The sequence below is a fragment of the Stenotrophomonas sp. STEN029 genome (assembly GCF_056760015.1).
This window is the reverse complement of the sequence record NZ_JBRREC010000036.1, coordinates 1-42267: the sequence shown is the minus strand read 5'-3', so window position 1 is coordinate 42267 and position 42267 is coordinate 1. Positions and strand designations below refer to the sequence as shown.

At 64.0% G+C, this 42267-nt stretch carries 37 protein-coding genes; 14 read left to right on the top strand and 23 right to left on the bottom strand.

Annotated features, from left to right (window positions below; all coding sequences use genetic code 11):
- Nucleotides 1-225: 225 nt before the first annotated feature.
- The 6 genes from pstS to ACVOLI_RS09960 all read right to left on the bottom strand — a co-directional run bounded on the left by pstS (nucleotide 226) and on the right by ACVOLI_RS09960 (nucleotide 5710).
- Entirely contained in the window at nucleotides 226-1245 is a 1020-nt protein-coding gene (gene pstS / locus ACVOLI_RS09985; protein WP_282270941.1) for a phosphate ABC transporter substrate-binding protein PstS, read from the bottom strand.
- Nucleotides 1246-1360: 115 nt separating this feature from the next.
- Nucleotides 1361-2140: a PA3715 family protein gene (locus tag ACVOLI_RS09980; RefSeq protein ID WP_481534485.1), complete on the bottom strand. Its 780-nt coding sequence runs from the start codon at nucleotides 2138-2140 to the stop codon at nucleotides 1361-1363.
- Nucleotides 2141-2403: 263 nt separating this feature from the next.
- Nucleotides 2404-3612 (bottom strand): OprO/OprP family phosphate-selective porin, encoded by a 1209-nt coding sequence (locus tag ACVOLI_RS09975; protein ID WP_481534484.1) that lies wholly within the window; start codon nucleotides 3610-3612, stop codon nucleotides 2404-2406.
- A gap of 169 nt (nucleotides 3613-3781) precedes the next feature.
- Complete coding sequence (nth, locus tag ACVOLI_RS09970; protein ID WP_481534483.1) at nucleotides 3782-4423, bottom strand: endonuclease III; 642 nt, start codon at nucleotides 4421-4423, stop codon at nucleotides 3782-3784.
- A gap of 137 nt (nucleotides 4424-4560) precedes the next feature.
- Nucleotides 4561-4920, bottom strand: coding sequence for a hypothetical protein (locus ACVOLI_RS09965; RefSeq protein ID WP_481534482.1), 360 nt, complete (start codon nucleotides 4918-4920; stop codon nucleotides 4561-4563).
- A gap of 7 nt (nucleotides 4921-4927) precedes the next feature.
- Nucleotides 4928-5710, bottom strand: a complete 783-nt coding sequence (locus ACVOLI_RS09960; protein ID WP_481534481.1) for an enoyl-CoA hydratase/isomerase family protein — start codon at nucleotides 5708-5710, stop codon at nucleotides 4928-4930.
- A gap of 169 nt (nucleotides 5711-5879) precedes the next feature.
- Between ACVOLI_RS09960 and ACVOLI_RS09955 the strand changes: the two genes are divergently transcribed.
- A complete protein-coding gene (locus ACVOLI_RS09955; protein WP_282270953.1) occupies nucleotides 5880-6581 on the top strand; it encodes an FKBP-type peptidyl-prolyl cis-trans isomerase N-terminal domain-containing protein in 702 nt (233 codons plus the stop codon).
- A 358-nt stretch (nucleotides 6582-6939) separates the two neighbouring features.
- Here the strand turns inward: ACVOLI_RS09955 and ACVOLI_RS09950 are convergent, their stop codons facing one another.
- Nucleotides 6940-8628 carry a PA domain-containing protein gene (locus tag ACVOLI_RS09950; RefSeq protein ID WP_481534480.1) on the bottom strand — a complete coding sequence of 563 codons (1689 nt, stop codon included), beginning with the start codon at nucleotides 8626-8628 and terminating at the stop codon, nucleotides 6940-6942.
- A complete protein-coding gene (locus ACVOLI_RS09945; RefSeq protein WP_296252392.1) occupies nucleotides 8625-9056 on the bottom strand; it encodes a post-PEP-CTERM-1 domain-containing protein in 432 nt (143 codons plus the stop codon). The genes ACVOLI_RS09950 and ACVOLI_RS09945 overlap by 4 nt, the downstream gene beginning before the upstream one ends.
- Before the next feature lie 346 nt (nucleotides 9057-9402).
- Between ACVOLI_RS09945 and ACVOLI_RS09940 the strand changes: the two genes are divergently transcribed.
- The 3 genes from ACVOLI_RS09940 to ACVOLI_RS09930 are packed head-to-tail and all read left to right on the top strand — an operon-like array spanning nucleotide 9403 to nucleotide 12094.
- Nucleotides 9403-10206, top strand: coding sequence for a CoA pyrophosphatase (locus tag ACVOLI_RS09940; RefSeq protein ID WP_481534486.1), 804 nt, complete (start codon nucleotides 9403-9405; stop codon nucleotides 10204-10206).
- On the top strand, nucleotides 10203-11105 hold the full coding sequence (locus ACVOLI_RS09935; protein ID WP_481534479.1) for a sulfurtransferase: 903 nt from the start codon (nucleotides 10203-10205) through the stop codon (nucleotides 11103-11105). The genes ACVOLI_RS09940 and ACVOLI_RS09935 overlap by 4 nt, the downstream gene beginning before the upstream one ends.
- Before the next feature lie 59 nt (nucleotides 11106-11164).
- Nucleotides 11165-12094 (top strand): DUF1684 domain-containing protein, encoded by a 930-nt coding sequence (locus ACVOLI_RS09930; RefSeq protein WP_481534478.1) that lies wholly within the window; start codon nucleotides 11165-11167, stop codon nucleotides 12092-12094.
- Between the two features lie 18 nt (nucleotides 12095-12112).
- On the opposite strand, the gene ACVOLI_RS09925 is transcribed toward ACVOLI_RS09930, so the two are convergent.
- Complete coding sequence (locus ACVOLI_RS09925; protein ID WP_481534477.1) at nucleotides 12113-12676, bottom strand: N-acetylmuramoyl-L-alanine amidase; 564 nt, start codon at nucleotides 12674-12676, stop codon at nucleotides 12113-12115.
- A gap of 51 nt (nucleotides 12677-12727) precedes the next feature.
- Between ACVOLI_RS09925 and ACVOLI_RS09920 the strand changes: the two genes are divergently transcribed.
- Nucleotides 12728-13255 (top strand): hypothetical protein, encoded by a 528-nt coding sequence (locus tag ACVOLI_RS09920; protein ID WP_481534476.1) that lies wholly within the window; start codon nucleotides 12728-12730, stop codon nucleotides 13253-13255.
- A 132-nt stretch (nucleotides 13256-13387) separates the two neighbouring features.
- Complete coding sequence (rlmKL, locus tag ACVOLI_RS09915) at nucleotides 13388-15526, top strand: bifunctional 23S rRNA (guanine(2069)-N(7))-methyltransferase RlmK/23S rRNA (guanine(2445)-N(2))-methyltransferase RlmL (RefSeq protein ID WP_481534475.1); 2139 nt, start codon at nucleotides 13388-13390, stop codon at nucleotides 15524-15526.
- Between the two features lie 286 nt (nucleotides 15527-15812).
- Here the strand turns inward: rlmKL and ACVOLI_RS09910 are convergent, their stop codons facing one another.
- The 8 genes from ACVOLI_RS09910 to ACVOLI_RS09875 form a co-directional block, all read right to left on the bottom strand.
- Nucleotides 15813-16145, bottom strand: a complete 333-nt coding sequence (locus ACVOLI_RS09910) for a DUF3325 domain-containing protein (protein ID WP_481534474.1) — start codon at nucleotides 16143-16145, stop codon at nucleotides 15813-15815.
- Nucleotides 16142-17764 carry a PepSY-associated TM helix domain-containing protein gene (locus tag ACVOLI_RS09905; protein ID WP_481534473.1) on the bottom strand — a complete coding sequence of 541 codons (1623 nt, stop codon included), beginning with the start codon at nucleotides 17762-17764 and terminating at the stop codon, nucleotides 16142-16144. The genes ACVOLI_RS09910 and ACVOLI_RS09905 overlap by 4 nt, the downstream gene beginning before the upstream one ends.
- Nucleotides 17761-18087: a DUF3649 domain-containing protein gene (locus tag ACVOLI_RS09900; protein WP_481534472.1), complete on the bottom strand. Its 327-nt coding sequence runs from the start codon at nucleotides 18085-18087 to the stop codon at nucleotides 17761-17763. Before ACVOLI_RS09900 ends, ACVOLI_RS09905 begins: the two co-directional genes overlap by 4 nt.
- Nucleotides 18088-18195: 108 nt before the next feature.
- Nucleotides 18196-20430: a TonB-dependent siderophore receptor gene (locus tag ACVOLI_RS09895; RefSeq protein ID WP_481534471.1), complete on the bottom strand. Its 2235-nt coding sequence runs from the start codon at nucleotides 20428-20430 to the stop codon at nucleotides 18196-18198.
- A gap of 724 nt (nucleotides 20431-21154) precedes the next feature.
- Nucleotides 21155-22441 (bottom strand): DUF445 domain-containing protein, encoded by a 1287-nt coding sequence (locus ACVOLI_RS09890; RefSeq protein WP_481534470.1) that lies wholly within the window; start codon nucleotides 22439-22441, stop codon nucleotides 21155-21157.
- A 3-nt stretch (nucleotides 22442-22444) separates the two neighbouring features.
- Nucleotides 22445-22867 carry a hypothetical protein gene (locus ACVOLI_RS09885; RefSeq protein ID WP_481534469.1) on the bottom strand — a complete coding sequence of 141 codons (423 nt, stop codon included), beginning with the start codon at nucleotides 22865-22867 and terminating at the stop codon, nucleotides 22445-22447.
- Entirely contained in the window at nucleotides 22864-23508 is a 645-nt protein-coding gene (locus tag ACVOLI_RS09880; RefSeq protein WP_481534468.1) for a DUF5671 domain-containing protein, read from the bottom strand. The genes ACVOLI_RS09885 and ACVOLI_RS09880 overlap by 4 nt, the downstream gene beginning before the upstream one ends.
- A 51-nt stretch (nucleotides 23509-23559) precedes the next feature.
- The gene (locus ACVOLI_RS09875; protein WP_481534467.1) at nucleotides 23560-24438 is read right to left on the bottom strand and encodes a ParB N-terminal domain-containing protein; all 879 of its coding nucleotides are present in this window, start codon (nucleotides 24436-24438) and stop codon (nucleotides 23560-23562) included.
- Between the two features lie 156 nt (nucleotides 24439-24594).
- On the opposite strand from ACVOLI_RS09875, the gene ACVOLI_RS09870 reads away from it, so the two are divergent.
- Nucleotides 24595-26097 (top strand): aldehyde dehydrogenase, encoded by a 1503-nt coding sequence (locus ACVOLI_RS09870; RefSeq protein ID WP_481534466.1) that lies wholly within the window; start codon nucleotides 24595-24597, stop codon nucleotides 26095-26097.
- A 406-nt stretch (nucleotides 26098-26503) separates the two neighbouring features.
- Here ACVOLI_RS09870 and ACVOLI_RS09865 read toward each other — a convergent pair whose 3' ends face one another.
- The 3 genes from ACVOLI_RS09865 to ACVOLI_RS09855 all read right to left on the bottom strand — a co-directional run bounded on the left by ACVOLI_RS09865 (nucleotide 26504) and on the right by ACVOLI_RS09855 (nucleotide 30082).
- Nucleotides 26504-26938 (bottom strand): PepSY domain-containing protein, encoded by a 435-nt coding sequence (locus ACVOLI_RS09865; RefSeq protein ID WP_481534465.1) that lies wholly within the window; start codon nucleotides 26936-26938, stop codon nucleotides 26504-26506.
- 414 nt (nucleotides 26939-27352) lie between these two features.
- A complete protein-coding gene (locus tag ACVOLI_RS09860; protein ID WP_481534464.1) occupies nucleotides 27353-29320 on the bottom strand; it encodes an oleate hydratase in 1968 nt (655 codons plus the stop codon).
- A gap of 132 nt (nucleotides 29321-29452) precedes the next feature.
- On the bottom strand, nucleotides 29453-30082 hold the full coding sequence (locus tag ACVOLI_RS09855; protein WP_481534463.1) for a hypothetical protein: 630 nt from the start codon (nucleotides 30080-30082) through the stop codon (nucleotides 29453-29455).
- A 165-nt stretch (nucleotides 30083-30247) separates the two neighbouring features.
- Between ACVOLI_RS09855 and ACVOLI_RS09850 the strand changes: the two genes are divergently transcribed.
- Entirely contained in the window at nucleotides 30248-31552 is a 1305-nt protein-coding gene (locus ACVOLI_RS09850) for an MFS transporter (RefSeq protein ID WP_481534462.1), read from the top strand.
- 138 nt (nucleotides 31553-31690) lie between these two features.
- On the opposite strand, the gene ACVOLI_RS09845 is transcribed toward ACVOLI_RS09850, so the two are convergent.
- From ACVOLI_RS09845 to ACVOLI_RS09835, 3 genes are all read right to left on the bottom strand, one after another.
- Nucleotides 31691-32152 (bottom strand): bacteriohemerythrin, encoded by a 462-nt coding sequence (locus tag ACVOLI_RS09845; protein ID WP_313493651.1) that lies wholly within the window; start codon nucleotides 32150-32152, stop codon nucleotides 31691-31693.
- Between the two features lie 120 nt (nucleotides 32153-32272).
- Nucleotides 32273-33601 carry a GGDEF domain-containing response regulator gene (locus ACVOLI_RS09840; protein WP_481534461.1) on the bottom strand — a complete coding sequence of 443 codons (1329 nt, stop codon included), beginning with the start codon at nucleotides 33599-33601 and terminating at the stop codon, nucleotides 32273-32275.
- Nucleotides 33602-33743: 142 nt separating this feature from the next.
- Nucleotides 33744-35036, bottom strand: a complete 1293-nt coding sequence (locus tag ACVOLI_RS09835; RefSeq protein WP_481534460.1) for an NAD(P)/FAD-dependent oxidoreductase — start codon at nucleotides 35034-35036, stop codon at nucleotides 33744-33746.
- Nucleotides 35037-35204: 168 nt separating this feature from the next.
- Here ACVOLI_RS09835 and ACVOLI_RS09830 point away from each other — a divergent pair, with 168 nt between their 5' ends.
- The 6 genes from ACVOLI_RS09830 (at nucleotide 35205) to ACVOLI_RS09805 (ending at nucleotide 42077) form a co-directional block, all read left to right on the top strand.
- A complete protein-coding gene (locus tag ACVOLI_RS09830; protein ID WP_481534459.1) occupies nucleotides 35205-35969 on the top strand; it encodes a gamma-glutamyl-gamma-aminobutyrate hydrolase family protein in 765 nt (254 codons plus the stop codon).
- The gene (locus ACVOLI_RS09825) at nucleotides 35966-37360 is read left to right on the top strand and encodes a glutamine synthetase family protein (protein WP_481534458.1); all 1395 of its coding nucleotides are present in this window, start codon (nucleotides 35966-35968) and stop codon (nucleotides 37358-37360) included. The genes ACVOLI_RS09830 and ACVOLI_RS09825 overlap by 4 nt, the downstream gene beginning before the upstream one ends.
- A 218-nt stretch (nucleotides 37361-37578) precedes the next feature.
- Nucleotides 37579-38703: a polyamine ABC transporter substrate-binding protein gene (locus ACVOLI_RS09820; protein ID WP_296253197.1), complete on the top strand. Its 1125-nt coding sequence runs from the start codon at nucleotides 37579-37581 to the stop codon at nucleotides 38701-38703.
- Nucleotides 38704-39181: 478 nt separating this feature from the next.
- The gene (locus ACVOLI_RS09815) at nucleotides 39182-40312 is read left to right on the top strand and encodes an ABC transporter ATP-binding protein (RefSeq protein WP_481534457.1); all 1131 of its coding nucleotides are present in this window, start codon (nucleotides 39182-39184) and stop codon (nucleotides 40310-40312) included.
- On the top strand, nucleotides 40309-41235 hold the full coding sequence (locus tag ACVOLI_RS09810; protein WP_481534456.1) for an ABC transporter permease subunit: 927 nt from the start codon (nucleotides 40309-40311) through the stop codon (nucleotides 41233-41235). The genes ACVOLI_RS09815 and ACVOLI_RS09810 overlap by 4 nt, the downstream gene beginning before the upstream one ends.
- Entirely contained in the window at nucleotides 41232-42077 is an 846-nt protein-coding gene (locus ACVOLI_RS09805) for an ABC transporter permease subunit (protein ID WP_282272471.1), read from the top strand. The genes ACVOLI_RS09810 and ACVOLI_RS09805 overlap by 4 nt, the downstream gene beginning before the upstream one ends.
- Nucleotides 42078-42267 lie beyond the last annotated feature (190 nt).

The following is a 42267-nucleotide window of genomic DNA, read 5'->3' as shown; positions in this document are numbered from 1 at the left end:
CCGGCCGGGGGTGGGGGTTTCCCCTTTCCCCCGCCCGGGGCGGCCCGCCCCTGGCGGGGCTGGGCGCCTCCGGGGGGGGCTGCCCGCGTCCCTGGGCGGGGCTCTACAGGGTCTTCGGAATACCCGGCTTCGCGGCTGACGCCGCTCCTACAAAAAACAAAAAAAGCGCGGATCACTTGATCCGCGCTTGAGACGGCGAGGGAGAGGGACCCGCCGGCTCTTTACTCAGTAACGCAGGTTCTGCTGCCAGTAGGTTTCGATCTGGCGGACCAGCGGGTCCGGCAGCGGCACGTAGTCGAGCTGACGGGCCTGGGCGTCGCCGTTGGCGTAGATCCAGCGGAAATACTCAACCGCCGCCTTGGCGCCTTCGGCACTCTTCGGTTGCTTGCGCATCAGGATGAAGTTGGTGGCGGTGATCGGCCATGCCTGTTCGCCCGGAGCGTTGGTCATCACCAGGTAGAAGTCACGTGCGTTGGCCCAGTCGGCGCTGGCAGCAGCGGCCGAGAAGGTCTCGTCACGCGGCTGCACGAAGTTGCCGGCGGCATTCTTCATGCGCGAGAAGGTCAGGCGGTTCTGCAGGGCGTAGGAGAACTCGACGTAACCGATCGAGCCGCGGATCTGCTTGACGTAAGCGGCCACGCCTTCGTTGCCCTTGCCGCCGATACCGACCGGCCACTGGACGCTGGTGCCTTCACCGACGGTGGTCTTCCAGTCAGCGTTGACCTTGGACAGGAAGTTGACGAAGTTGAAGGTGGTGCCCGAACCGTCGGAACGATGGACGACGGTGATCTTGGTGTCCGGCAGGGTCAGGCCGGCATTGAGTGCGGCGATGGCCGGGTCATTCCACTTGGTGATCTTGCCCAGGAAGATGTTGGCCAGGGTCGGACCATCCAGCTTCATCGCACCGGCGTCCACGCCCGGCACGTTGAGCACCGGCACCACGCCGCCGATCACCGACGGGAACTGCACCAGGCCAGCCGACGCCAGTTCTTCCGGCTTCAGCGGCGCATCGGACGAACCGAAGTCAACGGTATTGGCCTTGATCTGGGCGATACCGCCGCCCGAACCGATCGACTGGTAGTTGACGCGGTTGCGGGTGGCAGCGCTGTAGTCGGCCGACCACTTGGACATGACCGGGTAGATGAAGGACGCGCCGGCGCCGGTGACATCGGCTGCATTGGCGGCGAACACGGACGACGCTGCGAGGATGGCTACAGCGGCGCGCGATTTGATGGCGTGGATCACGAATGGCTCCTGGGAGTTGATGTGCGGTGGTTTCCGCCCCGGCGCCTATTCCATAACCATTTGATGACAGCGCAGCGTCTGTCATATGACGCACATATGACAGTGATGCATGTAATCAGAATGCCGCTTCAACCTCGCTTGGCAGCGGGTAGCTGCGGCCCTCTGGTAGCAGCTTGAAGCTGCGCACGGGCTGCTCTTCGCGGGCTTCCACGCAGTCACCCTTGGCATCTTCGTGGTTCACGGTTGAACTGCCGCGTTCACGGATTGTCAGCGTTGCCCAGCCTTGCGCGGGGGTGGGGCCAACCTCCAGCGTGCGCTTTGTTTCATGGAATTCACCGGCACAGCGGGTATCCCATTCACCGCCGCTGCTGGACATCACGATCTGCCCGGTAATTGCTTCCAGGTTGCTGCCGTTGAGTACCAGCAGCTGCAGCCGGGTTTCGCTGAAAGGGTTGGGTTGCGAGGAGTTGCTGCGTGAGCTGCGTACGCCGAACGCACGTACGCTCGGCGAGAGGTTGTAACGCGCGGTATCCAGGCCGACGCTGTCGACATGGATCGCATCGCTGTTCATCACCTCGGGCAGGCGGAGCCCCGCGCGTGGGCGCAGACTGGCGCTGTCGACCACCAATACATCCAGGTCGCCCGACTGGGAGTCACCATTGGATCCCTCCGGGCCCAGAAACGGTACCGCGATCAAGGTCAACGAAGTATCCGCTGGCCATACCCGGCAAGCGCCGCGCTCGGCGTCGAAGGACCAGCCGGAGCGGTCGGGCAGGGCGGCGGTGTCGCGCTGTTGGTACGCCTGGGTTATACGCGCGGCAGCGTCATCACCACAGTCCTGGGCGAAGCTGGTGACGGGCAGGGATAGCAGTAGTGCCAGCAGGCAGGTGCGCATGGAATCCATCCGGTTGGAGCGCTCCCCGGATGCGTTGTGGGAGCTGCGTAAGCTGCGAAGCTTACACAGCTTCAGCAAGCGCAGCGGCGCCTGCCGTTGTAGGAGCGGCGTGAGTCGCGAAGCTGACAGACCTTCAGATTGCGGCGATTGCTTGAGCATCGACGTTGCTTGCCTCGCGGCTTACGCCGCTCCTACAAAAGCGCAATCGCTGCAACGACGAACGCCCCTTGCGGGGCGTTCGTGGTATTGCATGCAGCCAATGCTTACCAGAAGAACTGCAGGCGCGCTTCCAGGATGTCCGGCTTGTCGCTGACGAACTTCTTGCTGGACGAGGAGTACTTGTTGCTGTCGACCATTACATAGTTCAGCGAGGCCTTGAAGTTCGAACGCCAGTACCAGTTGGCGCCGACGGTCCAGATGTCCATCTTGCCACCGAGCACGCCGTCCACCAGCGGGGTGCCGCCGACCACGGCCGGGGCCTTCAGGCCGCCGTCGTTCAGGTCGATGTGGTCGAAGCGTGCGCCCAGCTGCCACATGCCGCGGCCCGGCTCATCCGGCAGGCCGAGGCTCGGGGTGCCGCCCTTGTAGCCCCAGGTCTCACCGGTCACGTTCCACACGCCGCTGATGTAGTAACCGTCGGTGCTGTAGTTGTCGTGGTCGTAACGCTTGGCCTTGGAGCTGTAGTACTCGCCCTGGGCCTTGAACGGGCCATGCACGTACATGGCTTCGGCGCCGATGGTGCTCAGACGGTCGGTGTCCTTCAGGTCGCCGCTGTCGACCAGACGCACGGTAGCCAGGTCGGCGTTCGGGCGGGCGCGCAGGCGCAGCAGGTCGGCGTCGGTGTCGTAATCGACGTAGCTCAGGCCCAGGTGCAGGATGTTGCCCTTCTCGTTGATCGGGGCGAAGGTGCCGCGCACGCCGTAGCCGCTGCCATGGGCCAGGTCACGGGTCAGCTCGCGGCCGAAGGCCGAAGCGGTGACCGACCAGTTGGCATCGCCAACGCCGTAGCCAACGCCGAGGCGGCGGGCAACTGCGTAGGTGTTGGTGACGGTGGCCTTGGAGATGAAGTCGTTGTTCTTGGTGCTGGACAGTTCTTCCAGGCTGTTCGGCTGTTTGTACTGACCAGCCTGCAGGAAGTGGTTGCTGTTGCCGCCCAGCTTGTACTTGACGTTGGTGTCGAGGAACTTGTCGGCCTTGGCGTCGTAGCCGACCACCCATTCGATGTTGCCCGGGCCCTTGCCCTTCAGCACCAGCTCGGCGCGGCGCAGTTCGAACTCGCTGTCCTTGCCGTTCTTGGCAACGCCATTGAGGTCGGCCTTGTCATTGCTGAACCAGTTGCCGTCGGCCTGGACCAGGCCTTCGAAGGTGATTTCGGAACCGCCAATAACGTCGATGGCGACTTCAGCGTGTGCAGCCGGCGCGAACAGTGCAGCAGCCACGGCCGCGGTAAGGAGTTGGCGATGCAGTTTCATTGGGTGGGTAGCCTTGCAGGCGGTTGGAGGTTGCTGCGAAGGCTAGGGCGTAAAGATTGCGTAAATGTGACAGTTCAACGACGAGCTTTGGCCTTGTGGCACAAGGGCCTGCGTATTGGGCCTTGGGGCTGTTACGGGAAAGTGTCGTACAGATGGCAGCCAGCAGCGCTCACGCGGCGTCGCCGGTCTTGTCATTGAAATGGCAGAGATCACGGATCACGCACTGCGGGCAATCGGGTTTGCGCGCCTTGCAGACATAGCGCCCGTGCAGGATCAGCCAGTGGTGCGCATCCTGCAGGAATTCATCCGGAATCACCTTCACCAGCCCATCCTCGACCACCCGTACATCCTTGCCAGGTGCCAGTCCGGTGCGGTTGGAAACGCGGAAGATATGCGTGTCCACCGCCATCGTCGGCTGGCCGAAGGCGGTATTGAGCACCACGTTGGCGGTTTTGCGGCCGACCCCGGGCAGGGCTTCCAGCGCGGCGCGTTCGGCCGGCACTTCGCCACCGTACTTCTCGACCAGGATGGCGCAGGCGGCAATCACGTTCTTGGCCTTGGCGTTGAACAGGCCGATGGTGGCGATGTAAGGCTTCAGTCCTTCCTCGCCCAAGGCAAGAATGGCCTGGGCGGTATTGGCCACCGGGAACAATTTGCGGGTTGCCTTGTTGACGCCAACATCGGTGGCCTGCGCTGACAAGGTCACCGCCACCAGCAGTTCGAACGGCGAGCTGTATTCCAACTCGGTGGTCGGGTGCGGGTTGAGCTCACGCAGGCGGGTGAACATCTCCAATACTTCAGCCGCACTCATGCGTTTGCTGCCGCGAGCCAACGTGCTTTTCCGCGGTGCGGTTTTTTTTGCCGGAGCGCTCTTTACCGCGATCTTCTTCGCGGCGATTTTTCTGTCGGCCGTCTTCTTCACTGTAGCTTTCTTCACTGCCACTGGCTTCATTTGCCCGGCTTTTCTGCGGCGCGCGCCTTGGCACGTGCCAGGATTGCCGCCGCCGCAGAGGGCAGGGCAGGCTTGCTGTCAGCTGCCGGCGGCGGCGCACGGCGTGCCTGGCGCTCGGCATCACGGCGTTCAAGTCGCGCGGCGCGGGCGCGATGGCGCTCACGCGCGGCCCAGGCCGTGCGCAGCTGCTGCTGGGCCTGCGTGAGCAGTCGTGGCAGTTGCGGCTGCGCAGGATCCAGCAGTTCATCGCCGGGCTGCGGCATGTAGTCCATCAGCCCGGCGCGCAGCGCCGCATCCAGATCATCGTCCAGCACGAATTGCAGCAGTTGGCGGGGTGTAGCGCTTGCGTTGGACATGGACAACTCAGCGATTCTTGAATTCCGGCTTGCGGCGTTCCAGGAAGGCGCTGGTGCCTTCACGCATGTCGTCGGTGGAGAACACCAGGCCGAACTGTGCGCTTTCGTATTCGAGTCCTTCTTCGATAGCGCACTCACCTCCGACGTTGATCGCGTCGAGGATGCCGCGCAGCGCCAGCGGTGCGGCATTGGCAAGTTGCTCGGCCAGCTTGGTGGTTTCCGCTTCCAGCTCGGCGGCCGGTACCACGCGGTTGATCAGGCCCAACTGCTGGGCGCGCTCGGCGCTGATCGGTGCACCCAGCAGGCAAAGTTCCAGCGCGGCCGCGCGGCCGGCCAGGCGCAGCAGGCGCTGGGTGCCGCCAAAACCCGGTACCAGGCCCAGGTTGATCTCCGGCTGGCCGACCTTGGCGCTATCGGCGGCGATGCGCAGGTGGCAGGCCATGGCCAGTTCCATGCCGCCGCCCAGTGCGAAACCGTTCACCATTGCGATGACCGGCTTGTTCAGGCGCTCGATCCGGCGCATCAGGCGCTGTCCGACCAGCGAAAAATCGCGGCCCTGAACCGGGGTCAAGGTATTCATTTCGGCGATGTCCGCGCCGGCAACGAAGGCTTTGCTACCCGCGCCCGTCAGGACCACAACCCTTACATCCTCGGCCAGTGCTACGTCGGCGAAGGCGGCATCCAGGGTTTCCAGGGTCAGCCGGTTGAGGGCGTTGAGCTTTTCCGGGCGCTGCACGGTGATGGTGCGGACGCCTGCGTGGGTGCTGATCGAAACCGGTGACTCGGACATGGGGTGAAAGCCTCGAAACGTTAAAAAAAAGTAATGGATTGAACTCTTTCAGTCGAAGACGGTCGTAGGTGAGCGTCGTCAGTGGCGGACAGCCTTTGTGACGGCTATCCTAACCCGTCGCCTCTAGCGGCATGCTTGCCCTGAGACACCATTCCTGGAGAACTGTTTGATGAAGTTGCGTTCTATTGCGGTCGCCGTGGCCGCCCTGGCCGTCACCGGCACCGCTTTCGCCCAGGACATCGCGTCCGAAAAGGGCAAGCTGAGCTATTACTTCGGCTATGACTACGGTAACAACCTGGCTGAGCTCACCGGTCGTGGCGAGCAGCTGGACATCGCTTCGGTGGTGAAGGGCCTGCAGGATGCCTACGCCAAGAAGCAGCCGGCAATCACCGCCGACCAGCTGAAGCCGGCCGTTGAAGCCTTCCAGCGCCGCGAGCAGGGCCGTGCCCAGGCCGCCAAGGCCGAGTACGACAAGGCTGCTGCTGAAAACAAGACCCGCAGTGACCAGTTCATTGCCGCCAACAAGGCCAAGGCCGGCGTGCAGACCCTGGCCAGCGGCGTGCAGTACCGCGTGATCGAAGCCGGTGCCGGCGCCAAGCCGACCCAGGCCAGCACCGTTGCACTGGAAGTTGCCGGTCCGTTCCCGTACGGCCAGCGTCCGACCGAAGCTCGCCCGGCACAGTCGATTCCGTCGATCAAGCTGAGCGAAGTGGAAATGGCTGCCATGCGCGAAACCCTGCTGCAGATGCCGGCCGGCGCCAAGTGGGAAGTGACCCTGCCGCCGGAGAAGGCCTACGGTGCCGACCCGCGCACCCCGTTCCCGCCGAACGTGGCTGTGCAGTTCGAGATCAAGCTGGTCAGCGTCAAGTAAGCGCAAACCAGTGATGCAACAAGAGGCGCCGGTGGCAACACCGGCGCTTTCTTTTTGTCTGCAAGCACATGTAGTGCCGAGCCATGCTCGGCAAGGGCTTTCCCGGCGACACCAGCAGTTGCGCGTCATCAACGATCAGCGCAGTGCAGGCGCGCAACCGGCCAAGGCCGCAGTAGCCGACCATCGCAAGCTGGGTTGTTGCAGGCCAGGTAGCTTTCAGTGTTGTGTGAAAAAGAAGAGCCGACGCCACCTAGGCGCCGGCTCTTTGTTCAACATCCAGTGCTGTTTTGCTGGTTTCGCTTGTAGAGCCTCTGCCGAGCATGGCTCGGCACTACCGGCAATCCCTGCTCGACTGGATTTACGGCGACGTCACCTTGGCCGCACATGTGCGGATGCCAGCCTGCTCCACGGTACTGATCAGGTTCACGGCCTTCAGCGAGGCAGCGGTGTCGTTCATGCAACGCAGGTAGAGCGCACGGTTGCCGTTGGCGGTGGTGCGGCACAGGCGATCCTGGGCCTGCACATTGGCACCGGCGATCAAGCCCGGGTTCTTGAACAGTTTCACGCCCGTATCGCAGCTGCCGATGCGCGCCGTGCCAGCGTTCAAGTCCCAACCCTGGTCGACGAATACCGCCAAGGTCAGGTCGACCATGCGGCCCGCGTCGGTGTTGGGGCTGTTGGCCGGTTCCATCAACGCGTCGGGTACCAGCACACTCTCGAAGTGCGAGAAGGTAGAGCCGCTGGCAACGATGGCCGGTGCATACAGCAGCGGACGCCCGCTGGCATCGGCACCGGCATAGCGGCCGGCTACCTGGCCCAGGCTTGCGGTCAACGCCGTGCCCGCCTGTGCCGCTGCCTTGATCTGATTGGCATCGGTGAGGTTGACGCTAAGCGTTGGGATGGTGGCGTTGACGCTGGCGTCTTCGGCCATGCCTGGCGCGGTGCCCGGATCGCCGGAACTGGCGACGTTGCCGATGATCGCTGCGACCGCGCCTGCCGCCTGCGCATTGGCTGCCTTGATCTCGAATGCGCAGCCGCCGCGATTGACGTAGGCAACCTTGCCGCTGAGGCTGCCGGCGGGAATTGCTTCGCAGCCGTCGGCGGTGTCGGCACCGGTGCCATCGTTGGCGACGACAACCGCGCCAGCGAAGTTGGCCGGAGTGGCCGGCGGGCCAAAGGATGCGGTGCCGTAGAACTGCGTGACCAGGCCGCTGCCGTTGACCGACAGCACCACCGCAGGATCAAGCCACAGGGGCGTCTGCGCCTTGGTGGTTGCACCGTTCCATGCCGGAGCGCCGCGGGTCTTGACCGACGTTGCGCGCAGCGCGTTGGTCATCGTGGGCTCGGTGAAGCGCTTGCCGGACAGGTTGTCGAACGCGTTCTCGGTATAGACGTCCGAATACCCGTAGTACTGCGGAATGCCGGCACGCTCGCCCAGCCGGCCGGTGGTGTAGCCGACGAAGCCGGAGAAGCCCAGACCGTGGCCGATCTCATGCATCACCACGTCGAGGAAGCTGATCAGGTTGGCGGGCGCTTTGCCGTCCAGTCCGTAGTACCAGCCCGAGCCGGTCATGCATGGCGTACCGTCCGGGTTGCTGCCGCCAAGATTGGCGTTGAAGCGGCTGGTGATATCGGTGCCGGAACTGCTGATGGTGATGCGGCTGCCGTTGAGGGCATTGGCGAGCGGGGCGTGGTACATCATGCCCAGTTCGGTGGCGGTGGGCGGCGTGGTTGCGATCCAGGAGGCGCCGGCCGAGCCGAGGGTGCCGCCGGTCGCGGTACAGGTCAGGTCCTGGAAGCTGGCGCCGACGAAGGTCTCCACGTCACTCTGCAGCACCGCGCCCCATAGATCGGCGGCGAATTGGTAGACGATGCGGCGTTGCTCACCGACTGTCTTGCCGGGGTTGCCGCCTTCAGGCGCGCGTACGGTGGTGTCGTTCAGGCCCTTGCCTGCGGGATCCTGGTTGATCGGAGTGATGATGGCGGCGTTGGCCGATGCGCTGAGCACGGCGCTGCCGATGACGGCGGAAAGCAGCAGCGTCTTCATTCCGACACCTCCTGTCGACCATGCGAAAGCGGTGCGCCGTTCTCCAGAATCTGTACTTCACCGTTGGCATCGCGTTCGACGCTCAATGAGCTCAACGCGGACAGCGGCAGGTCGGCAGTGCTCATGCCGTTGCTCTGCAGGCGGATGGTCTTGGCGGCATCGGTGCCGGTCTGCGGAATGCGTGCCCAGGCGGCGTTGGTGCCGGCGGCGCTGCGGCTTGCCGAAGGCATTGCGTTTGCCTTTTCGGAAAGCGCGCGGATCTCGGTATCGGTGAGTTTGCGCAGCTTGCCGGTCTTGGCATCGATGCCGGCTACCATGCCGCTTTCGGTAGGGGTGCTTGGGTTGCCGTCCGTTGGCGGCTCATGGGCCTGTACTGAAAGGCTGGCGGACAGTGCCAGCGCCGATAACAACAAGGAAGGTTTTGCCATTCTCATTTCCGAGCTCCGCTTACAGAGTGAAAAGCGATAAGGCTCCATCCATATGCGTGCGAGGCAGGCGTCCCACAGCCACGCTGATCGAACGCGCGTCACGCGCATTGGATGGTTCGTGTTCCCCCTGTCGGCAATTGGAGTGTGCCCGGAGATGAACCGCAGCTCAACCATAGTTTGATGAAGATCACACAATGAATGGGCCTAAGCGTCATCGGGGCCTGCTGGATTGGCGTGGCCGTTTGTGCCTGATTTGTCATCAGGACTGGGCAAATCTCCTGCTGACAAAGGGGGATAACTGGTCCGGAAGTGCGCCTCGCGTTACGCTAGCGTGATGTCGGAATTGATGGATGCACCTGCTCGTGTCATCTCCAGCCCTTGTATTGGCATCTGCGCGCTTGATGAGCAGGGCTATTGCCGTGGTTGCTGGCGCAATGGCGCCGAGATCGGTGCCTGGATGCGCATGAGCGAGGACGAGCGCCGACGGGTAATGACGCAGGAACTGCCAAGGCGCGCACGCCAGGCGCAGGCGTTTGCCGAGCAACTGCAGGGGCGTGACCGGTTGCAGCAGGCCTTGATGCCACTGACCCAGACGCCAACCGGGCCGGGCTGGAACCGCTCGGAGCTGGAGGACCTGTTGCCGCCCGGTCCGCCGGTGGAAGCGGCGGTGCTGGCCGGACTGGTGCCGCGCGCGCAGGGCACCCAGGTGATCTTGACCCGTCGTACCGAAGCGCTGCGCAACCATGGCGGTCAAGTCGGGTTTCCCGGGGGCCGCATCGAGACCCTGGACCGCAATCCGCTGGCAGCTGCGCTACGCGAGAGCGACGAGGAAATCGCCTTGCCGCGCAGCCAGGTATTGGCTTTGGGCTATCTGGACCCCTTCATCACCATCACCGGCTTCCGGGTGACGCCGGTGGTCGCGGTCGTGGACCCGGCGTTCATCGCACGTCCCGAACCTGGCGAAGTGGCCGAGGTGTTCGAGGTGCCACTGGATTACCTGATGGACCCGGCCAATCTGCGCCAGGTGGATATCGAGCATGGTGGGCGTGTCCGTCATGTCATGGAGTACAGCTGGCCCGGGCAGCGCATCTGGGGCGCGACCGCAGCCATCCTCTACAACCTTCGTCGTCGTTTGGAGCAGGTGGCATGAGCCAGGTTGGCGTTTCGTGGACCACGCTGGTGGATGTAGCGGAGCTGGCCAATGCCTTGGCACAGCCCGAGTTGCGCGTGGTCGATGCCCGCGCCACCGCCAGCACCGCGGTGCGGGTGATGGATGCGCGCTATTCGTTGGCGGACAAGCAGGCAGGTGCCGCTGGCTACGCCGCCGCACATATTCCCGGTGCGCTCCATGCGGATCTGGAGAACGATCTGTCGGACATGGGCAAGCAGGGGCATGGCCGACACCCGTTGCCGGAAAGCGAGGTCTTTGCAGCGCGTCTGGGACACTGGGGCATTGCGCCCGATACCCAGGTGGTGGTCTACGATGCGGCCGATGGCAGCATGGCGGCGGCGCGCCTGTGGTGGCTGCTGCGCCTGATCGGCCATCGCAAGGTCGCCGTGCTCGATGGCGGTCTGGCCGCTTGGCAGGCGGCAGGGTACGCGGTTGATGCGGCCCCGGTTGTGGTGCCTGCATTGCCGGCCTATCCCGGTCAGTTCGACATGACCCAGGTAGTCAGTGCCGATGAGGTGCAGTCGCGCTTGTCGCAGACGCCGGCATGGTTGCTGGACGCGCGTGCAGGTGAACGTTACCGCGGCGAAGTCGAGCCCCTGGATCGGGTAGCCGGGCATGTGCCTGGTGCGCTGAACCGACCGTTCGGCATGAATCTGCGTGATGGTCGTTTCCGTCCGGCGCAGGAACTGCATGCCGAGTTGGAGCCGCTGTTGTCCGGACAGGCACCGACGCAGATGGCGGTGATGTGTGGTTCGGGTGTCACCGCCTGTCATCTGGCCTTGGCGTTTGCGCATGCGGGTTTGCCTGGGCTGCGTGTATTCAGTGATTCCTGGAGTGGTTGGTCCAGCGATGCAGGCCGACCAATCGCCACACGTTGAGTGATCAGTACGCCGCGAGTGGGCGCGGTGCCGATGGGTATGAATGCTTCGGGGGAAGCGTGCGTTCATTGAAATGGCTGGGCGTAGTGCTGGTGATGGTGGTTCTTGGTGCTTGCAATGCGCCAGGCAACGGCTTGTCCGGCGATGCGGTGCGTCAGTATCTGCGCGAGGTTGAACAGTGGCGGACGCAGCGTCTGGTGCAACTGCGCGCGCCCGAGGGCTGGCTCAGCTATACCGGCTCGGGGCGGCTCAAGGCCGGCGCTTACCGGGTGGGCAGTGCCGCGGCCAATGATGTGGTGTTGCCCAGTGGCCCCGCAGATCTGGGTTTCCTGCAGGTGGACCGCGACGGTGAGGCCATCTTCACCGCAGGTAGTCGCGCGGGTGCCCGGATCAATGGTCAGCCGCTGGAGCGGGCGGTTCTGGTCCCCGGTGTGGCCCATGTGAGCGAGGCCAGTCGCGTTCAAGTGGGTGATTCGGAGTTCTATCTGGTGCGCACCGGCAGCATCCTGGGGTGGCGCTATCGCGACCCGCAGTCGCCGCGGCGCCTGGAATTCACCGCCATCGAGCACTTCCCGGTCGACCCGAAATGGAACATCAAGGCGCAATGGCGGCCGTTCCCAGCGCCCAAGCAGGCAGTCTTGTTGACCTCGATCGGCACCCCGTTGCCAGCCGTCGTGCCGGGCGAAGCGGTGTTCGAGGTCAATGGGCGCAGCTACACGCTGCAGCCGGTGTTGGATGAGGCCGCGCCGCCATCACGGCGTTTGTTCTTCCTGCTGTCGGACCGCACCAGCGGCCGCGAAACCTATGGTGGTGCGCGTTACCTGTACGCGGCCATGCCCTCCGATGGCGTGGTGCAGCTGGACTTCAATCGCGCCGAGAACCCGCCCTGCGCGTTCACCCCGCACGTGGTGTGCCCGATCGCGCCGGCCATCAATCGCCTGGATCTTGCGGTGACCGCCGGCGAGAAGTTCCAGTACCTGCCGCAGTAGGCAGGTACTGGGAGTTGCTTACTCCGGCAGCTGCTGCAGATCAATCGCGCGCAGCACCAGCTCCCACGGGAACATCGGGCCCGGATCGAGTTTGCGCTGCACGTTGAGGCTGGGGTTGTCGCTGGCCGGTTCCAGGGCCGTGTCCAACTGCTCATGGCCGGCGATGTAACGCAGTGACGGTACTGCCTGCGGCAGCCATTCCAGCAACCTCACCAGCGCGGCGATCTGTGCTTCGGGATAGGGCTCGCTCATGGCCTGGTTGTTGGAGTCGAACCAGTTTGGCCAGCGCCCGCGGTTGACCAGCTCGATGCCGATCGAGCGCGGATTGATGCCGCGCACGTGGTGGGCGACGCGGTCCAGCGCGATGTATTGCTGGATGCTGCCATCGCGGTCGATGTAGTAATGGCCGCTGTTGCCGCTGCCATTGTCGTAGAGCGCACGCTCACCGTACTCGCGCGCCGTCGCCAGGTCCGGCAGCTCGGTGCAATGGATCACCACCAGGTCGATATCGGCGAGCTTGCGCTGCGCCAACTGGTGCTCGTAGGGCAGCGGCTTGGCAATGATGGGGGGCGGCAGGTGCATGCGTGGATGCTAGCATTCACGCATGAATTCCCCCACGACTTGCCGCCAGTCATGAGCCGCGGCCACTGCATTCTGTCGCACGGCTTCGAGAGCGGCCCGGACGCCACCAAGGTCACCGCGTTGGCTGAGGTTGCCGAGCGCCTGGGCTGGAGCCATGAGCGCCCGGACTACACCGATCTGGATGCCAGAAGCGATATCAGCAGGGTCGGCGACGTGCCGGCGCGGCTGCAGCGGCTGATCGAGCGGGCAGCCGAAAAGGCCGCACATGGTCCGCTGGTGCTGGCCGGGTCCAGCCTGGGCGCCTATATCTCGGCCATCACCTCGCTGCAGGTGCCGGTTGCCGGGCTGTTCCTGATGGTGCCGCCGACCACGATGGGGCCGATGCCGGCGCTGGATGCCGCGGCGGTGCCGATCAGCGTGGTCCACGCCTGGAACGACGAGCTGATCCCGGCCGCCGATGTCATCGCCTGGGCCGCCGAGCGCAAAGCGCGGCTGCTGCTGGTCAACGACGGCCACCGCCTGATGCGCCATGTGGATGCGTCCTGCCAGGCCTTTGAGGCCTTGCTGCGCGGTTTGTGAACGCGGCCGTCGGCTGAATCCGACGGCGCGACGGGCAACTGCCTACAATAGACCCCCTGGATGCCCCGGGGCCGGCCGCCGTGCCCGCCCGTCTGGCTGGCCTGATTCCCTTTCTGAAAGTTGATATCTCCCGTGAATTTCTTTGTTTCCTGCGCCAAGGGCCTCGAATACCTGCTCGCCGACGAACTGCTGGCGATGGGCCTGCCGCGGGCGACCGCCACCATTTCCGGCGTCAATGCCGAGGGCGAATTGCGCGATGCGCAGCGCGTGGTGCTGTGGTCGCGTCTGGCCAGCCGCGTGCTGTGGCCGCTGCAGGAATTCGATTGCCCGGACGAGAACTCGCTGTATCAGGGCGTGGCGGCGATGCCGTGGGACCAGCACATCACCCCCGAGCTGACCTTGTCGGTGGACGCGCATGTATCCGGTACCGCCATCACCCATGCGCGCTTTGCCGCGCAGCGGGTCAAGGACGGCGTGGTCGACAGCCTGCGTGACCAGGGCATGGAGCGGCCGTCGGTGAACGTCGAGTTCCCGGACGTGCGCATCAACCTGTCGCTGCGCAAGGGCCGGGCCACGATCTCGATCGACCTCGGCGGTGGCCCGATGCACCGCCGTGGCTGGCGCATGGCGCAGAACGACGCACCGCTGAAGGAAAACCTGGCTGCCGCCGTGCTGCTGCGCGCCAACTGGCCGAAGATCCACGCCGAAGGCGGTGGCCTGCTCGACCCGATGTGCGGCAGCGGTACCTTGCTGATCGAAGGCGCCTTGATGGCCGCCGACGTCGCACCTGGCCTGCAGCGCCACGGCAGCATCCCACCGAGCCGCTGGCGCGGTTTCGACCAGGCGCAGTGGAAGGAACTGATGGCCGAAGCGCGCGAGCGCGAGCAGGCCGGTCGTGCCGCGCTCAAGCAGGTCATCCATGGCAGCGACATCGACCCGCAGGCTATCCGTGCGGCCAAGGAAAATGCCGAGGTCGCCGGCGTCAGCGAGGCCGTCTGGTTCGGTGTGCGCGACGTGGCCGATGTGCAGGTGCCGCCGCAGGAAACCGGCTGCGTGGTCTGCAACCCGCCGTATGACGAGCGTCTGGCCGCCGACACCGTGCTGTACCGCCGTATTGGCGATGCGCTCAAGCGGGCTGTGCCGACCTGGCGTGCGAGCCTGCTGTGCGGCAGCGCCGACCTGGCCTTTGCCACTGGCCTGCGCGCGGCCAAGAAGTACCAGATGTTCAATGGCGCCATCGAGTGCGCGCTGATCGTCTGCGATCCGATCGCTGTGCCGGAGCGTGAGAACGCCGGCCAGCCGCGCGAGCTCAGCGAAGGCGCGCAGATGGTGGCCAACCGCCTGCGCAAGAACCTGAAGAAATTCAAGAACTGGCTGAACCGCGAAGGCATCACCTGCTTCCGCGCCTATGACGCCGATCTGCCGGAATACGCGGCGGCCATCGACGTCTACCGCGAGGACGGTGGCAAGAACCGCACCTTCCTGCATGTGCAGGAATACGCCGCGCCGGCGACCATTCCGGACGTGGACGTGCGCCGCCGCCGCAACGAACTGCTCGCTGCGGCCCGTGAGGTGTTCCAGGTGCCGGCCGAGCAGGTCGCGCTGAAGTCGCGCGAGCGTGGCAAGGGCGGCAGCAAGTACGGCCGTTTCGAACAGCGCGGTGAGTTCATTTTGGTGCGCGAGAACAACGCGCTGCTGCGTGTGAATCTGTTCGATTACCTGGACACCGGCCTGTTCCTCGACCACCGCCCGCTGCGCACGCACATGGCGCAGGAAGCCCGTGGCAAGCGCTTCCTCAACCTGTTCTGCTACACCGGTGTGGCCAGCGTGGAAGCCGCGGTGGCCGGTGCCTCATCGACCACCAGCGTGGACTTGTCCGGTACCTACCTGCAGTGGTGTGCCGACAACCTCGCGCTCAACGGCAAGGGCGGCAGCCAGCACACGCTGGTGCAGGCCGATGCGGTGACCTGGCTGGAAGCGGAGAAGAACCGCTACGACGTGATCTTCTGCGACCCGCCGACCTTCTCCAACTCGGCGCGCGCTGAAGACTTCGACATCCAGCGCGAGCACGTGCGCCTGCTGCGTGCGGCGATGGATCGTTTGACCTCCGACGGCGTGCTGTACTTCTCCAACAACTTCCGTCGTTTCAAGCTGGACGAGAACGCGGTTGCCGAGTTCGCGATCTGCCGCGAGATTTCCGCACAGACCATCGGCCCGGATTTCGAGCGCAACGCCCGCATCCACCGCGCCTGGGAACTGCGCCGGGTCTAACAACGGCGGCCTCAGCGTAGTGCCGAGCCATGCTCGGCAGAGGCCTCACCCGTAGTGCCGAGCCATGCTCGGCAGAGGCCTTACCGGTGAAGCCCATGCCGAGCATGGCTCGGCACTACGGGTGAGGCCTCTGCCGAGCATGGCTCGGCACTACAGGTAACACCCCAGCCGAGCATGGCTCGGCTCTACCGCTTCTGCTCCCTCCCTTTCGCATAGCGAAGGGGAGGGTTGGGGAGGGGGGGCTTTTGCCGTGGCCGGTAATGCCCCAGCCGAGCATGGCCCGGCTCTACAGCAGGGTTGCTGCCGCCAGCCCCGCTACCGGCAACGCCCACGCCAACGGCGCAATCCAGCGCGGCCGGTAAGGGTACAGCCCGAACGCCAGCAGCAAGCCGGCGAGTGTCATCGCCCCCAGCCACCACACCGGCCCCAGCGCCCAGCCACCGCGCCACACACACAGCGCGAACGCAGCTGTCAGCAGACTCCAGCCCAACCAGCGCCACAGCCGCATGCGCGAAACGCTGGCGCCATCTTTGCCATGCAGCTCCAGCTGGTGCTTCTCCATCGCCAACGACAAGGCGGCGAACGCAGCAAACGACAAACCCAGGGCAAGCAGCATCATGCGCTTGCCTCCGCTGCGACTGCGGCCTGTTGCCGGCGCTTCTTCTCGGCAGCGCTCAACGGTGGTTGCCAGTGCTGCATGCGCCAGCCGCAGTAGGCCAGCATCGCGCCGAAGGCGATCATGCACAGGTCGAAGCTGGCCAATACCCAGTCACTGGCGGCAATGCTCGCGCCAAGATGCGCATTCGTGGTCAAGGCGTTGAGCAGGGGGATCAGCGCGAACAAGGCTGCGCCGACATACAGCTGCCAGGCCCACATCATCCGCTTGGGCCAGATGAAAGCCGCCAGCAGGGCAGCGCCCCAGGCCCAGAAGAACACATTGGCCTCTGCCGCCGAACGCTCTGCCAGTTGCACAGGCAGCAGGCGGTTGCCCCAGAAGTAAGCGGCGAAGGCGATCGGCAGTCCGGCGACGGCACCAATGTTCAAGGCATCGACCAGGCGCAGGCCGAAACCGGTCTTGCCGGACTTGGCATGCTTGGGCCGCTCCTTCACTGCCCACAGCACCACGCCGCTGGCTACCATCAGGCAGCCGATCAAGCCGGACAGGAAGAACAGCGCACGCAGTCCCCAGTCCGCGAAGCGCGCCAGGTGCAGGCCGTACATCACGCCACGTGTCTGCGTTGCACCACCGGCGCCGGGGCTGGCTTCCAGCAACTGGCCGCTGACTGCGTCATAGCGCAGCGACGGCGTGTCTATGGACAGGCGCTTGCCATCGCGCTGCTGGATGTCGACAACGGCATTGGCAGCGCCGGGGCGGTACACGGTGAAGCCAGCGATATCTGCGCCGTTCCACTGTTTGCGTGCGCTGTCCATCAATTGCTGGATCGGCACGGGCACCGCCGTGCCTTGCGCCGGTGATTCGACTTCGGCCATGCGCGCGAAGGCTTCACTGAAGAACGCGTCCTCGTCGTTCGGATAGGCCGATTTCACCCCCCACGGCAGGTACAGGAACATCAAGGTGACGATGCCGGTGTAGGTGATCATCGCGTGATACGGCAGCGCCATCACCGCGCTGACGTTGTGGAAATCCAACCACGAACGCAGGCCTTTCTGCGGGCGGAAGGTGAAGAAGTCCTTGAATATCTTCTTGTGGGTGATGACGCCGGTAATGATCGCCACCAGCATGAACATCGCGCAGAAACCCACGATGTAGCGAGCCCAGATCACCGGTATGTAATGCAGGTCGAAGTGCAGGCGGTAGAAGAAGTCGCCGCCGCGGGTTTCACGCGCGGTGACTTCATTGCCGGTATTGGGGTCGACGGTGGCATCACCGAAGCGGCCGCCGCCGCGTCGCCGACGCTTCTCGCCCTCGACTGGCGGTTTTACCATCGACTCCGGGTTGCGCCAGAACATGCGCATTGCCGGGTTGCGGGTATCGGGGAGGGTGACGCTCCAGCTCTCGGCCTGCGGCGCCTTGTGCTGCAGGAAGCTGAGTGCGCGGCCAGCGGCATCGTCGGCACTGACCGTGCTGCGCGGCAGCTCAGGCCGCATCCAGCGGCTGATTTCCTCGCGATAGTAGCTGGCCGTGCCGGCCATGAAGATCAGCAGCAGCAACCAACCGACCAGCAAGCCGGTCCATGTATGCAGCCACGCCATCGATTGGCGGAATCCGTTCTTCATGCGGTAGCTCCCAACCACTGGGTACCCAGCCACAACAGCGCGGTCGGGACCAGGATGCCGACCCACGCGCGTAGCGCGCTACGGGTAGCGAATGCCCACAATGCGGCGCACGCACACAGCACGATGGCGACCAGCATCCCGGTCAGCACGGCCTGGCTGCGGGGGATGGGCAAGGCCACGGCGAAGAACATCGAAGAAGTGGCGGCCAGCGCGTAGCCGCCGACGATGGCGGCAAGCGAGCGCGACAACACGCCCAACCAGGGGCGCGCGAGGAAACTGCCAAAACGGGTGTACCAGGGGCTGGCGAGAGGCGTGCTGTCCACGGGAACCTGCATAGTCGGATCAATACGGACGCCACCGGCAAAGCCGGTGGCGAGGGATAAGTCGGCCGTCCCTGGCCGCCACTGCCTGGCAGTGGTTCCCTGGAGAAATCAGAGCTTCCAGCGCAAGGTCAGCAGCACATTGCGCGGCTCACCCCAGTACACGCCGTTGTAGAAGCCCACGTTGCTGAAGTACTCCTTGTCCAGCAGGTTGTTGACGTTGAGCTGGGCGCTGAAGTTCTCGTTGAAGCGGTAGCCCGCAGACAGGTTCAGCAGGTAGAACGACTCCTGGGTGATGCGCGCGCTTACGGTTGCGCCACTGGTCAGGTAGTCGGCCGCAGGCTTGCTGCTGTTGCGCCAGATCTCGCTCTGCCAGGTGGCACCGCCGCCAAGCCAGAAGCGGCCTTCGGCACCGCCCGGGCGCCAGCTGGTGTTGAGGCGGAAGGTGTCCACCGGAGTGGTGGTGTTCTGGCGTACGCCTTCCTGGCTGTAGCTGGTGGTATGGGCGAAACCGGCCGACAGGTTCCAGTGCTCGCCCAGGCTGCCCTGTGCTTCCACTTCCCAACCCTTGACCTTGTTGCCCTTGCCGGTGGAGCGGTAAGCGGTGGCGCCACCCGGCAGCGAATTCGGCGGGACGCTGTCGTCTTCCTCGGCGACGTTGTCCTTGACGCCCTTGAACATGGCAGCCGAGGTGTTGAGCAGGCCGTCGAAGAACTCCGCCTTGAAGCCGGCTTCCCACATGTCGCCGACCACAGGCTCCAGGTAGTTGTTGTTCTTGTCGCGGTATTCCTGTGGCTGGAAGATGTCGGTATAGCTGGCGTAGGCGCTGAAGTACCTGTTGATGTCGTAGATCAGGCCGAAGTACGGGGTAAACGTGTTCTCCGGCTTGTAGCCGCCGCGAGCGGTGCCAGTGCGGTTGCCGGCGGTGTCGTAGGTGTAGCGCCAGCTCTTGGTTTCCCAGGTGCTGTAACGGGCACCGGCGACGGCCAGCAGCGGATCGGCCAGCTGCAGGCGGGCGGCGACATAGGCGGCACGCTGCTTCAATTCGCTTTCCGAACCCAGGTAGCCGTTCCGCACGATCGGCAGTTCGGGAATGTTCCCGGTCCAGTTACGCCAGTCCGGCACCTGCGCGTAGTCACTGGAATAGGCGGGGATGGTGATGGATGGGTTCTCGCCCTTGCGCAGGGACTCGCCCAGCCCGAACACCAGTTCGTGCTCGCGGCCGAACAGTTTGAAGTTGCCGCCGACGTTCACGTCGAACACATCCATCGTGCTCTGTTCAGCGAAATGCGACAGGTAGGCGGTGACGCCGGTGCCATCCGGTCGTGGGAAACCGTTGGCGCCGTACCAGACGCTGCCATCGGTCTCACGATCGGCGTGGGTGAAGCTGCCCTTCAATGCCCAGCCGGCGCCGAGCTGCTGCTCGATGCGGGCAAAGCTGGTCTTCTCGACGATGGGCCACTGGCTCCACGAGGCTGACATGTTGGTCGAGCGCGGCAGGTTGGCTGGCTTGCCATCCACACCCCAGTAAGGCACCACGCCCCAGGTCACGCCGGAGGTCTCTGGTGACTGGTACTCATAGCCGAGCTCTAGCAGGGTGCTGTCGGTGACGTCCGCCTGGATGATGCCGTAGAAGACGTTCTTGTCGAGTTTGTAGACATCGCGGAACGAGTCGCTCTGCTGCTTGGCGGCGACCGCGCGGGCGCGGATGCGGCCGTCCCAGGCCACCGGGCCGCCGATGTCGAACTCCATACGCTGGTTGCCCCAGCGACCGAGCGTGAGGTTGGCGCCCATCTGCACGGTGTCGGTGGGGCGCTTGCGCACGAAGCTGATGGTGCCGGACGGATCGCCTGCGCCGGTGGTCAGGCCGGTGGCACCACGGACCACTTCGATGCGCTCATAGATTACGTTGTCGGTATTGGTCTTGATCGACCCACCAAACGTGTTGAGCATGCCATCGACCTGGAAATTGGTGATGTTGTAGCCGCGCGAGACATAGTTGATGCGTTCGCTGTCGGTGACCGAGACATGCACGCCGGTGACCTGGCCCATCACGTCGGACAGCGAGAACAGGCCCATGTCGTCCAGGCGCTGGCGGGTGATGACGGTGACCGACTGCGGGGTCTGGCGCAGCGACAGGTCCAGCTTGGTCGCGGTCTTTGCGTGCTTGACGGTATAGGAGTTGGATAGCTCGCCTTCGGCGACAACCTTCACTGCATCCAGTGTGGTTGCGCTTTCGGCCGGCGCTTCGGCACGCGCAGAGGCGGGATTGCCAGCGAGAGCCACGGCCAGGGCGGTCGATAGCAGTGAAAGCGAAAGCGGAGTGGTTGCACGGGGGCGATGCATCGGCGTTTCCTGAGTGGCGAAAATGGTGCGGCCAACAGGGGAGTGCCCACGGCTACGCCACACGACTGGCGTGTGAGGTGCCGGAAAGGTTTCCCGCGTGCTGCCCGCATGTGCTGCGCGTCGGCCCATTGGGGTCGCGCGGCTTGGTATCTATCGGGGGTACACGGGGCTTGGCGGTGGATGCGGTGCATCGCTGCCGCGAGGGGCTGGGCGTACGGCCTAGTTCGTAACGATAACCATTCTTATTTATGAGGGCAAGCTAAATTGTCTTTTGAAACTGTTGAACTTTCTGCAGCGCGATGTTGACGCGCAGGAAAGTGATCTCTCGACGCTTCGATGGATCGCGTTGTGCGTCGTGGCAAGTGCCCAAAAAAAACGGCCTTGGATTGCTTGTGGGAGCGGCGTAAGCCGCGATGCCCACGAACCGTCCAATCACCGGTTCGATTGCAATCCGTAGAAGTGGTTGGAATGCACGGATTGCAGGACATGTATCGTCCGGATGGGATCTCAGCTTCGCGGCTTACGCCGCTCCCACAAGCATTCTGCGGTTCTTGTAGGAGCGGCGTCAGCCGCGAAGCTCACGAGCCGTCAAATCACCGCTTCGATTGCGATCCGCAAAAGCGCTTGGCTTGTGCAGATTGCAGAACCTACATCGGCCTCATGGAGTGCGAGCTTCGCGGCTTACGCCGCTCCTACAAGCGTTGCCCGCCCCATTGTGGCTGGATCAGAACTTCAGCCAGCCGGTCAGTGCATGCAGCAACAGGCCGATCAAGCCGCCAACGAGGGTGCCGTTGTAGCGGATGTATTGCAGGTCGCGGCCGACGCTCAGTTCCAACTGTTCGACCAGCTTCTTTTCATCCCATGCCTTCACGGTCTGGGCGATATGGCTGGTGACGCCGCTGCGCAGGCGATTGGTCAGCTTCTCTGCACCTGCCAGCATGTGCTGGTTCAGCGCGTCGCGCAGGGCCGGATCGTTGCCGATGCTGCTGCCCAGTTTGCCAAGGCTGCGTTCAAGGTGGCCGGCGAGCACCGAATCTTCGCGTGACAGGTCCGTGCGCAGGTAGTCATGCACGCGCTGCCACAAGCCCTGCACATATTCCTGCACCGCGGGGTGGTCGATCACCTGTTGCTTCAGTGCGTCCACTTTCGCAGCCAAGGCCGGATCGTCGCGCAGGCGGCGGATGTAATCGGCGATCCATGCAGCGTAGTCCTGCCGCAGTGGATGCTCCGGTTGCGACAGGATCGCCTGCAGCTCTTCCAGGCCGGCGCGCGCCAGTCTGTCGGCCAGTGAATCGCCAATCTCGTCGATGGGTTTGACCCAGTCCACGGTGCTGGCCAGTTTTGGCCATTCCTTGCGGATGTAGCGCACGATCAAGGCCGAGGCTTGCTGCCGCACCTTGTCGTTGTCCAGCCAATGGGCGATGCGGGTCAGTCCTTCATCGAGCACGCGCTGGTGGCGGTTGTCGGCAGTCAGCAGGCCAAGCAGCTCGCCGGCGGTTCCCGCAGCGTTCCATTGCCGCAGCTGTGCCACCACGAAGCCCTGGATGGAGCGGCGCACGGCAGCTTCATCGAGCAGGTCCAATGCCTGCACCGCCCAGCCGCGTGCCATGCCAGCCAGCATCCTGGCCTGCGCCGGTTGTGCCAGCCATTCGCCCAGGCGGGTGGCCGGGTCGAATACCTTCAGCTTGGCCAGCAGCGCTTCCGGCTCCAGGAAGTGATCGCGGACGAAGACCGCCAGGCTGTCGGCGATGCGTTCCTTGTTGCGCGGAATGATGGCCGTATGCGGGATCGGCAGGTTCAACGGCCGCCGGAACAAGGCCACCACCGCAAACCAGTCCGCCAGAGCGCCCACCGTGGCCGCCTCACAGAACGCGCCAACCCAGGCCCAGATGCCGCGCTCGCCGTTGATGTGGCTGACGATGAAACCGGCCAGCATCGCCAGCAGCATCGCCACGGCGTACAGCTTCAGTCGTCGCAGTTGCGCACGGCGCGGATCGTCCTGGGGGCTCACGGCTTACTCGCTGTCCCTGGCGCTTACCGCCCGGCGGAAGCAGTGGTTGCCGGCAGGGTGTGCCCATTCGCTGGCACGTTGGGGGCCGTCCGCGGTGCTGCTGTCGAACTGCGCGCACAGCTCGTAATGGGTGGCGTCCAAGGTGCGGTAACGGTAGTCGGGCCCACCGGCAGGATCCTTGTAGGTCAGGATCATGCCGGGCTGCGCGACCAGGGCGAGGATGTTGGGCGGCAGTGCATCGTTCTCGCGCCAGTAATTGGTTGCTGCGATTTCCAGCGTGCGCAGATGCGATATGCGTGCATCGTCCAGGCGCTTGAGCCGCTGTTGCGACGGTGAATCGATGACCCAGACACCGGCTGCAATTGCGGCTGCAGTGACGATGCCGGTCGCCCAGAGTACGCGGGTGCCCCAAGCCGTGCGGCTCATGCCTCGACCTCCTCTTGGCGCAGGTCCCACAGGTAATAGCCGAACACGGTGCCGGCGATGACCCCGACCACCAGTACCTTGAGCAGGAAGCGCAGGCTAAGGTCGCCGCTGAGCAGGTTGTATACCAGTGCGGTGAGGTCGCCGATCAACACGGTGGCGGCGACGAACAGGGTCAGATAGGTCAGCCAGCGGCGCACCGGCGACAGCCGTTTGATTGGATGCTTGTCCACATCGCGGCTGACGCGGTGGGCGGCGAACACGAATACCGGGAAGGCGATGACCAGCGCCGAGATCGCCCAGCGAATGCCGCCACTCAGTCGCATGAGTTGCCAATCGGGATCGGCCGGGTCGGGCAGGGCGTACTGGATCAGCTGGAACAGCAGGCTGCCCAGGTTCCAGGCAAAGAAGTACAAGGTGCTGAACAGCACCAGATAGGCGAAGGCTTCGCGTGCCGACAGCGAGGCGCGTGGGCGCGGCACCGGCAGCGGGAAATCCACATCGGCCCAGCCATCGAGGACGCCGCTGATCTGCTGTTCATTCCAGCCGGCGGCCAGCAATGCGCTGCTGACCTGCTGGCGGCTATGCCCGCGCATCAAGGCGTCGCGGACAAAAACTTCAAGTTCGGGGGAGGCCGAGGCCATCACATGCTCCTTGCAGGGATGACCGCAGCCTAGGCGGCCGGCTCAGTGCAATCAAGCGTCGATGGGCTCTTCTGCCTGGGCGGCCAGCATGCGTGCGCGCAGGGCGTCCAGCTCCATGCGCAGGGCCTGGTTCTCGGCGGTGAGCGAAGCCACGCGCTGGCGCAGGGCCTGCACTTCGGCGCTGTCGACGTTACCGTCCAGGCCATCGGCTTCGGCCATGCTCAGCGGCTGTGCGTCGTCATCGGCATCCTCGCGTGCAGCCTTGGGCTTGCGCTTGGCATCGCGCACGCGCTTGGCGGCCTGCTTCAGTTCGTCCTTGCCGCCACGCGCCGCTGCGCGCTGCTCGTCCTCGGGTAGGCTGGCCACGGTCGCCGCGGCGCTGAGTGAGATCGCGCCCACGCGCATCGCCTCGATCACCTCGGCGGTGGCGTGGTCGTGGATCTTCTCGATCATCGTCACCTGGCTGGGGCTCAGCTTGGCTTCGCGGGCCAGGTCGGCCTTGGACAGCTTGGGTGCCGGGTCCCACGGCGGGCTGTCGTTGTCGGTGGTGCTGGGCGCAGCCTCACCTTCGCTCTCGCGGCGCAGCTGTTCCTGCTCGCTGCGGCGGCGGGCTTCCAGGATGTCGCGCTTGCGCAGGGCGAGCACGCCGCGTTGGTAGTCGGAGACGCTGCGACGGCCGAGGTGCTGCTCGATCATCCACAGATGAACGTCGTCCATCGACTTGAAGCGGGTGTTCTGCACGGTGTTGAACGGAATGCCGTGCCTGGAACAGATGCCATAGCGGTTGTGGCCGTCGATCAGCACGTCGCCCCACAGCACCAGTGCGTCGCGGCAACCCTCGGCCAGCAGACTGCGCTCCAGCGCGTCGTGCTCGTCCTGCGTGAGCGGATCGATATAGGCCTTGAGTTCTTCGTTGACGATGATGTCCATGAGCGGTGCCAGAAACGTGGAGCGGCATTGTGAAGCCAGCACGGGCCTGGGCCAACCCTTGTAATTGCGGAAAATAACAGGTCCGTGTCGGCGCCCTACGGTGGCCGGCGTACCATGGCGTCCGGTAGCAACGCCTTCGTCACCGGGAAGAACCACATGAACAGTCCCCAGATCCGTGAGCAGTGGCAGACGCTCGCCGACAGTCTGTCACTGCGCACCCGCGCGTTCATAAATGGCCAGTACGTAGATGCCGCATCAGGGGCAACGTTTGACTGCGTCAGCCCGATTGACGGGCGTGTGCTGGGGCAGATTGCTGATGGCGGCCAGATCGACATCGATCATGCCGTAGCGGCGGCGCGCCGCAGTTTCACTGCCGGGCGTTGGGCCGGGTTGAAGCCGGCCAAGCGCAAGCAGGTATTGCTGAAGCTGGCAGCCTTGGTGGAGGCGCACGCCGATGAACTGGCCTTGCTGGAAACACTGGATATGGGCAAGCCGGTGGCGCAGGCGAGGCGGGTCGATATCGGTGGTGTGGTCCGCTGCATCCAGTGGACGGCGGAGGCGGTGGACAAGCTCTACGGCGAAGTAGCACCGACCGGCGCGAACGAGTTGGGCTTGATCACCCGCGAGCCGCTGGGCGTGATCGGCGCCATCGTGCCGTGGAACTTCCCGCTGCTGATGGCGGCATGGAAGATTGCCCCGGCACTGGCGGCCGGCAATTCGGTGGTGCTCAAACCTTCCGAGAAGTCTCCCTTGAGCGCCTTGCGCTTCGCCGAGTTGGTGAGCGAAGCCGGCGTTCCGGATGGTGTGTTCAACGTGGTTCCCGGCAGTGGCAAGGGCGCCGGCGAGCCGCTGGCACTGCATATGGATGTGGATGGGCTGGTGTTCACCGGCTCCACCGCGGTGGGCAAGCGGCTGCTGCAATGTGCAGGGCTGTCGAACATGAAGCGCGCCTACATGGAATGCGGTGGCAAGAGCCCGAACATCGTGTTTGCCGATGCGCATGATCTGGACAAGGCAGCTGAGGCGGCGGCGAGCGCGATCTTCTACAACCAGGGCGAAGTGTGTACGGCAGGTTCGCGTCTGCTGGTGGAGCGTTCGATCAAGGACGCGTTTGTCGCCAAGGTGATCGAGCATGGCCGGCATATGCAGCCCGCGCATCCGTTCGAGCCGAAGGCGGCAATGGGAGCGATGGTGGACGAAACGCAGACCCAGCGCGTGCTTGGCTACGTGGAGAAAGGCAGCGCGGAAGGCGCGCGGCTATTGCTGGGTGGCAAGCGTGCGGATGTCGTTGCCGGCGGGTGCTACATCGAGCCGACGGTGTTTGATGAAGTCAGTCCGCAACAAAGCATCGCCCGCGAGGAGATATTCGGCCCGGTGCTGTCGGTGATCGCATTCGATGGCGAGCAACACGCCTTGCAGTTGGCCAATGACACCGAGTACGGCCTGGCCGCCGGTGTGTGGACGCGCGACATTTCGCGAGCGCATCGTGTTGCACGTGGCCTGCGAGCGGGCAGCGTATGGGTGAACTATTGGGATGGCGGCGACATGACCGCGCCGTTTGGTGGGTACAAGCAATCGGGCAATGGCCGCGACAAGTCCTTGCACGCCTTCGACAAGTACACCGAGATGAAGGCGACCTGGATCAATCTGGAAGGCTGACGCTGCATCCCCTTGGCTGCGCCAAAGGGGAGGGGCAGTGCATGCAGCCTTGCTCCCTCCCTTTGGCGTAAGCCAAGGGGAGGGTTGGGGAGGGGTTGGCTGTTGAGCTTCGGTTGTTGCGTTTGAAGTCTTGCAAGCAACAGCAAACGCTACCTCCTCCCAACCTCCCCCTTGGCTGCGCCAAAGGGGAGGGGCGGTACGTGCAGCCTTGCTCCCTCCTTTTGGCGTACGCCAAGGGGAGGGCTGGGGAGAGGTTGGCTGTTGAGCTTCGGTTGTTGCGTTTGAAGCCTTGCAAGCAACAGCAGAGCTACCCCCTCCCAACCTCCTCCTTGGCTACGCCAAAGGGGAGGGGCGGTGCATGCAGCTCTGCTCGCTCCCGCTGGCGCAGCCAAGGGGAGGCCGTTTGTTACTCCTTCTCCTGTGCGACCACTGCGCCAGTTGCCGGATCCAGACGTACCTCGACTTTCTCGCCGGTGGCGGTCCTGCCCTTTGCCTTCCACATGCCGTCATCCAGCTTCACATCGCTCACGCCGGTATAGCCTGCGCTGGAAAGCTGCGCGCGGATATCCGCTTCGCCCAACTGCGACACGGCCTTGTCCGGGTAAACAGTGCCGTTGCGTGGATCAAGCTTCACGTCGACCTTCTTGCCATCGGCACTGCTCGCGTCCGCTTCCCACATGCCGTCCTCGAACTTGATGTCCTTGATGTCGGTATAGCCCTGCGACTCCAGGTGCGCGCGCACCTGTGGCGCAGTCAGTGCGTCCTGGGCCTGAGCGATGCCACTGCCGGCCAATGTCAGTGCGGCTGCAATCAAAGCGGTACGTAGCGGTCGATTGTTCATTGGTCTGCTCCTTCGGGGTTCATCGCGCTTCTGGCGCGGGATCAACCCTAACCTCGCCAACCTGTATCAATCCGTGAATCGTCGCGGATTCAACGCACGGCAATCGGATGCGGTTAATCGATGTGCACGGGAACGCAAGAAAGTGTTTTCAGAACGTTCATTCCCTTGGCAGAGGATGCCTGGGTCAGTGCGCAACAACAGGCAGCGGTAGTGCCGAGCCATGCTCGGCAAGGGGCCTCGCCCAAGGGCTGGCCGCGTGCAGGTTTGTGGGAGCGACGTCAGTCGCGAAGCCGATGCAGCATCTGATCGCAGAGGTGCCTATCTCTGATGTGATGCATGCTTCGCGGCTTACGCCGCTCCCACAAGGACTCACCCTGGTTTGTAGTCAGGCGTGTTGAGACGCTCCATCAGGCCTCAGTCATCGCCGCGTTTGCGCAGTTGGCCCGCAAAACGATCCAGCCACTGCGCGAAGCCCTGCAGTACCGCGCCGCCCTTGTCCTTGAGTCCGGCCAGCTCGGCTTCCAGGCGTTCGCGGCGGGTGGATTCGCCCTCGTTGCTGGGCAGCGGTGGCAGGATGTGGGCGAAGTAGGTGTCGCCAAGGAATTTGTGCAGCAAGCGTTCGCCGATGAAGGGTTCGCCGTTGTTCAATGCACGCGCGCCCTTGAGCAGGTTGCGGATGTCGTACTGCGTGGGGCTGAGGTCGGGTACCTGCTTGGGCAGGTCGAGCAGGCTGTAGACCGCGATGCGCGCGGTGCGTACCGAGCTTTCCATGGTGAACACCACGTCGTTTGCGGTCTCCACGAACTGGCCAACCAGCGCCAGGTTGGTGTTGCCGGCCGGGACCACCTGCGGGCGATCACCCGCCGCGCGCGGCATGAACTGGGCGGTGATGTACGGCATCAGCGCCAGTCGTACCTTGGTGTGCGGGATGATGGCGTCGAGCTGATCGGCAATGCCAAGGTGGTGACAGAGCTCGGCCACGATCTCGCGCCCATTGCACTCGGGCATGGTTTTCTTGACGAAGTTGCCGGGCTGGTCCATCAGCAGTGCGTACACCCACATCACCACCGTGTCCTTGGGTTGGCCGGGAAAATGCGGTTGACGGTTGATGGTGACGCTCAATACCCAGTTCGAATCGGTGAAGGTGATGATGCCACCGGTGGCGGTGCGGCCTGATGTCGGGTCGTTGACCGAGAGCTCGCGCAGCTTGTCGACCAGCGGCGATGGCTTGCAGGTGAGGGTGGCCGACTCCCACATGGAGCGGTCGATGTCACCACAGAATTTGTCGGGCTTGCCGAATACTGACGAGTGTTTGGCAAGGTTTCGCCACAGGCCCCAGCTGCTGCCTTCGGCCGGGCCGCCGTGGCGCTTCTTCAGTACCGGCACGGTGTCCAGATCGCCGTAGGCGGTGTCCTCGGTCATCGAGCCCGTCAAGGCGATCACCAGATCACGTGCATCGACGGTGAGTCGACCTTCGCCGTTGCTGTCACGCGTATGCAGGGCGGTGACGGTGCGCTGTTCGCCCTGTACATCGAAGTCCATGTCCAGCACCTGGGTGCCGAGCTTTACCTGCACACCTTTCTCGCGCAGTAGCTTGATCAGCGGGGTGACGAAGGTGTCGTATTGGTTGAACTTGGGAAACACCAGCGTGGACATGTCGCCAAAGCCGTCGATGGCATCAAGGAAACGATGCATGTAGAGCTTCATTTCCAGCAGGCTGTGCCAGTTCTCGAAAGCAAACATCGAGCGGAACAGGAACCAGAAATTGCTGGCAAGGAAGCCTTCGCTGAAATGATCTTCGATGGTCAGGTCATCGAGCTGGTCCTTGCGCTTGAGCAGCAGGCTGACCACTTCCCATTGCTGCTTGCGGTTCAGTCCGAAGCGCGTGAAGTCGGGCAGCACCTGTCCCTGCTTGTGCATCAATCTTGACTTGGACCAGTTCGGGTCGGCGTCGTTGGCCAGCCGGTATTCGTCGAGCACGCTGAAGCCTTCCGGCAGCTCCAGTGCCGGTACGTCCTGGAACATGTCCCAGAGATTGTCGTAGTTCCAGTTCATCTCGCGGCCGCCGCGCACGATGTAGCCGTCCTCGGGGTTGCCGGCGCCATCCAGTGAGCCGCCCTCGATGCCGGCGCCTTCGATGATGGTGATGTTCTCGCCCGGCATATGGCCGTCGCGGATCAGGTAGAAGGCCGCCGCCATGCCGGCGATTCCTCCGCCGACGATCCAGGCCTTGCGCGTCTGGATGCCCTCGGTGGGCAATGGTTTGAAGCGCTGGTAGTTGCCGACCATGTCCGGCGGCGGCAACGTGTTGAGTGGCGTGTTGTGCCAGTAGCGGGCGGTGGCGTCGGCTTCGTGCTCGAAGCGTGGGCTGGATTCAGTCATGAGGTTCTCCAAGCGGTGGGGGAGTGCACAACGAACCTTCCGAGCCTAAACAGCGTTTGGCTCGGATGGGTTACAGATCCGTAAATCCTGGGCAATACCGGCTGTGATCGTGCGTGAGCAAAAGTGGTGATCTCAGTGGCGGCAGTGGGCGCTTTCCTGCAGCAGCGCGCTGCGCAGGGCGTCGCGGTCGCGCTCGTTCACCGCGTTCTGGAAGTAGTTCACGTCACTCCGGCTGAGGCTGCAGGGGTCTATTTCGTAGCCTGGCGGCCAGAAACCGAGATAGCTGGCCACGCCCTGGATCATCTGCCGTGGGCTCATCTGCGGCTTCAGGCGGAAGTAGCGCGGCCTGTGCTGGAAGGCTGGGTCTTCGTTGAGGCGCCGGAATGCCTGCGGGGCGAAGGTATCGGCGGTCACCGCGGTGCCGCCAACGGCAGCATCGGAGATAGCCAGGTTCAAGGGCTGTTGGGCCGGCGCAGCGGATTGCGGCGCTAATGCCTGCTGTTGCTGGCTGGGCGAACGCCGGGAGCGCGAGCTGGTCGCCGGCGTGCTGTTCGACGCCACGGACGCGGCAGGCTGGGCTGCGACGGGCGGGAGCGGAGGGCGTGCCAACCAGCGCAGGCTGATGCGCACTTCATCATCTGGCCGGGCCAGCGGCTCTGCTTGCAGCAGCCAGAAAGCGATGCTGCCGTGGACGGCAATCACCACGATCACCGCGCTCAGGTGGGGCAGGGGGTGCCGGATACGTCTGGAAGTTGTCGACATCGGCGATGCGTCCATGCGGGGGCCGATGCTGTGACCGCCAGTGATGGCAATGGTTCCGGGTAAACGGCGACGATCCGGTCTGGCCGTCAAGCGACCGTGTCGGCTGCAACCAAATAATGGCCGGCGCGGCGCTGCGTGGCAGACTGCGGCCATTGCCCACCTGTCATGACCATGTCGACCGCCGCCAGCTCCGTTCCCCTGAACTCCCCGCGCCGCGTACTGGCGGCCAGCCTGATCGGCACCACCATCGAGTTCTTTGATTTCTACATCTACGCCACCGCAGCGGTGCTGGTGTTTCCCAAACTGTTCTTCCCCGACAGCAGCAATGAGGCCGCGCTGCTGCAGTCGTTGGCGACCTTCGCGGTGGCCTTCATCGCGCGGCCGGTGGGTTCGGCGGTGTTCGGGCACTACGGCGACCGGATAGGGCGCAAGGCCACGCTGGTCGCGGCACTGCTGACGATGGGCTTGTCGACGGTGGCGATCGGCCTGCTGCCGACGTACCACGACATCGGTGTGATCGCGCCGTTGCTGCTGGCCTTGTGCCGCTTCGGGCAGGGCCTCGGGCTGGGCGGTGAGTGGGGCGGGGCGGTGTTGCTGGCGACCGAGAACGCGCCGCCGGGAAAGCGGGCCTGGTACGGGATGTTCCCGCAGCTTGGTGCGCCGCTGGGCTTCCTGCTGTCGGCCGGCACCTTCCTGCTGCTGGGGCGGATTCTGGACGATGCCAGTTTCCTGTCCTGGGGCTGGCGCGTGCCGTTTGTCGCCAGTGCGCTGTTGGTGATCGTCGGGCTGTGGGTGCGTTTGAACATCCGCGAGACGCCGGATTTCCAGAAGGCGCTGGACCAGGGCCAGCGCGTGCGCCTGCCAATGCGTGAGGTGCTGGTCAGGCATGGTTTTGCGGTGGTCGTCGGCACCTTGGCGGCGTTCGCCACCTTCGTGCTGTTCTACCTGATGACGGTGTTCACGCTGGGCCATGGCACGTCGGTGCTGCGCTATGCGCGCGAGGACTTCCTGATGCTGCAGATGGTCGGCATCCTGTTCTTCGCTGCCGGCATTCCGGTGGCGGCGCTTTACGGCGATCGTCATGGCACGGTCAAGGCGATGTTGTGGGCGACCCTGGGCATCTTCGTGTTCGGCCTGCTGTTCCAGCCCTTGTTCCAGGCCGGGCATCCGTTGCAGGTGTTGCTGTTCCTGTCGCTGGGCCTGTTCCTGATGGGCCTGACCTACGGGCCCTGCGGCACCATGCTGGCCAGCCTGTATCCGGTGCAGGTGCGCTATACCGGGGCATCGCTGTCGTTCAATCTGGCCGGCATCCTTGGCGCAGCACCCGCGCCGTATGCAGCAACCTGGCTGGCGGGGAAATTCGGCATCGCCGCGGTTGGCGGCTACCTGTGCATCACGGCCTTGGCAACGGCATTGGCTTTGCTGGCGATCAGCCGTTGGCAACGCAAGGGTGCCGCAGGAACGCCGTAAGTCGCGACTACTGCCGGTCCCACACAAGACCGGTGATGTGTGCGCCTTGCGGCGTACCTGCAGCGGTAAAAACGCAGGAACGGCGGGGAGGGGATATCTGGGGGGATGTCTGCAGCCTCGCCGTTCCTGCAAAGCGGTTCAGCGGAACAGGCGCTTCAGCGTGCGTCCCAGCCAGCTGCCTTCCTGATGTTCCCTGGCGAACTGGTTGAGGTGGCGCTTGACGTGCTCGGCATAGGCCTTGTCGTCGCCGCGGATGTGGTTGAACAACCAGCGCGACAACATGTTGCGCAGCTCGTCGGTAACGTCTTCGCCGGACTGGAAGCGCATGCGGTACTCGGAGACGCGCTTGCCGAAGACTTCATGCACACGCTTGTGCGCGGCGCAGAAGGGGTAACCGGCTTCTTCCATCAGCTCTTCTTCGAAGGCGAAGTGCGACATGGTGTAATCCACCAGTTCGTCGATGACTTCAGCCACGGCGACCCGTTCCAGGCTTTTCTGGGCGACGTGGAGGTGGTTGAGCATCTCCACGATGCGCATGTGCTGATGGTCGATGACCTCGACACCTGTATTGAGATCGTCCTGCCAAACCAGTAGTGCCACCGCTGCTTCTCCCCTTGTGCTTTGAGCCGCACTGTAGGGAGTGGGTTTGGCAGGCGCGTTGATCTGGATCAATGCCGGTGTTCAGGCGTTGATCCCGTTCAGATCACAGGCGGGTTTGCTTCAGTGCGTATCAGCGCTGCAGACGCGGTTGCGACCAGCGGCCTTGGCCAAGTACAGCTGGCGGTCGGCTTCGGTGATCAGAGAATGCAGGTTGCCGCTGCGCAAGGGCATGCGGCAGACGCCGATGCTCACCGTCATGCTCAGGACGCTGTCACCGAAAGGCAGCCGCAGGGCCGCTACCGATTGCCGCACTTTCTCGAAGTGCGCAGCACTGGCGGCTGCATCCAGGCCGGAGACCATCAGGCAGAATTCCTCGCCACCAAAGCGCGAGCTGATGTCCTGGCTGCGGGTGTTTGCCTGCAGGACCGAGGCGACGGCGCGGATGGCCTGGTCGCCGGCTTCGTGGCCGAGGCTGTCATTGATGTGCTTGAAGTGATCGATATCGACCATGGCCACGGCGACCATGCCGCCGTTGTCGACGGCACCGAGCTGGCGCTGGCTCTGCTCAAGGAAGCTGCGGCGGTTTGGCAGGCCGGTCAGGAAGTCGCGCGTGGCAAGATCCTGCAGCGTGCCGATCAGTTCCAGCTGGTCCACGTTCTGCGAGACGCGGCAGAAGAACTCCTCGCGCGAGAACGGTTTGCGCAGGAAGTCGTTGGCACCGTTCTTGAGGAAGCGCGGGATCAGTGACGGGTCCGAATTGCCGGAGATGCCGATCACCGCCACCTTGTCGCGTGCACGCAATGCACGCAGCCGCCGGGTCAATTCCACGCCCTGCATGCCCGGCATTTCCTCATCGACGATGACCAGTCGGATCGCCGGATCGGCCTCGATGGCACGCAGCGCGGAGGCACCGTCATCGGCCTCGATGACGTGGTAGCCGTACATGCTCAGCAGGGCGGAGGCGTAGGCGCGGGCCGACGGTGAGTCATCCACGACCAGGGCGGCGATGCGCCGGTTGCGCTCCATGCGCTGCACCAGCCAGACCAGGTAGTCGATGCTGCCGGGCGTGTTCTTCAACACGTAGTCGATGATCTGCTGTTGCAGCACGCGCTTGCGCAGATCCTCGTCGTAGACACTGCTGACCACGATGGTAGGCAGCCCGCGATTGACGAAGTACTGCACCACCTGGTCGCGGTCGCCGTCGGCCAGTATCAGCCCGGTCAGGACCAGGAACCAGCCATCCTCGCGATCCAGCAGCTCACCGGCCTCGGCCAGGCTGGAGGCGACGCTGACGGGCAGTTCCAGCCGCTGTTCGATGGCCTCGCGCAGCATCGTGGTGAAGGTGCGCGAGTTCTCCACCAGCAGGATGCGCTGGGGCAGGGGCGCGATCGACGGACTGTCAAAGGCGGCCTGTGGCGTGCTGGCGGTAGTGGTGAGAGTAGGGAGCATCGGAAGGTATAGCGGCCGCGGGCGCAGGAGCTTGAGGCTGTATGTGTGGCCGGGATTCGGGATTGGGGATTGGGGATTGGCAAGCGCCGCCCCTGCACTCACAGTGATCCGCGCTCTTCATCCCCAATCCCCAATCCCCGCCTCACCACAACAGATCGCGCAGCTTGTACCAGGACATCGCCGCCACCAGCATCGGCATGCGCAAGGCCTTGCCGCCAGGGAATACGCTGTGCGGAATACGCTCGAACACGTCCAGCCGCTGCGCCTGGCCGGCAATCGCGGCGGCGATCACTTCGCCGGCCAGGCCGGTGCTGGCGACACCGTGACCGGAAAAACCCTGCGCGAAGTACACATTCGGGGTGATCCGGCCCCAATGCGGGGCACGGTTGCGGGTGATGTCGATATAGCCGCCCCACACGTATTCCATCTCAACATCAGCCAACTGCGGGAATACCCGCCGCATGCGCCGGGTCATGCTGGCACGCAGGCCCGGTGGCGGCAGTGCCGAGTAATTGGCCTGGCCGCCGAACAGCAGGCGGTGGTCGCGGCTGAGCCGGAAGTAGTCCAGCGCCCAGTTCACGTCGGCCACGGCCATGTCATTGCGGATCAGTGCCTTGGCGCGCTCGGCGCCCAGCGGCTGGGTGGCGCCGATATAGGTGCCGACCGGCATCATCCGGGTTTCCAGCTCGGGCGCGATGTCCTGCAGCCAGGCATTGCCGGCCAATACGACGAAGTCCGCATCGACCCGGCCATGGCGGGTGATCAGTGCTGGTTGCGAGCCACGTTCAAGCCGGGTGACCGCGGATTGCTCATGGATGGTGACACCGGCGGCTTCGGCGGCCTGGGCCAGGCCCTGCGCATAGGCCAGCGGATGCAGGTGGCCGCTGGCGGCATCATAGACCGCGCCCAGGTAGCGCTCGCTGGCCAGTTCCTGCTGCAGGCGCGGGCGGTCCCACCATTCCAGCGGGTAGTCGTAACGCTGCGCCATGCGCTCGATGTCATTGCGCAGGGCACGTTCCTGACGCGGCTGGATCGGCACGCTGGCGTGGCCGTCGCGCCAGTCGCAGTCGATGCCGTGTCTGGCGATACGTTGCTTGAGCATGTGCATGCCGTCGCGCGAGAAGTCGAACAGTAGCTGTGCATCGGCGTCGCCGACCAGGGCTTCCAGCGTGTCCTGCTCGCAGCCGTAACCAACGATGGCCTGGCCGCCATTGCGGCCGGAGGCGCCCCAGCCGACACGCTCGGCTTCCAGCACAGTGACCTTGTAGCCCTTCTCGGCCAAGGCCAGCGCGGCGGTCAGGCCGGTATAACCGGCACCGAGCACGGCCACGTCGGCGCGTGCCTGCCCATGCAAGGGGGCGCGCAGCGGAAGTTCGGGTTGGCTGGCGGCATACCAGCTCGGGGGGTATACGGATGCAGCAGCGTCCACGGACATCAGGCCGAATCGGGGGCGGGAAGTGTAACGACCCCGGCGTGTGCGGCGTGCACAGGCCGGTGAAGATTCCGTGCAGTGTGCCTTGCATTACTTGAATGCCGGATGGCACTTGGTTGCCTAATCAGTGGGGCAGGGGTAGCGTGCTGGCACGTCTCATGAGCGTTACCCATGGCCAGCCTGCCGCTGGTCGGCTTGCCTACCGACAGCAAACCGATCGGGTCCCATCCGTTTCTTGTCGCTGGTGAAAAGTACGTGCGCGCGGTTGTCGACGGCGCGCAGGCCACGCCATTGCTGCTGCCATTGCTGCAACCGCCGCTGCCGGCCGAGGCTTGGTTGAACACGCTGGATGGCCTGCTGTTGACTGGCGCAACCAGCAATATCGAGCCGCACCACTACGGTGGCGGTGACAGTTGGCCAGGCAATCCGCATGATCCGGCGCGTGATGCCAATGTATTCGGGCTGATTCCGCAGGCGCTGGCATTGGGTATGCCGATACTGGCGATCTGCCGTGGCTTCCAGGAGATCAACGTTGCTTTTGGTGGCAGCTTGCACCCGAAAGTACATGAGGTGCCCGGGCTGGCGGATCATCGTGAAAACCCGGCGTCATCATTGGAAGTGCAATATGGGCCGGCGCATGCGCTGAATCTGAGCCCGGGTGGTTTGCTGGCAGGCATTGCCGGCGGCAACGAGGTGATGGTCAACTCGGTGCACGGGCAGGGTGTAGCCAGGCTGGGCGAAGGGCTGCAGGTCGAGGCCCGCGCGCCGGACGGGCTGATCGAGGCGTTTCGTGGCAGCGGGCCATCGTTCCTGCTCGGCGTGCAGTTCCATCCGGAGTGGCGGGTTACCGAGAATCCGTTCTATCTGGGTATTTTCAAAGCCTTCGGCGAGGCCTGTCGCCGCTATCGGTCAAACAAACAAGTTGGTTCCCCATGACGTCGCGCCCCCGCACCCGCAGCCGTAAAACCGCCATCGCCGTCCAGGAAGAAAGCCTGTTGCTGCGCTGGCTGAAGGAGCGGCACATCACCGAGGTTGAATGCCTGGTGCCGGATATCACCGGCAACGCGCGTGGCAAGATCATCCCGGCCGACAAGTTCTCGCACGATTACGGCACCCGTCTGCCCGAGGGCATTTTCGCTACCACGGTGACCGGCGATTACCCGGATGACTATTACGAGCTGACCTCGCCGGCCGACGCGGACATGATCCTGCGGCCGGATCCGGACACCGTGCGCATGGTGCCGTGGGCGACCGATCCCACTGCGCAGATCATCCACGACTGCTACACCAAGAGTGGCCTGCCGCACGAGCTGGCACCACGCAACGTGCTGCGGCGCGTCTTGGCTGCGTATGAGGAGCTTGGACTGAAGCCTGTGGTTGCGCCGGAGGTGGAGTTCTTCCTGGTGCAGAAGAACACCGACCCGGATTTTCCGCTGCTGCCGCCTGCTGGCCGCTCTGGTCGCCCGGAGACTGCCCGTCAGTCGTATTCGATCGATGCGGTCAATGAATTCGATCCCATCCTCGACCTGATGTATGACTACTGCGATGCGATGAAGCTGGACGTGGACACGTTGATCCACGAATCCGGTGCCGCGCAGCTGGAGGTCAATTTCACCCATTCCGACGCGATGTCGCTGGCCGACCAGGTGTTCCTGTTCAAGCGCACCATGCGCGAGGCAGCGCTGCGTCACGGAATCTATGCGACCTTTCTGGCCAAGCCGATGGAGACCGAGCCCGGCAGCGCCATGCACATCCACCAGAGCCTGGTGCGCATCGCCGATGGCCGCAATGTGTTTGCCGGCCACGCCGAAGGCGAATACAGCGAGACCTTCGACAATTACCTGGCTGGCCTGCAGAAGTACGTGCCGGCGGCGATGGGTTTCTTCGCCCCGAACGTGAACTCCTACCGCCGGTTGGTATTTGGCGAGGTATCGCCGAGCAATGTGGAATGGGGCTTCGACAACCGTACCTGCGGCCTGCGCGTGCCGATGGACAGCCTGGAGAACAATCGCGTGGAGAGCCGCTTTGCCGGCTCCGACGCCAATCCCTACCTGGCGATGGCGGCGACGCTGGCCTGTGGCCTGCTGGGCATCCGCGAAAAGCTGACGCCGACCACCCCGATCAGCGGCAACGCCAAGGAGCTGGGCTACGAACTGCCGCGCTCGCTGGGCGAGTCACTGGATGCGCTCGAGGGCTGCGAGGCCCTGCAGGAGCTGCTGGGGCGCCGTTTCTGCCGGGCCTATGTCTCGGTCAAGCGCAAGGAATACGAGACCTTCTTCCGCGTGATCAGCTCCTGGGAGCGCGAGTTCCTGCTGCTGAATGTTTGATCGCGGGGCTTGCCGCCCTCCCTTTTGCGTAGCAAAGGGGAGGGTTGGGGAGGGGTAAGCTCCGCTCTGGCTGTTGTTGCAGTGGCTTCGCGGCTCGCGCCGCTCCCACAAGCCTTACACCCATTTTCTACACACGAAGCCGCCGCAGATGGGACAATATGCCCACTTCCCGGCTTGGCCGGTCCCCCATACCGCTCCCGGATCACACTGGAGAACCCATGAATCTGCGCATTCTGACCGTTGGTGTCGCCATTTCCCTGCTTGCTGCCTGCGGCGGCAAGGAAACTGGCGGCAAGCCCGCTGAAGGCGGCGAGGCCAAGGTCCTCAATGTCTATAACTATTCGGATTACATCGCCGAAGACACCATCCCGAACTTCGAGAAGTCGACCGGCATCAAGGTCACCTACGACGTGTTCGACAGCGATGAAATGGTCGAGACCAAGTTGCTGACCGGCGACAGCGGCTACGACATCGTGGTGCCGACGCTGAATTTCTTCGGCCGCCAGATCCAGGCCGGCGTGTTCCTGCCGCTGGACAAGAGCAAGATCCCGAACCTGGCCAACCTCGACCCGGCGGTGATGCAGCGTATCGCTGGCCAGGACCCGGGCAACCAGTACGGCGTGCCCTACATGATGGGCAGCACCGGCATCGGCTACAACGTGGCCAAGCTGAAAGAGCGTTTCGGTGGCAGCGCCGACATCGCCAACAGCTGGGACCTGGTGTTCAAGCCGGAAAACATCGCCAAGATGAAGGACTGCGGCGTGACCCTGCTGGACACCCCGGCCGACATGATCCCGGTGGCCCTGCATTACCTGGGCGAAGACCCGCATAGCGCCGACCCGGCCGTGCTGCAGAAGGCGGCGGACCTGCTCAAGTCGATCCGTCCGTACGTGCAGAACTTCCACTCCTCGCAGTACGTCGGTTCGCTGGCCAATGGCAGCACCTGCCTGGTGGTCGGCTGGTCGGGCGACATCATCCAGGCCCGTGACCGCGCCGAAGAGGCCAAGAACGGCGTGGAAGTTGCCTACTCCATCCCGAAGGAAGGCGCGCCGCAGTGGTTCGACATGCTGGCCATCCCCAAGGATGCCAAGCATCCGGGCAACGCCTATGCCTTCATCAACTACCTGCTGGAGCCCGAGGTAGCGGCCAAGAACACCAACGTAACCCACTACGCCAACCCGGTGAAGTCGGCGACCTCGCTGGTCGATCCGGCCATCCGCGACGACAAGACCATCTACCCGGCCGAAGACGTGGCCGCCAAGATGTTCACCTATGCGATCAACAGCCCGGAGACGGACAAGCTTTACACCCGTCTGTGGACCGAGATCAAGACCGGCCGTTGATTTCAGGCAGGTTTAGCGTCTGAATCTTTGCAACGCCTCCCTCTCGCAGGGAGGCGTTGTTGTTTGTGGCGTTCGCGGAGTAACGGTTGCCTGCAGAGATGATGAAGCCGGCGCTTGGCCCCCTCCCTTTGGCGCAGCCAAGGGGAGGGCTGGGGAGGGGTAAGCTTTTGGCCTTCAGGCATTGCCAGCTTCGCGGCTGACGCCGCTCCCACAGCTGACCTGCCGAGCATGGCTCGGCACTACATGGGTGTTTGCAGGCTGCGGGGCTTGTCTCCCTCCCTTTGGCGCAGCCAAGGGGAGGGTTGGGGAGGGGTAAGCCCTTGGCGCCTTCACGCACTGTGAGCTTCGCGGCTCACGCCGCTCCTACAGGTCGTGCAGCTTCAATTGGACCCCAACCGCCACAGCCAGCGGTGTCGCCCACAAAATCAGGGGGCTACACTACGCGCGTTTGTTCATCTGCCTGCTTCCGGAGCCCTACATGCCCGTTGACGCCAAGCCGGACCCGATCGCCCTCAGCAGCGAGCCCGGCTACCTGTCCATCCGTGATCTGCGCAAGGAATTCGATGGTTTCGTCGCCGTCGACGACGTCAACCTGGACGTGCGCAAGGGCGAGATCTTTGCCCTGCTGGGCGGTTCGGGCAGCGGCAAGTCCACCCTGCTGCGCTGTCTGGCCGGCTTTGAAACCCCGACCAAGGGCACGATCCTGCTCGACGGTCAGCCGATTACCGCGCTGCCGCCCTACGAGCGGCCGATCAACATGATGTTCCAGTCCTATGCGCTGTTCCCGCACATGACGGTGGAGCAGAACATCGCCTTCGGCCTCAAGCAGGACGGCATGGCCAAGGACGCCATCGCCCGCCGCGTCGGCGAGATGCTGGAGCTGGTGCAGCTGCAGAAGCTGGGCAAGCGCAAGCCGCACCAGCTGTCCGGCGGCCAGCAGCAGCGTGTAGCGCTGGCGCGTTCGCTGGCCAAGAGCCCCAAGCTGCTGTTGCTGGACGAGCCGATGGGCGCGCTGGACAAGAAGCTGCGCTCGAAGATGCAGCTGGAGCTGGTCAACATCATCGAGCAGCTCGGCGTGACCTGCGTGATGGTCACCCACGACCAGGAAGAAGCCATGACCATGGCCACCCGCATCGCGGTGATGGACCAGGGCTGGATCCAGCAGATCGGCAAGCCGGACGACATCTACGAGCAACCGGCCAACCGCTTCGTCGCCAGTTTCATCGGCTCGGTGAATTCCTTCGAAGGCGTGATCGACGAGGATCTGCCCGAATACGTCACCGTGCGTACCGCCGACTTCCCGGCGCCGATCTACGTCGGCCACGGCATCACTGGTTACGAAGGCCAGCCGGTGGCGTTTGCGCTGCGTCCGGAGAAGGTGCATATCGCCAAGGAAGAGCCCGAGGGCGACACCAACAAGGCCTTCGGCGTGGTCGAGGACATCGCCTATTTCGGCAGTCACTCGGTCTACCACGTGCGCCTGCCCAGTGGTGCCAAGATCCTGTCCAACTTTGCCAACATGAAGCGTTGGGACAGCGACGGCATCACCTGGAACGACGAAGTCTGGGTGTCCTGGGACGACAACGACGGCGTGGTGCTGACCTCATGAGCGCGACCAGTCCACTCACCAGCGGTTGGCGGCGTTGGCTGCCGGGTGCACGCGCGGGTGTGATCGGCGTGCCGTACCTGTGGCTGTTGCTGTTCTTCGCGATCCCATTCCTGATCGTGTTGAAGATCTCCTTCGCCAAGATGGCGGTGGCGATGCCGCCATACACCTCCATCGTGGAATACGTGGACAATGCGTTCACGGTCAATCTCAACCTGGGCAACTACACCGCGCTGTTCACCGACAGCCAGTACGTGGTGGCCTACCTGAGCTCGATCAAGATCGCGGTGATCTCCACGCTTCTGACCTTGCTGATCGGTTACCCGATGGCCTACGTGATCTCGCGCATGTCGCCGTCGGCGCGCAACATCGCGATGATGCTGGTGGTGCTGCCGTCGTGGACCTCGTTCCTGATCCGCGTCTATGCCTGGATCGGCATCCTCGACAGCAATGGGCTGATCAATCGGACCTTGATGAGCATCGGAGTGATCGACGAGCCGATACGCATGCTCTACACCCCGTTTGCGGCCTACGTTGGCATCGTCTACTGCTACCTGCCGTTCATGGTGCTGCCGCTGTACGCCAACCTGGTAAAGCTCGACCACCGTCTGCTGGAAGCTGCCTATGACCTCGGCGCCAAGCCCTGGCAGGCCTTCCTGCGCATTACCTTGCCGCTGTCGCGTAGCGGCATCATCGCTGGCTGCATGCTGGTGATGATCCCGGCGGTGGGTGAATTCGTGATCCCGGAAATGCTCGGTGGCCCGGATACCTTGATGATCGGCCGCGTGCTGTGGGGCGAGTTCTTCAACAACCGCGACTGGCCGCTGGCCTCGGCGGTGGCGATCGTGATGCTGATCCTGCTGCTGATCCCCATCATCATCTTCAACCGTTCGCAGCAGCGTGAGCTGGAAGGGAAGCTGGCATGAGCATGACCCGGCGTAGTTCCTGGTTGGGTTGGAGCATCCTGTTGCTCGGCTTTGCGTTCCTGTACCTGCCGATCCTGTTGTTGATGGTGTACTCGTTCAACTCTTCGCGGCTGGCGACGGTGTGGGCCGGCTTCTCGACGCAGTGGTACGGCGAGTTGTTCCGTGATCGACAGCTGCTGCAGGCGGCCTGGATCAGCATCAAGATCGCGTTCTGGACGGCGAGTGCATCGATGGTGATCGGCACCATGGCGGCGATGGCGATGACCCGCTTCAAGCGTTTTCCCAGCAAGACTGTGTTCGGTGCATTGGTGACCGCGCCACTGGTGATGCCGGAAGTGATCATCGGCCTGTCGATCCTGTTGATGCTGGTGTCGATGGGCGGCCTGTTCGGCCTGCCATCCAAGGGGGTTGTGGCGATCTGGATCGCGCATGTGACCTTCACCATTTCCTTCGTCACGGTGGTGGTGTCTTCGCGCCTGCAGGAGCTGGATCGTTCGTTGGAGGAAGCGGCGATGGACCTGGGGGCGAACCGGTTGAAGGTGTTCTTCCTGATCACCTTGCCAATCATCGCCCCGGCGCTGCTGTCTGGCTGGCTGCTGGCGTTCACCTTGTCGCTGGACGACGTGGTGATCGCCAGCTTCGTCGCCGGCCCCAGCTCGACCACCCTGCCGATGAAGATCTTCGCCTCGGTGCGCATGGGCGTGAGCCCGAAGATCAACGCCCTGGCCACGCTGATGGTGCTGGCGGTATCGACGGTAGCGGTGCTGGGTTGGTGGATCTCGGCCCGTGCCGACAAGCGACGCCAGCGCGACATGCAGCTGGCGCTGCAGGAAAACGGCTGAACAGCCCTGTAGTGCCGAGCCATGCTCGGCAGGGGCTTTACCAAGGATCCATCAGCCGCTCCCATCATTGTAGGAGCGGCGTCAGCCGCGAAGCTGGCAGCAATGAAATCACCAGCATGAGTGCGATCTGACCGCTCAACGGCTTCGCGGCAGACCCCCCTCCAAAAATGTTGATGGTTTGACGGGCAAA

What these genes read in the sequence shown, in the direction of transcription:
- ACVOLI_RS09895 (WP_481534471.1), bottom strand. Translation starts at nt 20,430, where the DNA reads ATGCATCGCCCCCGTGCAACCACTCCGCTTTCGCTTTCACTGCTATCG.
- ACVOLI_RS09850 (WP_481534462.1), top strand. Translation starts at nt 30,248, where the DNA reads ATGACCATGTCGACCGCCGCCAGCTCCGTTCCCCTGAACTCCCCGCGC.
- ACVOLI_RS09830 (WP_481534459.1), top strand. Translation starts at nt 35,205, where the DNA reads ATGGCCAGCCTGCCGCTGGTCGGCTTGCCTACCGACAGCAAACCGATC.
- ACVOLI_RS09810 (WP_481534456.1), top strand. Translation starts at nt 40,309, where the DNA reads ATGAGCGCGACCAGTCCACTCACCAGCGGTTGGCGGCGTTGGCTGCCG.
- ACVOLI_RS09940 (WP_481534486.1), top strand. Translation starts at nt 9,403, where the DNA reads ATGGATGCACCTGCTCGTGTCATCTCCAGCCCTTGTATTGGCATCTGC.
- ACVOLI_RS09960 (WP_481534481.1), bottom strand. Translation starts at nt 5,710, where the DNA reads ATGTCCGAGTCACCGGTTTCGATCAGCACCCACGCAGGCGTCCGCACC.
- ACVOLI_RS09840 (WP_481534461.1), bottom strand. Translation starts at nt 33,601, where the DNA reads ATGCTCCCTACTCTCACCACTACCGCCAGCACGCCACAGGCCGCCTTT.
- ACVOLI_RS09955 (WP_282270953.1), top strand. Translation starts at nt 5,880, where the DNA reads ATGAAGTTGCGTTCTATTGCGGTCGCCGTGGCCGCCCTGGCCGTCACC.
- ACVOLI_RS09865 (WP_481534465.1), bottom strand. Translation starts at nt 26,938, where the DNA reads ATGAACAATCGACCGCTACGTACCGCTTTGATTGCAGCCGCACTGACA.
- ACVOLI_RS09965 (WP_481534482.1), bottom strand. Translation starts at nt 4,920, where the DNA reads ATGTCCAACGCAAGCGCTACACCCCGCCAACTGCTGCAATTCGTGCTG.
- ACVOLI_RS09860 (WP_481534464.1), bottom strand. Translation starts at nt 29,320, where the DNA reads ATGACTGAATCCAGCCCACGCTTCGAGCACGAAGCCGACGCCACCGCC.
- ACVOLI_RS09805 (WP_282272471.1), top strand. Translation starts at nt 41,232, where the DNA reads ATGAGCATGACCCGGCGTAGTTCCTGGTTGGGTTGGAGCATCCTGTTG.
- ACVOLI_RS09905 (WP_481534473.1), bottom strand. Translation starts at nt 17,764, where the DNA reads ATGAAGAACGGATTCCGCCAATCGATGGCGTGGCTGCATACATGGACC.
- ACVOLI_RS09945 (WP_296252392.1), bottom strand. Translation starts at nt 9,056, where the DNA reads ATGGCAAAACCTTCCTTGTTGTTATCGGCGCTGGCACTGTCCGCCAGC.
- ACVOLI_RS09950 (WP_481534480.1), bottom strand. Translation starts at nt 8,628, where the DNA reads ATGAAGACGCTGCTGCTTTCCGCCGTCATCGGCAGCGCCGTGCTCAGC.
- ACVOLI_RS09875 (WP_481534467.1), bottom strand. Translation starts at nt 24,438, where the DNA reads ATGGACATCATCGTCAACGAAGAACTCAAGGCCTATATCGATCCGCTC.
- ACVOLI_RS09825 (WP_481534458.1), top strand. Translation starts at nt 35,966, where the DNA reads ATGACGTCGCGCCCCCGCACCCGCAGCCGTAAAACCGCCATCGCCGTC.
- ACVOLI_RS09885 (WP_481534469.1), bottom strand. Translation starts at nt 22,867, where the DNA reads ATGAGCCGCACGGCTTGGGGCACCCGCGTACTCTGGGCGACCGGCATC.
- nth (WP_481534483.1), bottom strand. Translation starts at nt 4,423, where the DNA reads ATGAGTGCGGCTGAAGTATTGGAGATGTTCACCCGCCTGCGTGAGCTC.
- ACVOLI_RS09815 (WP_481534457.1), top strand. Translation starts at nt 39,182, where the DNA reads ATGCCCGTTGACGCCAAGCCGGACCCGATCGCCCTCAGCAGCGAGCCC.
- ACVOLI_RS09820 (WP_296253197.1), top strand. Translation starts at nt 37,579, where the DNA reads ATGAATCTGCGCATTCTGACCGTTGGTGTCGCCATTTCCCTGCTTGCT.
- ACVOLI_RS09835 (WP_481534460.1), bottom strand. Translation starts at nt 35,036, where the DNA reads ATGTCCGTGGACGCTGCTGCATCCGTATACCCCCCGAGCTGGTATGCC.
- ACVOLI_RS09855 (WP_481534463.1), bottom strand. Translation starts at nt 30,082, where the DNA reads ATGTCGACAACTTCCAGACGTATCCGGCACCCCCTGCCCCACCTGAGC.
- ACVOLI_RS09920 (WP_481534476.1), top strand. Translation starts at nt 12,728, where the DNA reads ATGAGCCGCGGCCACTGCATTCTGTCGCACGGCTTCGAGAGCGGCCCG.
- ACVOLI_RS09980 (WP_481534485.1), bottom strand. Translation starts at nt 2,140, where the DNA reads ATGCGCACCTGCCTGCTGGCACTACTGCTATCCCTGCCCGTCACCAGC.
- ACVOLI_RS09880 (WP_481534468.1), bottom strand. Translation starts at nt 23,508, where the DNA reads ATGGCCTCGGCCTCCCCCGAACTTGAAGTTTTTGTCCGCGACGCCTTG.
- ACVOLI_RS09975 (WP_481534484.1), bottom strand. Translation starts at nt 3,612, where the DNA reads ATGAAACTGCATCGCCAACTCCTTACCGCGGCCGTGGCTGCTGCACTG.
- ACVOLI_RS09935 (WP_481534479.1), top strand. Translation starts at nt 10,203, where the DNA reads ATGAGCCAGGTTGGCGTTTCGTGGACCACGCTGGTGGATGTAGCGGAG.
- ACVOLI_RS09910 (WP_481534474.1), bottom strand. Translation starts at nt 16,145, where the DNA reads ATGATGCTGCTTGCCCTGGGTTTGTCGTTTGCTGCGTTCGCCGCCTTG.
- ACVOLI_RS09925 (WP_481534477.1), bottom strand. Translation starts at nt 12,676, where the DNA reads ATGCACCTGCCGCCCCCCATCATTGCCAAGCCGCTGCCCTACGAGCAC.
- ACVOLI_RS09870 (WP_481534466.1), top strand. Translation starts at nt 24,595, where the DNA reads ATGAACAGTCCCCAGATCCGTGAGCAGTGGCAGACGCTCGCCGACAGT.